Here is a 57,671-nt window from a genome sequence, read left to right as displayed (position 1 = left end):
ATCCAGGAGGGGAGTTTAAAACTCGCGAATGGAATTTGTCGGCTGCACAACCTCGAGGCGGGGCGTTGACGGTCAGGACAGTTCAGAGGAATGCTCACTCAAGCGAATCGCCACCACACTTCCAATCAGTCAGCCGCCCAAGCGAACGCCCAAGTGGCTCGCATGGTTGTGCCCGATCCTCCTGACACACAACGGCATTTGGTATGCTGGCGGGATCACGAGACCGGAGCGTTCGAGATCGTCGCGGATGACTTTCGCGAGCTTCCAAGCGGCGACAGAACATTGCGATGCAGCTTACGGGCGTGTTCGGCGCTTTGTTGATGAGTGCCGTCGTTGCACTAGAATCCACAAACTCAGACGTACCAAGACCAGAGCGATGAACGAAATTTTTATCACGGCTGTTGCCGTCGCAATTTTGCTAGCGTTGGGCTGGCTTTGGGAATTCAAATGCAGTTGTGAATTCAAGCAAAAGTGGCCTGCAATCTCCGACCGCGATTTCCTTGCCAAGTGTGCGCCCGCCACGAATCCGGAACGCGCGTTGAAGGTCCGCCGAATCATTTCTGAGCAACTTGGCGTGCCGTACGAACACATCCATCCAGAGCAAAGCTTTGTGGACGATTTGGACTGCTGTTGACCGACCGATCGTAGCGTTTGCTGTCACTCACGGAACACCGGTTTTGAACATGCGGAATCGCTGAGCACCGGGACTCTGGGGGCAGTCTGTTTTGCTAAAGATTCACCCAGAGGACCAACTCATGACTGTGCACACTGACAAGCTCGAAATGCCGCCGATTGCGTGAGAGACGGTGCCCTTGAAAGGAAGGATCCAACTTATGGAGATGGGGTGGGTCCAATCGCAGGAGGTCCAAGCCATTTTGGATCACGTCGTGCTCGCCGGTGTTTGTCTTTTTAACATACGGTATACGCGAGTCCGACGATGGTTGAGCCTCGTGTTTCGTAGCAACCAAATTGTTCTTCAGCGCCAGCTGAAGTTGGCGTATCCGTCCCTCAATCGACGCAACAACACGCATGGCTAAACTGCCCACTGGCTTCCGTTCCATCGGAATGATCGAATGCAAGGTCGACGGCAAGCCCTCAATCTCGGACTCCGATTGGATTGCCTTCATCGGTTCGCGTTCGGAACTGGTGGACGGACCGCCCCAATACGGTCGCAATCCTGCAAATGGCCAAGTGATCGAGCTGCGAAGAAGTGGCACCTGTCGAGGGATCTCAGATGGCGAACGGATAGTCGGGTTTCTCGACTTTCAATTCTGGGAATACTCGGACCAAAATGAAGGCACGGCTTTTGGTAGTGTGATGGTCGGCGCCGCACTGGGATTTGAGAGAACGGTGGCCGACCGCGCATCGGAGTACGCAGCATCGCTCAACGCCCAATTTTGTCCGCGAAACAGTTCGAGAGCGTAGTCATTTGTCCCTGTCGGATAGCGTTGTCACGATCCGATTCACTAACCAATCAATCACCCGTTTGATGATTCGCTCACGCTTCAAACTTCGTACTTTGTTGGTCGCCGTTGCGGTGATCGCGGTTGCACTTGCGGCATATCCGCGAATCCGTCGGTATCTTCAATGGCGGGAGGCCCGCGTATGCGTTGAGAACTGGGCAGCAAATCTAAAACGCGAAGGGACTGGAGTAGAGCAGTACACGCACTTGCGTCTGTCCTTCGATCGCACACAAGTCGGTCCTTTCAAAGGTATGTCCTACTCCGTCTTGACGGCTGAACCAGAACTCGAGAAGTTGCCCGACGGCACCATGACCTGGACGACCCACGCAGGAACGATTCCCGATCCAAAGCGATTTTTTGTGATTCCGCCTGGCAAGTGGGTGGACGATGTTGATGGCATCATCGAGGCATGGGATCGCTTTCAAAATGATGGATACAAACACTGACGATTGTCGTTCGGCTGAGCACGGAAAGGTGGGATTTCGACTCGTGTTTTGTTTGCCATCATCGAACTGTCAGTGCAGGGGCGGTGTGCGATCGTTCCCTCGCTTTCATGTCAAAGCCCTCATGCGTTGGCAGAATGCATCGACCAACTGCACATTCCAAGACCGAGAATCAACATGATGAAATGGCGATGGGTGTTCATCATGACGCTTGCCGTGATGCCGGTTTCTGGGTTATCGCAGGACAGCGGATGGTCAAGCAGATGCTGGCTGATCGACCGGACATGAAGAACGTCATCGACCGGGAACATCCCATTTGCGCGTGGGTGGTGGACGGTTTGGAAGAAAATTCGTCGGGCAGCGTGTGATGCTCGAATACGATGCGCAACTGCGAACGCACGAATTGTTCGCGAAGGATCCGCTCCCCGACAGTCCACACGGTCGCGACGGGTGGTACAACACTTGGGTGAAACCAGAGTTGCCGACCAAAGAGGCCTTTGAAGCTGAATATGCGGTCCCTGGAAGCACAATGTCCAACTTCGACTCCTTCTTCAACGCGTTTCAAACCCAGTTCGCTCCATTCATTTAGCCTTCCGATGGAGACGAGTCCTGAGTTCGGGCCGCTATTGAGAGATCTCATGCGTTTTCGTTTCATGTCCTTTCTGGTGGTCGTTTTCGGTGGCATTGGTTTGCATTCGGCGAACGGCCAGGAGATGCAACATGTTTTGGACCCGACGCCTGGGCAGACTCTGACAAGGGAAGAATCATTTTCAAAGATTGAGGTGGCCGATCCGTTTACGATTGAATTGGTCGCGGCTGAACCTCTGGTGATGGATCCGGTTGACTTCGATTGGGGAGCGGATGGCCGGTTGTGGGTCGTTGAGATGGCGGACTACCCGACTGGCGTTGATGGTCGCGGTGAACCGGGAGGACGCGTGCGCGTCTTGGAGGATCGTGACGGGGACGGGACTTATGATCACTCGACTCTGTTTGCCGACCAGCTCAGTACACCGAGCGGCGTGTTGGTTTGGCGAGAAGGAGTCTTGGTGACCGCGTGCCCCGATGTGCTGTATCTAAAAGACACGACGGGCGATGGGGTCGCCGATCACATTGAGAAACTGTATTCCGGTTTCACCGAGGGGAACCAGCAACATCGTGTCAACGGACTTCGTTGGGGACTGGACAATTGGGTCTACCTTGCCAACGGTGACAGTGGCGGCACGGTCGTGTCCCATCGGACCGGCAAGTCAGTCAACATCAGCGGGCGTGATTTGCGAATTCGTCCGGATACAGGCGAGATTGAAACGCAGTCGGGGCAAACGCAGTTCGGCCGGAACCGCGACGACTGGGGAAATTGGTTTGGCTGCAACAATCCCAATCCGATCTTTCACTACGTTCTGCAGGAAGGCTATCTGAGTCGCAATCCTCATGTCGTGCCTCCATCCGTTCGGCGTGACATCCGGGTCGGCGACAACGAGGTGTTTCCGATCGGTCCGATCATCAGTCACTGCGATCCGATTCACCGACCGATTGGTGCGACGCCCATCTTCACGGCGGCGTGCGGAACCATCGTTTATCGCGACACGCTGTTTGGTCCGGAATACGAGGGAGCGACGTTCACGAGCGAACCGGTCTACAACATCGTCCATGCGAGAAAATTGGTGCCCAACGGAGTCACCTTCGATAGCATCAAGATGCATGGCGAGGGTCATGAATTTCTGCGATCCGCGGACCCCTGGTCCCGGCCGGCTGGCTTGCATACGGGACCGGACGGCGCCCTGTATGTGGCTGATATGGTCCGCGAAGTGATCGAACATCCAGAATGGATTGCGGATGACTTGGAGGCCCAACTGGATCTGCGGGCGGGGGCGGAATTGGGGCGGATCTACCGAGTGTCACCTCGGCAGAGCCCACGACGTGCGTTCCAACGATTCGATCAACTGTCCGTGACGGAACTCGTTGGTTTGTTGGATTCGCCGAGCGGTTGGCAGCGGGACTTGGTTCAGCGAATGTTGCTTTGGCAGTGGCAGGAGATTCCAGCGGACGAGCAGGCGGCAGCGAAAAGTCAGCTTCGGAAACTGCTCTCGGGAAGTGAGAACACGCTGGCTCGATTGCATGCACTAGCGAGCTTGGCCGGGGTGCAGGAAGTGTCGCAAGCGGATTTGATAATCGCGTTGCGGGACTCGCACCCCGGTATACGAAGGCATGCGATTCGAATTCTTGGCGAGCAATTGGTGGCTCAAGAGATCGAGTCGGAAGCACGCGATTCGGTGATCAGTTGGGATGCGTCCGATTGGCAGGAGCCGATTGAGCGATTGGTGTCGGACGATGATCCGATGATTCAGTTGCAACTCGCCTACACCCTGGGATCTTTCGATGAGGACTGGGCGGCGGATTGTTTGGCGGCCGTTGCGTTGAAATCCGGGGCGGACGTGTACATCCGAGCCGCGATCCTGAGCAGCATTCATGCTGGCAACGTCGAGCGAGTGCTCGTGACATGGATGGAAAGCGGACAACGAGATCCCACGTGGTGGGGGACTCTGGCTGGGCTCGCGATCAAGTTGGATGTTCCGAGTGCCGCTTCGAGGATGCTTCTCGAGTTGGAATCGGGGAGCGAATCGGCTGATTTCGCTCTGGATTGGCGAGTCTTGGTGGCTTGGTACGAATCCCTGGGCAACACAGCGAGTGATCTGGACCGGTCCCTTGATCCGGTGTCACTCGAAAGGCTGGATCGTTTGCATCGATCGGTTCGTGAATCGGTGCAGGGTTCTGGGTCTTCGACAGCCGAACGCTTGATTGGGATGAAGTTGCTCGGCAAGCGTGAGGCTCAACGAGCGGATGAGATCCAGTTGTTGGCGAGCTTTCTGTCACCGCATTCGCCGATTCAAATTCAACAGGCCGCCGCAACGAGGTTGGCTGAAACGAACGCGGACGGTGTGCCTGAGATCTTGGCCGCGGGATGGCGTTCTCATGGACCGGCGCTGCGTCAGCAGATCCTTTCCAATTTGATCACTCGCCCGGCCTGGACGATGGATCTGCTCGACATGATCGAACGGGGGACGATCTCAGCGAATTCATTCAGTGGTGCGTTGCGTCGCCAACTGACAGAGCATCGATACACGAAGATTCGAGATCGAGCGGTTGAATTGTTGGGAGCGATCGATCCGGATCGTGCCCAAGTGATCGAAGCCTATCGACCCGCGATGGAATGGCTGACGCAAGGGAAGGCGGATGCGGATCGTGGACGCGTGGTGTTCACGGCGAATTGTGCGGCCTGCCACGTGTTGGAGGGGAAAGGGGCGGCAATCGGTCCTGATTTGACCACGCTCACCAATCGTTCGGCTGATGCGCTGCTGACCGCGATCATCGATCCGAGTTTGGCCGTCGAAGCGAAGTACCAACAGTACCAAGTCTTGCTGGACGATGGCCGTGCCTACGCTGGGTTGCTGGCTGAAGAAACCGCGACCAGCTTGAAACTGATCACCGCGGACGGCAAAACGCATTCGTTGTTGCGAAATGAAATTGAACGCTTGCAAGGCAGTTCGGTTTCGATGATGCCCGTTGGACTGGAGAAGGAGATCGGGACGCAACAGATGGCTGACTTGCTGTTGTATATTCAGGGCCAGTCTTCGTCCAACTGAACGCTCTCTCGATTCACAGCTCTGCAATGCAACCAAAAATCATCGCCAAGCACCGCGTCACCATTCCTTTTGCGACGCGCTCCTTTCCATGGTTTGCGACTTGGTTCTTCGTGATTGGTCTCAGCGTCCTTGGTTCGTCCAATACCAAACAGTTGATGGCGGACCAAAAGCTGCCCGAAGGATTGTTCATCGAAGGCTACACCGATCAGCTCAGCTATGTCGCGGGAGACGAGATCGCGTTTCATTTGTCCGGTACCGGCAGCGTGTCGATGCAAATTGACCGGTTGGGGGCGGAACGCCAGCGTGTTCATCAACAAGATGGGATTGCAGTGTCGGCACAGCGGATTCCTGATCGGGCTTCGTCGCATGGGTGCGAGTGGCCAGCGGTGCTTCGGTTGACGGTCCCCGATGAATGGAAGTCAGGTTACTACGAAGTGACGCTGACGACTCGCGATCAAGGTGGTGCGTTCGTCGGTCGCAACCAGCGGACTGCGGTTGGCAGGCTTTTCTTTGTCGTTCGATCCAAAACACCGGGTGCGACGTCGCCGATTCTGATTCAGTTGGCGACCAACACGTACAACGCGTACACGAACTGGGGCGGACACAGCCTGTATGGCTACCACGATCGGGATGGCGTCCAAGGCAACCGCGTTTCCTTTGATCGGCCGATCCAATCGCAATTCGCGAAATGGGAATTGCCGTTCATTCAGTGGGCGGAAAGGTCAGGGTACGAACTGGAATACGCGGTCAACAGTGACTTGGAATTTCATCCGGAGATGTTGGCCGAGTATCGGTTGGTGTTGAGCGTTGGCCATGACGAGTATTGGTCGGCTCCGATGCGAGACCACTTGGAAGCGTTTATCGCCGAAGGTGGAAACGTCGCGTTCTTCAGTGGCAACACCTGTTGTTGGCAAGTTCGCAGCGAAGACGATGGACGAGCGCTAACTTGCTACAAGCAGTTCTACAACATGGATCCGGAATTTCGCACAACGGACCATCAGCGACTGAGCACGGCTTGGGGGCATCATCTCGTCGATCGTCCTGAGAATCAATTGACGGGCGTTGGGTTCATGTGGGGTGGTTACCATCTCAGCCACGGCCAATTCATGGACGGATCAGGAGCCTACGACGTGCATCGACCGGAACACTGGGTGTTCGAAGGCATTGATGTCAAGCGAGGCGACCAGATCGGTGGCGCCGACACGGTCGTTGGTTATGAGTGCGACGGGTGTGAGATGGAATGGCGAGACGGTTTGCCGTTTCCTACCGGACGCGATGGGACTCCCGATTCCTTCACGATACTGGGGACCTGTCCAGCGCGTTGGCACCCCGGTGATTCCTACTGGTACGATCGTTTTCCGGCCGATCGAATCGGTGCGTCCGTGATGGGCGTCTATGAACAGGGGGGAACGGTCTTCACGGCAGGTTCGACAGATTGGGCACACGGATTGAGAGGGAATTCCCCTGTGATTGAACAGGCGACTCGAAACATCCTGGACCGTTTGTCAGCGAAGTCTGGTTAGGATTGGACGCATCGCTTTCGATTCCGAATTGCACAGACATTTGACTTCAGCAGTCCATTCCAATCCTTTTTCAGTCGCATTGCATCGTGTCAAAACCACTTGTTGCTCACTCGATATCCTGGTGGCGGATGGCGATCGTGTTGTCGTTTCTTGTTTTCTTGCAGGGACTGGGAGCCTACTTGGCTGGACTGCCCGGTTTCGCGGCAGGGTTGCTGGTCTATCTGATTCTGAGGTTCGCTCCACGAAGGAATCGTCGGATCCAACGTGCTGCGCTGAAGCTCATGGCTGAAGAGCGATATGCCGATGCGGCGAAGGTGTTTGAAGAGGGCTATCGGTTCTTTGCCGAACATCGTTGGTATGATCGGAATCGAGCGTTCACCATGCTCGACTATTCTGGGATGGACTACCGTGAAATGATGTTGGCCAATTGGGCAACGAATCTGGCCTTAGCGGGAGACAAACAAAAAGCGAGGGAACTGTATCGCCAGTGCCTTGAGCTTTACCCAGAGAGTCGACTGGCGAAACCGGCGTTGCGATTTCTGGAGCCGGAAAGCTCTGACGATGGATCCAGCAGGCAGGTTTGATCAATCCTTACCAAACACCGAATGAGGTTGCGTTTGACTCTGGCCGTCATGGATGGTGGATTGCCTGGGACGCAACATTGGTTGTTGCAGGAGCTGGCCTGTTGTTCATCGCCGTTGACCTTTACGCCGGTCACGACGCTGAATGGCGACAAACAGGCAATCTTCGCGAGTTTCTCGCTGGCATTGCAAACGATTGGTCGATTGTTGCCGTCCTTGGGTTGTTTCTGGTTGGTTTGTCATCCGCACCGCTGCATCGCCGGCCAGGCTGGACACGTTTGATCGCAGGTGCCGTTTGTGCGCTGTTTGCTTTCGATTTCCCTTCGCTGCAATTCGGGCCTTCCCACTTGACTTCCGGTTTTATCGCCGCTGTTTTTTTGGCACCGTTGCTGCTATTCGGGTGTGGGTTCCCGCATGCATGCCTGGGAATCTACCGGTGGTGGAAACGGGTTCCTTTCAAACAAATGTCGTGAACCGATTGTTGGACCGCGGTCCCGGTCGAGCGAAACTTGGCCATGCACGGTGGATCGGTGGCGGGTTTCGTAGTGGACGAGGCGACGAGTCCCGTGCATGAGGGTTCATGGCCTCATCCACTTCGCCAGCAATTGGTCGTGCGTTGCTTGGTTGTTTCTCAAGTGATTTGCGGGCGTGTGAAGTGGGTTAAGCAGGTCGGCAGGAATGATCAAGCACAATCATGTGAGCCGTTTGGGCGTTAGCCCCGGTTGTGCGTGAAAACCGTGGCTAACGCCAACGGCTCACATACCCCATGACACCTGCGTACCTGCTTAGGATTAGAGTTCATCCGAGGGAAGCTGAATCGTCGTTTCGAGAACGTCAAGAATAAGCATGGAAGATAACCCCTACCGTCCCAGCACTCTCGAGATCGATGACACGTCTTGCGTCCCCATCTTGAATCGCGTGGTGTGTTATGCACTGGCGGTGGCATCCGCCGGGGGATTTCTGCTCGCAGCGTTGTTGGTCTTGGCGACGATTCTCCGAGTGATGCGATTTGCATTCTTCGTTCCGGCGTCCCTTGCGCTTTTCGACGTCGTTGCAATTGTGTTGTACGTTGGCATCGCCTACGGATTCATCGTCGCGGTGAAAAAGAGTCTGAAGATGGAGGTCAGGCCTGCGCTCAAGTGGTTAGCCGGGGGCGCGTTGTCGTTTGGATTCGTCATGCGATTCGCGAGTCTGATCGAATGGGCCTTTCGAACATGGGGCGGATTGCTTGGAGTGGTGGTTCTTCTCGGCGGATGCATGTTGCTTGTGTATCGGAAGTCATTGTTTCGGACATTCCGGCCAACGGACGACGAAGCGACATTGGTCGGTGTTGGCGGGACCGGTGAGCTGAACCAACGTGTTTGGAAGGGGCCGACGCTGCATTGCGCTCTGTGTGCAAAAGAGGTCCAAGTGGACGAAGACGAGCGATGCACCGAATGTGGCTGGCCCATCTAGGCGAACGGCTTTCCCGCTTAGAAAATTCTACACAGAGGTCGATGATGCACAGCGTGGTTGAAAACGGTTGCCTGGTTGGGATGTCCCGCCGTTGGTTCGTTTCGTTGATTCCGATTCAAGGGACCGTTGCGACGTTTGCCTGCTTGGTTCTTCTAGGCGGGTGCGGACCAAGCGGACCGCCAAAGCCAATGACGAACGAGATGCTTGATCTGCGTTCTGGATCCGCAATGCATTTCGCAACTGTGCACTTGCCCGACGATTTGGATCCGGAGTCTATTGAGGTGAGTGGAGAAGTGATGTCGCGTCTCATCGCCGCACTTCGACCGATCCGGCGCAACAGCAACAAACCCGTTCTCGGGGACTCGTACGAACTTCATTACCAAGCGGGAATGAACCCCACGACGGTGTTCGTTCGAATCATCGATGACGACACGCTTGTTTTCACTTGGGACGATTTCACCTACGTCGGCGGGAATCCCAAGGAATTCCAAGCTGCGATTGATTCCGTGTTAGAATCGTCACGCCAGTGAACGACGATAAGGGACAACCGCCGGTCAGTGGATGCCACTTGGATTGAGCCCCATGCGTGAACCTTCGAACCCGTATCAAACCACCTTTGTTTGCGAAGAACAAACTCGTGCTGTCAGTGGCATTGGGAAAAGTCTGCTTGGTGACACTGCGTTGGTGCTTGGAGTCACCGCATCCGGAATTGGTTTGTTCGCGTTCTTGCCTTTGATAGCGGGTCTTCAACGGGGATCGTCCGCACTGTTCTCAGCCGTTGTTTTGCCAACATTGTGTTTCGCCTTTGGCATATCGTTCTTCGTGGCTGCCCGTTTTGCTTATCGAAGCGAACCGAGCGCCGCGAGAATCGTCTTCGGCATTCCGTTCATCGTGTTGGGATGCCTTTTGGTTCTGATTGCACTGTGATTGGCTATGATTTGCCAGAGACAGCCCAACGGTGAGGTGCGTCAGCGTTCTCTCGGAGTGACGAGGGAGCCCCTGTTGCAGCCGCTTTCGAAGAGTGATCCTCCGAGTTCCCGTATGTCGACCAATCCCTTCATTCATGTTCGATCGCCAAAGCTGAGGCTCATGCCCGGTGAGAAGGATGAGGTTGTGAACGACGGGACCCTTCAGGCCAAACGCGGCGGTGGATCAAATCGTTGCTTGCCAAATGTTTGGTGTTGAAGCTCTGATAGTGGATGCAGCTTTTCTTCCGGCTTGCTGTCTTTCTTGATCCCGGTAGGGATGTCAGATGGTAGCCGGGGGTTGCTGCGTAGCAGCGTACCCCCGGAAAACGAGCGTCCCTCAAAGCACTCACCGTCCCGCCGTGGCCAGGGGCCACGGCGGGATGGAGAGTGGCGACGTGGGCTTTACCTGTCCGTCGGTGGCGCGATCGCTTACCGACGGCTACCATCTGAAATCCCTACCGGGATGAAAACTTGCGCAACCACAGTGCGTCACAACGCCAAATATTCAGCAGTCCAGCGTTGGCCCCGGTTGTGCGTGAAAACCGTGGCTAACGCCAATCGGCTCACATACCCGATGACACCTGCCTACCTGCTTGGAAAGCGAGCGGAGTGATCACGGCAACGGAATTTCTTGTCAGAATCCGTCGTGAGGAACCGTGGCTATCGCCGAATGGCTCACATACCCGATGACACTTGCCTACCTGCTTGGAAAGCGAGCGGAGTGATCATGGCAACGGAATTTCTTGTCAGAATCCGTCGTGAGCTGATTGAATGGGCTGGGTTGCAACAAGGCTTCGCGATTGAGGGCTGCCCGACGGAACAGTTGGGGACAACTGTTCTACTCTGACTTCGCTCATCACCTCCCCTAAAACGAAGTTTCAGGCGGAGGTCGAGCGACGTCGTTCAAGCTTACGCGAGCAAGGGGGCCGAGCACAGGAACCGCCGCGCACGTCCCTCCCGCGAATATTTACTGGACGCTCGCATTCCGGCCCTCGACGATCGCGTTCTGGCGGACTCAACCAACAGGCTGCTAAGCGGTTCGGCTGGAGTCTCTTGGCGATTGAGATGGATTGGCAAGCGTTGTTGTTTCGACGTACAACCGGGGCTAGCACCTCAACGGCCAAATGGTTCGCCCGATCGTTCCTGGCACCTGCTTCGCAGGCTTTCGGCTTGTGTTCCTCGCAATCGCAAACTGGAAGCCTAAGCGACTTAACCTCCGCTCAGTCCTTTGACACTTTCATGCCCAACCCCTATCAAACGAACGACACCTCAGTGGCCGATGCGACGAAGTTGCGATCGGTTCTTGGTAGCATTGTTTGCTCGGTGTTGCTCGCCTTCTTCGCTTTCCCTCCGATCGCTCTAGGACTTGTCATGCTGGTCCATGAGCTCGGGATCTTTTCGACCACGACAGGGATTTACGATGTCGAGATCAATGGGGGCGCGGTTTCCAACGAGACATTCATCGCAGCAACACTGTCCGTTGGCCTGCTTCTGCTTTTGGGTGCTTTGATACTCGTGGTTCGTGCTTGGCAAAACTACATACACAACGCTGGCGTTGCATCATCAAGTTTTCGAGAAGAAACACGATGCGGTTGATGGCAGAGCGAGTTGGCAGCGATACAATGCAGCCTCCATCTCCTCCTTCCAATCAGTGTGACGTCCCATGTCATTGCGTCTTGTGTTCCCGGTGTTCGCCGCCGTCGTCGTTGCCGGGCTCGCTTCGGCTGATCCGCCGAAGATGAAAATGACCACGCCCATTCCACCTGGGATCGCCACTCCAGACAAGCTGGAGACTCGGATTGGCACGTTGACATCGTTTGATGGTGTGCCGGACAAAAAGACAACGGCATTGGTTTACGATCAACTTGCTTTTCAGCGTGCCACGCAGGCCTTCCTTTCGACCATTCAGGTCTCGTCGATGGGAGCGATGGAAAAGGGGATTCGTGAGTTTGGGCCCCCCAACACGACAGCGTTGTTGTTTGAACAACTGTTGGATTCGAAGGCACTTTGGTTGACCCCGAACACCGTTTCGATCTACCAGACGATGTGGTTGGAACTTGGTGATGAGCCAATGGTCCTGGAAACTCCTCCCAAGGTGCTCGGCATCATCGATGACGCTTGGTTCCGTTACGTGGCCGACTTTGGCAACGCCGGTCCCGATCGCGGCAAAGGCGGCAAGTTTCTGCTGGTTCCTCCGGGATACAAAGGCGATTTGCCCGAGGAGGGATACTACGTCTACCACACCAAGACCTATGGGAACTGGATGGTTTGGCGAGGGTTTCAAGTGGATGGTTCGACGGAGCCCGCGATTGCAGCAACCAAGAAGTTTCTCAAGGTGTACCCGTTGTCTCAGAAAGACAACCCGCCAGCGATCCAGTTCGTGAATCTGTCTGGCAAAGAGAACTGCACCATCCACCGGATGGACTACGGGTACTGGGAGGAGTTGAATACAACCATCCAGGACGAGCCGCTGGACGTGGGTGGTTTGTCACCGGAAATTCGCGGCATGCTGGCTGCGATCGGCATTGAGAAGGGCAAGGAGTTCGCGCCGGACGATCGGATGAAGAAGATTCTGACTGAGGCCGCGATGGTTGGGGCCGTGACCGCACGTGCATTGGCAGCACGCCCCGAGGAGGAACGCTTTTATGTCTATCCCGGGGAAAGAGTCTGGACGAATCCCTTCATTGACGGGCATTACGACTTTCTGATGAACGGGATGACGTTGTTGGATTCGCGTGCCTACATGCATTTCTATGCGACTGGGATCACGCCGGCGATGGCGATCAAGAATGTCGGCGTGGGGTCGCAGTATTTGATTGGGTACCTCGACAAAGAGGGCGAGGCGCTCGATGGGAACAAGACCTACAAAATTCACCTGCCGCCCAATGTGCCGGCGAAAGATTTCTGGTCGTTCACCGTTTACGACTGCCAGACGCGTTCAGAGCTCCAAACCGACCAGCAATTTGCAGGGATCGACAACAATTCGGAGGGGTTGAAGGCCAACGCGGACGGATCCTACGACGTCTATTTCTCGCCCCAGCCACCGGAAGGGAAAGAAGGCAATTGGATTCAGACGGTTCCAGGAAAGAGTTGGAACACGATCTTTCGATTGTACGGGCCGCTTGAGTCTTTCTACGACAAGACATGGAAGCCCAACGATCCGGAATTGGTGGAGTGACTCCGGACAGAGACGGTGTCGATTGGCGTGAAACGCTCGCTTATCAAATCGGTGAGGGGCGTCGTGTCCAGAAGGTGGAGATTTCTTGAAGCCTGCTATCAATCCGTATCGTTCACCGGCAACGGAACCAGCAGAACCGACAAAGTCGGCCGCTGCGGTTTGCCCGGTGTGTGGCCAAGCGGTCAGTCGATTGCGGCTGGGGTTTCCCGGGTGCAAGTGTGAAACATGTGGGAGACGACTGGGGTTAAAGAATTCGTGGCAAGCAAGTTCGATGTCCACCGCGACGGCGGTTGTCTGTTTCGCTTCAATGATGTTCTTCGAAGCCGTCCCGACCAACAAGCCGCTTGTGTTTGGGGGTCATGTGCTGGTGTTTCTGGTGTGTGGCACGCTTTGGTTCCATCTGTGGGGACGTCCGACCCTGAAAACGTGGATGGGATCGGCGTCGAAAACTGCATTGGCGCGAGAACGAGCGCGTTTTCAAGATGAAAAAGATCAGGCTTGATTCCCGCAATGCGTTTTTGCTAGCGATGCAGGTCGAGGATTCTCGCACGTGTTCCCGCGAAATTTGGTCGCATCATGTTGGCTCGACATCACCGTCTGTTCATCGCTTCGTTGTTCGTTTGCCTGGGATTGGGGTTGGCGGACGCGCCTTCGGCGCAAGCTCAGATCACCACCCGCAGTCAAATGGGGACGCAGGGGGATTCCACCGCCAAGTTGTACGAGCGTCTGGTCAACCGGCTGCACGCCACAACCCAGCCACAACAGGATTACTTGCTGGAGATCACCAAGCGGGTGAATGAGCGGAAGTTGGATCTGCGTTTGGTGGTGGCAATTGAACGCTACGCCATTCGGCGTGATTCGCATTATCCGTTCCCGTTCTTTGAGCGAGCGTTGATGTACGAAGCCAAGAAACGTGGGATCACCTTGCCTTCGATTAAATTGTTCCAGGACCAGCCAATTGTGACGGTTCCGACCTACTGAGATTGCGGAAAGTTTGATCTCGAAGTGCTGCTCAGAGGTCGTTGGTGCTGTGCGGCGGTCGTGTCGGCAGATATCCTGTGAGCGGTTTCTGATCTCTTTCTACTCTGCCGACGCATCCGCCACATGGATTTTTTGCTCTACCTGGCCCTCGTGCCCACGCTCGGGGTGACGGCTCAATGGTTGGCGTGGCGCACGAAGCTGCCCAGCATTCTGTTGTTGCTTCTGTTTGGAATTTGTTTGGGGCACTTTGTTGTCCAGCCTGACGCGTTGCTGGCCAATCTGACGGGCGGCGATGAGACAGCCGGGCCCAATCTTTTGTTCCCGCTGGTGTCGTTGTCGGTCGCCGTCATCATGTTCGAAGGCGGGCTGACGCTGAAGCTGAGTGAGCTTCGAGAGTCAGGTTCATCTTCGTTGAGGCTGTGCACGGTGGGGGCTGCCTTGGCCTTCATCGGCAACACGTTGGCGATCCACTGGATCCTAGGATTTGACTGGCACCTGAGCTTTTTGCTGGGGGCGATCCTGGTGGTGACAGGGCCGACGGTGATCGGTCCGTTGCTGAGGCAAGTCAAACCGAGCCGCAGGGTGGCATCGACTTTGAAGTGGGAAGGGATTGTCATCGATCCCATCGGCGCTGTGTTGGCTGTGCTGGTGTTCGAAGAGGTGGTGCTGGCGCAATCTGCGCCTCATTGGTCTGGGGCGTTGCAATCGCTGGTGCTGACCTCCGCGATCGGTGTGGGCCTGGGAGTTGCCGGCGGAGCGTTGCTGACTCAGGCGCTGCGTCGTTACTGGGTGCCGGATCATTTGCACGGTGTCGCCGCATTGTCGCTGGCGTTGTTGTTGTTCGCGCTGAGCAACATGATGGCACACGAATCCGGTTTGATCGCGGTGACGGTGTTGGGAATTTGGTTGACCAACCAAAAGCACTTTGATGTTGAACACATCATCGAGTTGAAAGAGAACCTGCGAACACTGCTGATTGGCTGTCTGTTCATCGTGCTGGGGTCGCGTGTCAACTTGACCGACTTGGCCACGATTGGGATGCCGGGGATTGGTTTGATTCTCGCGTTGATCTTCATCGTGCGTCCGCTGTCCGTTTACTTGTCTCTGTTGCGAAGCCCGCTGAACTATCGCGAGCAGACGTTCATCGCCGGGTTGGCACCTCGCGGGATTGTTGCGGCGGCGGTGAGCAGTGTGTTTGCGTTATCGATGGAAAGCCGCACGGATTTGAACATCCCGGGTTCGGAACAATTGGCGACGGTGACGTTCTTGGTGATCATTGGAACGGTTGCGGTTTACGGAATTGCGGCTTCCCCGCTGGCTCGGTTGTTGAAGTTGGCAGAGGAAACCAGTCGTGGTGTTTTGATTGCGGGGGCGGACGCTTGGGTACGAGACTTCGCGACCGAATTGAACGCTGCAGGGATTCCGGTGCTGCTCGTCGACACGAACTACAACAAAATCAGTCAGGCTCGAATCGCCGGGCTTCGCGGCGAGTGCGCCAACATTCTGAACGAGCACGCCCGCGAAGATTTGGATCTCTCGGGGATCGGTCGGTTGTTGGCGATGACGCCCAACGACGAAGTCAACTCATTGGCGCTGCGGGAATGTCGCGCGATGTTTGAGTCGTCGCGGTTGTATCAATTGACATTCAAGACGAAGAATGCGGCGGGACGTCGCGGGTTGACCAAGAACTTGATGGGACGGGAATTGTTTGGCGAAGGGCTGACCTTCACACGGTTGTCGGAAATGCACGCGGCGGGAGCGTCATTGAAGACCACAAAGCTGACGGAGTCGTACTCCTTTGCCGATTTTCAAGAGACGTATGGTGAAGTGACAACCGTGTTGTGTGCGATCACGGCGGAAGGCGGATTGAACATCAACACCGTCGATGCGCCGCTTGTTCCGGTGGCGGGGCAAACGATCTTGGCGTTGGTCAGCAGCACACCGGTACCTGAGAAGCACGCGGTCAAGGCGTCGAAGAAGCGGAGCGACGCGAGCAACGACGGCGCCGCGGATGCGGACACCAGTCGCGAGCGTGCCAAGGAAGCCGGCAACGAGGAGCCCACGTCGTGATCGACCCGTTTGTCCTGACCGTCGCCTTCTTGCCTTTGATCGGGTACCTGTTGCTCTTGTCGTTGATTCGCGTGAGCGGCCGGGTGTTGGTGACGACGGGCGGGCGAGACATGGCCGCTGTTCTGTTTGCTGTCGCAGGAATGATCGCCATTGGCCCGATGCAGTTGTTCTTCCCCGGGGCGTCCGCCATTTTTCTGGGCCCGTACGTGTGGTTGCCGTTGTTGTTGCTGTACGTGCTGGTGTGCGGGCTGATCGTCCTGACTCGGGAACCTCGATTGGTGGTTTATGGACGAACGGCGGAGGAACTGTATCCCGCATTGATGCGAGCGGCTCAAGCGATCGATTCGGCGGCGACAGGAGATGAACGGAAGGCGCAGGTTCATTTGCCACAATTTGGTGCCCACCTGAGAATTGAAGGTCACCAAGGGCTGGACTGCGTCAGCGTGTTGGCATTTGAGCCAATGTTGCCGCTGTCGTTTTGGAATCATTTGCTTGGACAGTTGCGAGTTCAGGTTCGCGGAATCGCACCGCCATCCCCGAGGCGTGGCTGGGGAGCGTTGTTGGTGGCGATCGCAATGCTGGTCCTGCTGGTTCGAAGCGTGATGGGACGCGGCGACCAATTTGTCGAAGGCTTCCGCGATTGGCTGATCCGTTGAGCTGACACGTGGTTTTCTCGCGACGAAACCGGACAGAAATCGGGTGGGACAGTTTGGCGTGAATCGCACAAATTGGCAGAATTGGATCAGATCCGGCAAGTAATTGGCCGATCAACCTTGCTGCATCGGCTACGACGCCTAAAATGCAAGCAGCAGATCTTTTGAGGTCTGTTAGGTGCAGTCACATAACACCGGCAGAGGGTTCATTTTTCGGGCACGCCTGGATCAACAAAGACTTGTGCAGTAGCACGTCGAGATCCACGCGTTTCTCCCAGCGGCTTCACTCTTGCCGCCGAGTGGCTGTTACTGAATTGGACCGGCAGGTCGGATCGATGGATCCAGCCTGTCGGTTTTTTTATGCGCCGATCGAATTTCCGAGCTTTGAGAGGTCGTTTGGGATCGATTCTCGGCTTGGCGGGGCGATTGACCATGGCGGAGGGGCGGCGAATGATGCCTGGAGGCGTTTTGATGTCGCAAAAACGCGTGTCCGACAAGCTTGCCCCTCTCGTTCGGCTGACATCGGATTAGACTGAGTCGGGCGGATTCTGGGGTTGGAATCCGTTTGTTCTGGACGGCGGCGCTGCTGAGTCCGGTCAAAGTCGCTCCATTCATTGTCATCGCTTCCGTCTCTTGCTGCATCTCGCAACATGAATGAACGTTCCTTTGCCGACGCCGATCATTTCCGCCCATTGCGTCTGAATGACCTCTGGCGGGCGGTTGCTCGCCACCGATTGTCAGCGGTGTTGTGGACGATCGTGTTGCTGCCCGTGTTGGCATTGGGTGTCTTTTTGATTCCGGCCCAGTTTGATTCCTATAGTCAATTGTTGATTCGATTGGGACGCGGCGCCGTCTCGATGGATCCCACGGCGACGCTTTCGCCAACCGTTTCGCTGCAAGACAGTCGGGCGTCGCAGGTCAACAGTGTTCGAGAGATGTTGCAGTCGCGAGCGATCGCTCAAAAAGTGGTACAAACGGTTGGCGTTGAAAGGATCTTGGAACCACGCAGCTTGCTGTCCAAGACGATGCAGAAGATCAGTTCGATGGTGCCCAGCGGGGCCGCAAAACCCATGGGCGATTTGTCGGCGGAAGAAGTGGAAGCTCAGCTCGCCGAAGAGATGGCGATCAATGCGTTTCAGGAATCGATGAATTTGTACGTGGCCAAGGATGCCTACACGATTGATTTGGAGGTCCGGTCGGAGGACCCCTTTTTGTCGCGTGATTTGCTCAGGGCGTTGGTTCAGATCTATCGCCAGCACCACGCGATGGCCCACAGTTCACTCGGGTCGTCGGAGTTCTTCGAAGAGCAATCCAAGTTGTCGTACAAGCGAGCGGTGGAGGCAAAAGAAAAGCTTCGAGTTGCCAAAACCGAACGCGGTATCATCGACATCGGCTCGGCTCAGTCGGCGTTGCGTTCCCTGATCAGCCAGGTCGAAAGCAATTTGGTGGACGTCGAGTATGAACTGGCATCCGCGGTGTCGGAGCGAGCTCGATTGATCGAACAGGTCGGCGAGCAGCCGGAAACGTTGCAAACGCAAACGATTCGTGGGATTCCCAAAGCGACCGGCGACTCGATGCGTCAGGCGTTGTATGAGTTGGAAGTTCGCTACAAGGAACAATCACTGAAGTTGAGTGACGACCATCCCAAGCTCAAGGTGTTGCGAGAACAACTGGAAGCGGCAACCGAGATCTCACAATCGGAGCAAGGCGAGCGGCCTCAGACGACCGAGTCGACCAATCCGGTTCGGCAGGCACTGGTGATGTCGCTGCAGCAGACCGAAACTCGGCTGTCTGGTTTGGAATCCAAGCATGAGAACCTGAAGTCGCAAGCGGAGTTTCTGAAGGAAGAACTGACGCAATTGAACCGGGACGAGGTGCAATTGGCCGAGCTGGGCTGGGAAACTGCGTTGGCGGAAGCCGAGTACATGCGGACGGCTGAGAATCGCGACAACGCTCGGTTGATCGATCAACTGTCGTCGGGTGCCGTCAGTGAAATCGCTGTCGTCCAAGAACCCTCGTTGGGCCTCAAGAAGGTCAAACCGAAACGTTCGATTCTGTTGGTGTTGGCGGCAATGCTGGCGGTGGGATTTGGGATTGTCCAAGCCCTGATTCGCGGGTTGCTGGCGACGCCTCATTCAGCCGAAATGGACACCAATCGGCAACCGCCCACTCGCCGCCGAAGCGATGCGGGACACGGGCGCTACCGCGGAACCGACAGCGTTCGCGGGTTCAACAAACCTCCTGAATCGGAACCTGCGGCCGAAACCGAAGAAAATGGCGGGTTGACGACGGTACCCCGCTAAACGAATGTTTCCACTGAATCGCGAAATCCTCACTCGTTTGCCTCCATTTCCTCGCTGACCCACGGCGCCCATCATCGCCATGCGAATCCTTGCCGTTCACAGCTATTACCGCCTTCGTGGCGGAGAGGATGTTGTATTCGATGCTGAAACGCAATTGTTGGAATCGTTTGGCCATGAGGTCACACGGTTCACGCGCCTGAACGATTCGATGTCTGGTGCGGGAGCGATCACAAATGCTCGGATGACGGTTTGGAATTCGGCCATCGCCCGCGAAATCCAGGCGATCGTGAAGCAGAAGCAGATCGACGTGGTGCACTTCCACAACACGTTCCCAGCGATCTCGCCGGCTGCGATCAAGGCGGCTCATCAGGCCGGGGCTGCGACCGTTCTGACACTGCATAATTCGCGGATTTTGTGTCCCAAGGCGGTGTGTTTTCGGGACGGGCGACCTTGCACCGAGTGTGTCGCCGCACGGTTTGCGGCTCCCGCAATTCGCCATGCCTGTTTTCACGAGAGCCGATTGGCGTCGGGCGTTGTCGCCGTGAAAAATTGGTTGCATCGGACACGAAAGACGTATCAGCGTTATCTCGATGTCGCGATCGCACCGACCCAGTTTGTCAAAACCCGTTACGAGGAATCGGGGCATCCAATGCCCCCGATCGCTGTCAAGCCTCACTTCGTTGAATCGGACCTTCCGCTCGGGGAAGGGGATGGTGGTTACGCCCTGTTCGTGGGCCGTTTGAGTGAAGAAAAAGGATTGAAAGTTCTGCTGGATGCTTGGGACCGGCTGACCCAGCCCATCCCGCTGAAGGTGATCGGGGACGGTCCGCTCAAGCACTTGGTGGATCGACCGCGGGAAAACGTGGAGTACTTGGGCCGTTTGGACCAGGCGGCGGTCTATCGGACGATGGCTGACGCGGCGATGTTGATTTTGCCGTCTCACTGTGCGGAATCGTTCGGCCGGGTGGTGGTCGAAGCGTATGCCTGCGGAACACCGGTTGTGTGCGCGAACCAAGGCGGTCAAGCTGAGCTAGTACACCCATCCGTGGGGGCTTTGTTTCGCAGCGGTGACGCGGAGGAACTGGCCTCGGTGGTGGATCGTTTTGTTGAGAACGCGGAGCAAACCATCGCGATGCGTGAAATGGCTCGCCGGGAGTATGAGTCCAAGTACACCGCGGCGATCAACCACGATCAACTGATGGCGATCTATCACGACGCTTTGACCGCACGCGGACGAAACCAAGTGAGCCGCAACGGCGCCCCGGATTTGCGAATTGATTCGCAGCACCCAACCAATGCAGCGAACGTGCCTCGTGTTTCGGAGGCGTCGCCCTCGCAAAACGAAACCGATTCCTCCGAAAACATCTCGCACCCTGAACAGGCTCATGACGAACCGATGCGTGGTCACGACAAGCTGGGACGACGGACATCCTCAGGATCAACGCTTGGCTGAGTTGCTGGATCGTTACGGCTTGGCGGCCACGTTCTACATCCCTCGCAATTCACAGCTGGAGACTTTGCCCGAAGAGAAGATCCGTGAGTTGAGCCAGCGATTTGAGATCGGCGCTCACACGATGGAGCACTTGGCATTGACGACGTTGCCGGACGTGGAGGCCGAACGGCAGATTCATGACAGCGGGGCTTGGGTTGCGGATGTGACCGGGCAATCGTGTGCGATGTTTTGCCCGCCGCTGGGAAAGTACCAACGGGAACACGTCAACGCGATCGCTCGCCATGGTTTCATCGGCTATCGAACGGTGGAGTTGCTGCGAGTCGATCCGCCCAAACGCCGTGTTCGCGGCGACTACGTTCGCGGCGACAAGGGCTGGGAGTTGTCATCAATGCCGACTTCCGTGCAGGCTCACCCGCACCCGCGTTCGGTCTACGTTCGAAACGCGATCAAACGAGCCTCCTGGACGCCCCTTCACTGCGCTTGGACGATCGCGGGGAAGACGGATTGGATGGGATTGGCCGAGGTGATGCTGGCGCGGGCAGCTCAAACAGGGGGCGTGTTCCATCTGTGGGGGCACAGTTGGGAAATCGAGGAAAACGAACAGTGGAAGAACCTTGAAAAGGTGTTCGCCATGCTTTCACAAGCGGTTGAGTCCGGCTGGGCCGTCACGGCGAGCAATGGAGAGGTGTGCTCCGCCGAAAGCCCCGCTTCCCTTTTTTGACAACTCGCATAGAGTTAAATAGGAGACGGGTGAAATCAGACTCGCTGCACGGAGGTTGCACCGTAGCCAATCCCTGACGCGACTCCACCGACCGAACACACACGCCATACCATTCGAACATGCCGAACGAGCAGGACATTTACGAAGAGCACGTGCTAGATCACTACGAAGATCCTTACCACCACGGGACGCTGGATTCCGCCAGCCACATGGACGAGGGAAAGAACCCGTTGTGCGGTGATCGAATTGTGATCACATTGCGGCTGGATGATTCCGGGAAGGTGTCAGAGGCTTGGTTTGAAGGCGAGGGCTGTGTGATCAGCCAGGCCTCCGCGTCGATGCTGATTGAGCTGATGGAAGGCAAAACGGTTGACGAAGTGAAGGCTTTCACGGCGGAAGAAATGCTGGAGTTGTTCGGTCCCAAGCTGACCCCCAATCGCCAAAAATGCTGCTTGTTGTCGTGGAAGATTCTGCAATCGGCGTTGCATTCCCCAGTCAACGAAGACGGTGATTCCTCCGCACCGGGCGGCCCATCGCTTGGGGAAGAGCAGTGAGTGTGACCACATCCACCTCGCCGTTGGACGTCGCGAAAATCCGTGACGACTTCCCCATTTTGAACACTCAATCGGCCAGTGGTCGACCGCTGGTGTATTTCGACAACGCGGCCACCACGCAGCGTCCCAATGCCGTCATCGATGCGATGAGTCGATGCTATCGGGAATACTACAGCAACGTTCATCGTGGGATTCACACGTTGAGCGAAGCGTCGACAGGAGCCTACGAAAACGCACGCGCGACTGTGGCTTCGTTCATGAACGCGTCGACGACCAGCGAGGTCGTCTTTACCGCGGGAACCACCGCCGCCATCAACACGGTGGCGAGATCCTGGGGCGACCAGAATCTTTCGTCAGGCGACGTGATTCTGTTGCTGATCAGCGAACACCACGCGAACATCGTTCCTTGGCATCAGTTGGCCGAACGTGTCGGTTGCCGGGTGGAGTTCATCGCGATCAACGACGACTTTTTGATCGATGATGAGGCGGTTGCTTCCGCGATTCAGACGCACCAACCCAAGTTGTTCGCGTTTGGTGCCGCCAGCAACACGCTCGGCACCGAGTACCCGGTCAAACACTGGACCCAGCTGGCTCATGATGTGGGTGCGACCGTGTTGATTGACGCAGCGCAAGCCGCCCCGCACTGGCAGCTGGATGTGCAGGACTGGGGGGCGGACTTTGTCGTCTTCAGCGGCCACAAGGTTTGTGGACCGACCGGAATCGGCGTGCTCTGGGGACGCGAAAGTTTGTTGGATTCCATGCCTCCGTTTTTGGGTGGTGGCGGGATGATCGACACGGTCACGACGGATGGGTTCACGTCCCATTCCTTGCCCGAAAAATTCGAAGCTGGCACGCCGCCGATTGTCGAAGCGATTGGTCTGGAAGCGGCAGTGAAGTACCTGATCCAGATCGGCATGGACAACATTCATGCCCATGAACGTCAGCTTGGTTCGCGTGCCGACGCGGGGCTTCGTGAGATCGCTGGCGTCCGTGTGATTGGGCCGACGTCCAAGCACAAAGGCGGGATCAATAGCTTTGTGGTCGAAGGGGTTCACGCACACGACGTGTCCCAGTTTCTCGATGGTCAGGGCGTGGCGGTTCGCGCAGGGCACCATTGCACGATGCCTCTGCACAATGCGATTGGGGTCTCCGCGACCTCGCGAGCGAGTTGCTATTTCTACAACACGATCGATGAAGTCGACGTGTTCTTGCAAGCCGTTTCGGATGTGCGTGACCGTTTCGCGAAAACCGGGCGACGTCGTCGTTCACGCGAGAGTCGATCTGAGACATGAGCGACCCCACCCAGTTCTCGCTGTTTGATTCCAGCGATGACAAACCGAACAAGGCGACGCCCCCGAAACGCAAAGTCGCCAAGAAGAGGCGGCAAAGCTCGACCAGCGAAGATGCGATCTCGATCAGCGAGCTGACTCGTCAAATCAAATCGACAGTTGAGTCGGGGTTTCCCTCGGTTTGGGTCGCGGGTGAAATCACCGACATCGCTCGGCCACGAAGCGGGCACCTGTACTTCACGCTCAAAGACGATCGCTCGCAAATTCGCGGCGTGATGTGGCGAAGCGTTGCCGAGCGTTTGCCGTTTGAGCTGGACGACGGGCAAAGCGTTCTTTGCATGGGTGACGTGGAGGTCTACGCCGCTCGGGGTTCCTATCAGTTGGTGGTTCGCAAGTGCCAACCGCAAGGCATGGGGGCACTGCAGCTCGCCTTTGCGCAACTGCAAGCCAAGCTGCAGGCAGAAGGGTTGTTCGAACCGGAACGAAAGCGACTGTTGCCGCGTGTTCCTCGGCGGGTCGCGATTGTGACCAGCCCCACGGGGGCTGCGATCCAAGATTTTTTGCAGGCCGCAGCGCAGCGTCACGCCGGGATCGAGATCGTCTTGATTCCGGCCAGCGTCCAAGGTCCGGGCAGTGTCGAATCGCTGATCGATGGGATGCGAGCGGCCCACCGGATGCGGCCTCAACCCGATGTGTTGATCGTTTCGCGAGGCGGTGGCTCGTTGGAAGATCTTTGGTCCTTCAACGACGAGAAACTGGTACGAGCGATTGCAGCGTCGAGGATTCCGACTGTGTCCGCGGTGGGACACGAGATCGATGTGACACTGGCGGATTTGGTGGCGGACGTGCGTGCGTTGACGCCGACCGACGCGGCGTCTCGAGTGCTTCCTGATCGTGAGTCCATGATTGCGGCGTTGGATGCACTGGGCGAAATGATGACCCGCAATCTGTTCCGCCGAGTCCAGTCAGAACGGCAACGCTTAGAGAACTGGGAATCTCGCCCGGTGTTTCAAAACCCGTTCGAGCTGGTCCACGACCGCAGTCGCGACTTGGATGACTGGGACGAGCGTGGACGGTCGGCGATCTGGCGTCGCTTGGAACAGGCTCGTTCCAAACTCGCGACGGTTGCGGCGGCCCAGACGGCTCTGTCACCCCTGGCCGTGCTTTCGCGTGGTTACAGCGTCACGCAAACGGAATCGGGACAAGTCGTCCGGTCTCCGAGCGACGTTCAGCCAGGCCAAACATTGCGAACTCGACTGACGGGCGGCGACGTGTTCTCCGTCGTCGCACCCCAAGAATCGAACGACGATCCAACAGGGGCGTCCTAGGTCGCGATTCCCTTGACTCACCTCCTGCCTATCGGTCCCCCAACGATGCGTTTCCACCTTTGTGCTTTGCTTCTTGGAACCTCGTTGTCACTGGTTCAAGCCGAATCGCCTGATCCCGGGCTGGAGGTCTGGAAAACGATCGCGACGGAAGGTCACCCGACGGCGCGCCATGAAGCGGCTTTGGTAGGTTTTCAAAACAAGCTGTATTTGCTTGGTGGCCGCCGCATCAATCCGGTCGACGTCTACGACCCCAAGACCAATGTTTGGACAGAGAACTCCGAAACGCCAATGGAGTTGCATCACTTTCAAGGTGTCGTGGTGGAGGATGCGATTTACTTGATGGGAGCGATGACTGGACCGTACCCGCGGGAAACGCCCCTTGAAAAGGTCGTGGTCTATCATCCCGCGGAAGATCGTTTTGACTTCGTTCATTCGATCCCCGAGTCACGTCGTCGCGGCGGGGCCGGTGCCGTTTACCACGATGGTTGGATCTACTTGATTGGCGGCATCACGAACGGGCATGTCGATGGTTGTCGACCATGGTTTGATCGCTACGATCCCAAGACAGGCGTGTGGGAGATCATGCCCGATGCGCCCCACATGCGAGATCACTTTCAAGCGGCCGTGATTGGCAATCGGCTGTACGCGGCAGGCGGACGAGTGACGTCCAAACGCGACAACGCCGTGTTCTCACAAACGATCAGCAAATTGGATGTGTACGACTTTGAGATTGGCGAATGGTTGCCGGCAGAGCAGTGCCCTGATTTGCCAACCGAGCGGGCAGGCAACAGCGTCGTCGCAATCGAAGGCAAATTGGTCGTTGGCGGCGGTGAGAGTGCAGATCAGAAGCCGGCTCACGACCAGATCGAAGTCTTTGACCCTGCAACCAAGGAGTGGGCGGCGTGGCCATCGCTGGTCCAAGGCCGACATGGAACAGGCCTGGTTCGGATCGGCGATTCGCTATTCACCGCGTCAGGAAGCGGCAATCGAGGCGGCGGTCCTGAATTGACGACCACCGAGCGCTTGGTGCTTACGCAGTAGTCGTGAGCACCGACGATGATCGAACATCGAATCGCCCCGCCACGCGATCCATGCGCCCATGGAAACCCGACGCGTCAATGAGGCACTCCCCAGTTCCCGCCGCGCAAGCAAGCCCGCAATGGTCGGATCTCATCGCTTGCCACCTGTCGCCGCTCCGCGGCTTGTCGAGCAACAGGGGCACGACCAAGACCTCGGGTTGAAAACCCGAGGCTGACAACTGTCACCGCTCCGCGGTTGTTCGATCCCGCAACACACTCAATCAGTCGCGGAGCGACGGCAGCCGAAAGCCTCGGGTTCTCAACCCAAGGTCATACTGCCTGGATCACAACACTGATCAGCCAAATGGAAATGATGGGCAGACATGTCAGGACGGTCCACCAATCGAGTTCTCGCCGCGCGAGATCGCGAATGAATGCAATCGCAAGCAACACAACGGGAATCCCCAGTGCGATTGGGAAGTACCAATTCAACAGGCCTAGTGGAAGGGTCGCAAACACGTCCACATGCAGGACTGAAAGGATCGCCAGATCGAAGATCAGGAATCCGACCCAGGCCAATCGCCAGGTGAAATGCTGCGGTTTTGTCCGCACGATCGCTAGAATGAGAACAGGCAACCCGAGGAAGTATCCCAGCCGAGCTGAGAAGTGTTCGTACCAGATGCCGAGGACATAGCCTGCAGTGGAAGAGATACCGGCTTGCGGGTCGACCCAAAAACGCAGGGCAACGGTGGTGGAGGCGAAGAAGTCGAGTGTCCAATCCAAAACACACATGTTGGCGAACAGCAAGGCAAGCGTTTTGCCTGGGCTGGTCCAGAAGTGCTGGGATCGAACTGCCAAGAAAAACACGGCGAGACTCAGACCGTAGACACTGGCAACCAGCAGATCCATGGCTTGGATTGTTTCCGCGGTTTCGGAACGCCACGGCCAATCCGGAACACGACGAAGCGTCCCGAGTCCACGACCGATCGCAAAGGCAATTGCGATCCCGGCGGTGATCACCATCAATTGGAAAATCCCTAATCGTCCATCATCGACTTGTCGGGGTTCGGTGGCGGGGAGGGATGCGTTCATTGGTGCAGTCACATCGGATTCGCAAAGAAGTACTTTGTTGCGAAACAAGCATGCAGGAGTTCCCAAGCACAACCGTGGCCAACGCCCCGGTTGTACGTGGGAGCAACAACGTTTCCCGAAGCAGTCCAAATGCCGAAAGACTCCTGCCGACCTGCTTAGCGAGTATTCGAGCTGAAAAGATTCTACCAGCAGCGTCGCTGGGGTTGTGGCGATTCTCCGTTCCGCTGCGAAAGCTGCCTCCGGGAACGCTCGGCTTGACGCCCATTGCATTTCGCCTAATCTGTTTGCCCGATCAGAACAGCGATCCACCATGAGCGGACATGGCCAGACGCTGCATCTGATTGCTACGCGATCCAACGTGAATTCGACATGCTCGGAAGCAAATGGTTGGGCGTCGAACTGGTGCAGGTCAGCAGGCAAGAAAAGCTGATTTCGGCACTTGGTTCTGGCTGCGCCATCTACTGTGTGTTTTACCTGACCAATCTGTTCCTCCCATCGATGGCGGCGGTCGGCGTGATCGCTTCGATGGGAGCCAGCGCGGTGTTGCTGTACGCCGTTCCACACGGCCCGTTGTCGCAACCCTGGCCCTTGATCGCCGGGCATTCCATCTCAGCTTGCATCGGTGTGACGTGCTGCCAGTGGATCAACAATCCGGCGGTTGCAACTGCGCTCGCCGTTGGGATTTCCATCGGGGTGATGTATCAGTTCGGCTGCATTCATCCGCCGGGCGGAGCGACGGCATTCACCGCTGTCATGGGCGGGGAGGCAATCCATGAACTGGGATACCTGTATGTTCTGTGTCCGATTCTGATCAATGTTGGCTTGATGCTAACACTCGCCGTCCTCCTCAATGCGCCTTTCCCATGGCGACGCTATCCCGCCGGTTTGTTTTCTGTTCCGACCGAGGCGGAGCAGACCGAGAGTCTCTCGAGTCGGCCGTCCCACGACGACGTCTTGAATGCCATCCGTTCACTGGATTCCTTTGTGGATGTCAGTGAGGACGACTTGATTCATTTGGTCCGTGAGCTTGGGGTTGCAAACCAAGGGGGACGGACCCCGGAGGAAATCATGCAGCACAAGGTTTCCCTGCGAGAGAAGGAGGACCGCTCGCTGGAACTGACCGAGCAGACCGAGGTCAGTCGGCATCGAGTCCCAGATTGATCGCCCAAGGAAGACTGACCCGCAGAGGTCGTCTTGTTGCGGTTCATCGCCGGTAATCGTTGGCGTCGATGTGGTGGCGTTTCAGCAATTTGTTCATGCCCTGGCGAGACAATCCTGCTTGGCGAGCGGCACTCGCGATGACGCCATGGTGTTTGTCCAGGATTTTGATCAGGTAGGTTCGATCGGCGGTGTCCAGAGCCTCGTCGCGGGAGACTTCCGTGAGATCCTGAATTCCCGGCAGCGGATCGTTGATTGCTTCGCGGACCGGGAGTGGAAGGTCGCTGGGTTCGATCACTGGGCCGGTTGCCAGAGCGACCGATCGTTCCAAGACGTTCCTGAGTTCTCGAATGTTGCCAGGCCATTGATAACGACGGAAACAATCCAGTGTCTCTTTGGCGAATGAATGTTCGAACTGACCGGTGGGCCAATGCTTTTTCAAAAAGGCTTCTGCGAGCAAGATCACGTCTTCACCTCGCTCGCGAAGAGGCGGAAGCTCGATGTGAACCACTGCCAAACGATAGTACAGATCATGACGGAAGCGTTCGGCTTTGACCTCCTCTTGTAGATCGCGGTTGGTCGCGCAAACAAATCGCGTGTCGACCTGGATCGATTGGCTGTCACCAACCGGCGTGAAGGTCTGCTCCTGGATCACTCGCAGCAGTTTCGCTTGGGAGGACAGCGGCAATTCACCCAGTTCATCAATGAAGGCGGTCCCACCGTCACAGGCTCGCAGCAGGCCGGCTTGGTCTTGCACTGCCCCAGTGAACGATCCCTTGATGTGGCCGAAAAGAGCGGACTCGAACAACGACTCAGGAATCGAGGTGCAATCGATGACCTGCATCGCCTTCTCACGGCGGTGGCTTTGATTGTGAATCGCGTTGGCGATCACCTCTTTGCCAGTCCCACTTTCACCGGTGATCAAAACGTTCGTGTCGCTGGGAGCCACACGCTCGACAATCTCCAGCACCTCTCGCATTTGGGGACTGCCACCGATAATGCCATGGGCTGGCGTCGTGGTGGATGCAGGTTTGGGATTGGCCGCCCGTTTCACGGTTGGAGCCGAAACAGAGGGCGCAATCGCTTTGCTCTGTCCAGCACGCGACAGGGAACGCTGGACTGCGGTGAGCAGTTCTTCCAGCTTGACGGGTTTGAGCAAGTAGTCGGTGACGCCAAGTCGCACGCTTTCGATGGCGGATGGCAACGACGGTGCGCCAGTGACCACAATCATCGGAACATGTTTGTGTTTGGTACGGCCTTCCTTCAAGAGTTCCAGCTTGAGATTCCCGGGCATATTCAAGTCCGAGAGGATGAGATCGAAGTCGTGTTCGTTCAAGACGGAGATCGCATCGCTTGCGTCTTCCACACAGACGCATTCGTACCCTTCTTCTCGCAAGAATTCGGCGGTTGTTTCTCGGTAAAGCGGTTCATCGTCCGCGATCAAAATGCGTTGAGTGGGTTCGACGTTCAATTTTCTTCACTTTCCGTGTGCAGGCATCGTGGCAACATGACGCAAAACTGGGTGCCCTCTCCCGGATGACTGGTCACTTCGATTGTGCCTTGCATCGCTTCGACCAGTCCACGGGTCACGGACAGCCCCAGCCCCATGCCTTGTCCCACCGTGGTTGTCTTGGTGCTGAAGAACGGATCAAAGATCGAGTCGATGATATCAACGTCCATGCCGCAGCCCTTGTCAATGACTTTGACAACGAGATGTTCCTCCTGCTGAAACACCTCCACGCGGACTGTCTGCCCAGGAGCAGACGCTTGGATCGCGTTGTGGATCAGGTTCAGCAAGATCTGCTTCAGCTCACCTTCACGGAGCTGGACGAGATCGGTGTCGAGAGTGTCGGTCGCCTCCAAACGTTTGCAGTCAAGCACCACCGCGACGTTCCACTTCCGAGACATCGGCAGCGAAAGCGACATCAAGTCGTCGAGGCATCGATGGATGTTGAAGACGACGGCTTTTTGCTGGGTGGGACAATACAACTGAAACATCTGATGCGTGATGCCTCGGATCCGCTCGATCTCTTTGTCAATCAAATCGAGTTTGTCGTAGTGCTTGACTCGACGAGGAAGGTGACGTTTCAGCAGCGCAAACGCGTTGCGAATCCCGGCCAAAGGGTTGTTGATTTCGTGAGCGACGCCAGCGGCCAACTCGCCCAATGCCGCCAGCTTTTCCATGTTCAGACGATGTTGTTCGAGCTGAGCGATTTTGGCAGTGCGGGCTTCAACGATTTGTTCCAATCGCTCGTTCTGCAAACGAAGTTGCTCTCTCATTCGGCGGCGTTCAGTGACGTCACGAACGCTGGCGCGAAACCCGAGCGATGCACCGTCTCGGTTGATCATGGGCTGCCAGGAAACCGCCATCCAGAGCGTCGCCCCATCCTTGTGCAAAACCTGAAATTCAATGTTGTTCCCGGTCGTGCCTTTCGCAGCCTCCTTCCATTGGTGAGACATCCGTTCCCGGTCTTCCGGCACGATCAACGGCAGGGGGTAATCGCTCATCTTCAAGCATTCTTCCGGCGTGTAGCCGGTGTATCGTTGCACCGCTCGATTGACCCATCGAATCTGGCCGGTGGATGACAGCCAACTCTCCCAATCGACGGTGCTCTCGGCGATCGCACGAAAGAACTCCGGTGGGATTGGTTGGCCCAGACTTGGAAGGGCATCGGCTGGCTGATTTCGTTGAAACGTCATCCTGCCATCTTACTGGAAAGAGTTGTCTTGGCGGCTCCCAACCCGAACACGCCTGCTTCAAAGTATGCGAACAGCGTGACCGTCAACTGGCGTTGTCGCCCCTGCAACCGGCGCTGACGCTTGGCTGAATTTGAAAACATGCGTCCTCTTCATCTTTGCAATCTTTGCCCAAACGGAAGAGGTGAAAATGGTGACTGTCGCAAGCAAACCAATCACAACAGGGACGCGACTCGCGACGAAAGGGTTCGACACTCTGAGGAACAGAATCGTGATCGGCACCGCACCTGCACTGCGTTTGCGTTCATGGTTCGAGTTCCCACTTTGGAGGACGAAACGATGTTGATTGCACTCATCACCCCTTCCAGTTCGAAACAGATGGACCACTCATCCTGTCGGGAGGCAACCACGCGTGAATCCGAGCGAGAGGAGTTGAGTTCGGAGTCTCTGTCCCGTAGGGTGAATCCTCGGAAAGTGACGGAAGCAGATGAGAGGAGATACGTGATTGGATTGGTGTGCGTCATGCTGCTCGTGCTACTCGTTCCAGCCCTCGTCGCGATGGTTTACATGATCGTTTCCCCCGGTGCATTCACGACCTCCCCGATGGTGCAATCGCTGCTTCCCTGATCTTTTTCATGACTCCAACGAGAGACAACGACCACAGCCTTTATGAACCATCTTGAACCCCGCCTCCCGCTGCCGATTCAACCCATCGACAGATGGCTTCGCCCGTTTGCTCGTTTCCTCCACATTGAAGCGACCAGCGGCGTTGTGCTGGTTCTCTGCACCGCGGTCGCGCTGGCGGCCGCCAATTCGCGGTGGGCGGACGCCTACCTTGCGATCTGGCAAACGGAGCTGACGCTTGCCGTGGGAGGCGTGGTGTTCAGTCACTCGCTTCATCATGTGATCAATGATGGATTGATGGCGATCTTCTTCTTCGTGATTGGCTTGGAGGTCAAGCGTGAATTGGCACACGGCACGCTTTCAGATTTCAGGCAAGCCACGTTGCCGATTGCCGCCGCCATCGGTGGCATGATTGTGCCCGCCGGTTTGTATCTGTCGATGCAATACGGACAACCTGGAATGCAGGGTTGGGGAATTCCGATGGCGACCGACATCGCGTTCGTGGTTGGTTGCCTCGCGATTCTTGGTTCACGTGTTCCGCACAGTCTTCGTGTCTTGCTGCTTTCATTGGCGATCGTCGATGACATTGGCGCGATCTTGGTGATTGCGATTGGATACACCGAATCGCTTGACGGGCGTTATTTGATGTTGGCCGCCTGCGCCATTGCTCTCGTTCACTTCCTCGCGAGAGTGGGCGTGCGTCGTTTTCCACCTTATGTCGCAGTGGGAATCCTCGCCTGGATCGCACTGCATGAATCCGGGGTGCATGCGACTTTGATTGGCGTGATTCTGGGATTGATGACTCCGGCTACGCCAACACTCGTTCCCGAACGTTTTCGCGAATATTTGCACGAAAAGGAAAACGAGTTTCAACCACAGCATTGGGCCCAACGCTCCCATCGAGTGGAGGTGGTGCGAGAGGTTCAGCAATTGACCCGAGAAACGGTTTCGCCGCTGGAATACCTGGAAATGACGCTGCACCCTTGGTCGGCCTATCTCATCATGCCGGTGTTCGCGCTCGCAAATGCGGGTGTGCTGATTGAGCCTGCCAATGTCACCGATTCCGTTGCGATCGCTGTCGTGATCGGCTTGGTCGTTGGCAAACCGGTCGGCATTGTCTTGTTCAGTTGGTTGGTGATCCGCGCTGGAATGGCTCGGTTGCCCCATGGGCTGAACTGGCCCGTGCTTATCTCCGGCAGTTTTCTCGCAGGGATCGGATTCACCATGGCGCTGTTCATCGACGGCTTGGCGTTCGGAGCGGATGGGCTGGACACCGCGAAAACCGGCGTCCTGCTGGGCTCCGCGGTCAGTGCGCTCGTCGGGATCGGTTTGCTGCGTTGGACGTTGCCAAAGTCCAACCCGACGCCCTGACGCTTCTCGGTCTTGAGAAGGCGTTCCAGTTCGCAGAAGTCAACCTCCTCCGAAGCCTGGATCCAGTTGGACCTCGATCCCGAAAGCGTCCGGTGATTCGAGGCATCTGACGAGCAGATGCCTCAAACGAGAAGCAGTCGATGGGCAGTTACGAACTCAGGGAACGCAGTAGGATTGCGACAAGGAACAGCAGAAGCAGAACGGCTTGGCCGAAGAATGCCGTGCTCGTGAATCGAAGATCCTCTTGCGATTCCTGCTCTTGTGCCAAGACCGTTTCGAGGTGGGGGTTTTTCATCAACATGGTCCAAGTTCCCATTAGAAGAGAAGTCATTGCATCATCCTTGGTTTGAGAGACAAGAATGCAAGCAAAGTGCCAGCGGCCATGACGCAGCCTTGAAAAGCGATCAATACTGCCGTTTTGCTGGGGAAGTCAGCTGCTGAGGTGTTTCAGGAAGATCCCCTGCACGTCAACGCAGGGTTCCTGGTGTCGCCCAGGGAGGACGCTTCTGGGGGTGTTGCCGTCCATCGCCTCCTTCAGATTCTCCCTTTGGAACGACGAAGGCTGGCAACGAATCTGCTTGACACAACCATCCAAATGAATTGCAATTGCGCTAAACATGTACCACTGGTGCATGTTTCTGTGTTCGAGAAGACTCCCGCCTCGGCAAGTGTGCCTGGATGGGTTTCCTGCCAAACGAATTGGATGAAACGAATGCCATTGCGACTGTCCGGGGTCACCTTCCTTTTGGTCGCCTGCCTTTCCACGCACGCACTTGCTCAGTCCGTCACTTCGGCAACCCTGGCAGCGCCGGACATCACTGTCGCTGAGGTGACACAAGGGCAGGGGCGAACCGGTCGCAGCATCGACGCAGTCCCTGCCCTGACCGTTGACGAGGCGCAGGCGCGAGCCATGATTCTTCATGAAACGTTGCATGGCTCGTTGCAGGTCATGCACCGTGACTTCTTTCGCGAAGATGAGGGTTTGAGCATCCCATCGAGGTCGCTGGAAGATGTGTTCGCGGAATTGGAGCGAACCTACGGGATTGAGCTCCGCTGGATGGCCGTGGACTTAAAAGCGATGAACATTGACAACGAACCAGAATCAAAGTTTGAGCAGGAAGCCGTTGGTGTGCTGCGTTCGGGGAAGAATACGCACGAAGCTGCCGCTGACGGCGTGTACCGGTTTGCTGGCAAGATTCGGCTGTCGGCGACCTGTCTGAGTTGCCATGCATCGAGAAGGTCCAACAACGACGATCGAGCTGCTGGCTTGGTGATTTCGATTCCTCTGAATCGTTCCGATCGCACTCATGATGCCGCAGCGGCGCCCGCGGTTGGCGTTTCGAACGGGCGGTAGTCGTTCAACCTCCCTCCTCGCCCATCATTCTGGGAACGATCTGAATTCCGAATTGGGGAGGCCTGCTCATTTGGGCGGTTGCTCTGACCAGAGTGCCAGCAGTTGCGTGTTGGCTGTTCCGGAAATGAACGGCATTACAATATGCCGCACAATCTCAGGGGGAGTGCCGACCACCAGCGTTGGTGCTCCATTCGGCTTGGGGAATATCAAACTGGGGAACGCATCGAACCCCGTTTCCAGTCTTCGCTCTGGATGACCTCGTGGGTGCGTGAAAATTACGTTAAACAGCTGTATTGGGGAATTGACGCCCTCTTACACTTGTACGTAAAATCACTAGGTACGTGCGAGGAATGAAGCGCTCGCGTCTTTTTAGCTTCGCTATCCTCGGCCATCTCAACTTCTCTTGAACCGTCAATTCCCCGAAATTCACATGGCAAAAAACCTTAACACTGCATTTCTTTTGGCATTCGCTTTCGCAATCGTCTCGTCGGTCGGTTGTTCCAACCCGGACAGCGTCGTGATCGAAGAAACGCTCACGGAAGCCGAGCAGGAACAAGCCTACGCGGACTACGACAATCAAATTTCCAGCGAATCCAAAGATTATGAATCGCAGAATTGATCATTGATCGTTTGCAAAAGAACGTCGAACGCTGGCAGACAGCTCGACACTTCTACTCTCTTTTCTCCTCTCTCTCTTTTTCAGGTCGACTTTTTATGAAGACGTCTTTTGAACGCCGCGGGCACTTGAAGGTGCGAAGCGGTTTCACCTTGGTTGAGTTGCTGGTTGTGATTGCAATCATTGGCGTTCTGGTTGGATTGCTTTTGCCGGCGGTTCAAGCCGCTCGCGAAGCCGCCCGCCGAATGAGTTGTGGGAACAATGTGAAGCAACTTGGCTTGGCATTTCACAACTACCACTCGGCCTACAACAAACTGCCGATGCAGAGTGGTGGCACCTACTTTGGAAAGCTCAACGGCCCCAACGGCAGCGGCACCAACAGCGGTGGGACCAGCCGAACCGACGGCAACAACCGATACCGGGCTTCGTTCTTGATTGGGCTTCTCCCATTCATTGAACAGCAAGCGATGTGGGAGCAGATTTCGAACCCGCTTGCCGATGGCGCAACACCTTCCTGGCCAGCCATGGGGCCCGCGCCTTGGACGACCGCCTACACACCATGGATGACTGAATTGAAGTCACTCCGTTGCCCAAGTGACCCTGGTTTCGGTGCTCCCGCGATGGGACGAACGAACTATGCCGTCTGCATTGGCGATGGCACTCACCGAGTTGACACGGGATACGCCAACTTTGATGGTGGAAACAACCGTTGGTACTCGCAAGGAAGTGTTGCGATGGCGAACCGCGGGATGTTTGCAAACCGCGGCCAGTTTGGATTTCGCGACGTCTTGGATGGGCTTTCCAACACCATGATGGGCGGCGAAATCACGACGGACTTGGGCGATCGCGACGCCAGAACTGCTCCCATGGGTTCAGGCGGTGGGTATGGTTGGGCAACCATTCACAACGCCAGTCCAGTCCATGGTTGCGATGAACATCTGAATCCGGACCGTCCTCAATTCTGGGGCGATACCGCACCGGGCGTGATGAGTGGCAATCAAACTCGTGGTGCACGCTGGGCAGATGGTGCGATGATCTACACCAGTTTCTCGTCCATTCGTCCACCAAACACGCCAACCTGCTTGGGCAGCGGCGACTCGAGCAGCGGACAATCTTCGGTGTCGAGTCGTCACCAAGGTGGTGGTCACATTCTGATGGGCGATGGAGCCGTGAAATTCATCACCGATTCCATCGATGCAGGAAATCAAAACTCACCCACCCCGTACAACGCGGACAATGACACCACCGCGCCGATGGCCGGAGCACAGAGTCCATTTGGAATTTGGGGAGCTCTTGGAACACGAGCGGCGAAGGAAATCATCGACACCGAATTCTAGTTCGGATGAAGATGACTTCTGGTGACTCTTATCGAAACGTCAGTGCAACCTGCACTGACGTTTTTTTGTTGCATCCAATCGCTTTGCATTCAAAGCCAATCAGGGTTCATCTCCAGTCGTCAATCTGAACCGAACCACTGGTATCAAAAGACTTCTTGCCGAACCATTCGGTTCATCCACTCGCCGGGGCGGATGCACGGGGTTCCACGCTGCGGACGTCGTAGCGAAGCGATTCGCCGTTGAAGTTCAACTGATGTGAGACTGGCACCGTGTCGCTGCTGCCTTCGATGGAAGTCAGGATCGCTTGAAAGGTGGCTGCCGGGCACACTTCTTGGGTCGGGGAATCAGCATCGAGCATGACCAGTTGGAGGCGTCCTCCGCTTTCTTCCACTTGATTCTGCAAGTATCCCTTCACCAACGGATAGGGAGTGACAGGGTCAGAACACACTTTTTGAAATGCGTCGTAGTGCTCCTTGCTGGAAAACCCAAAGACGACCTGCGTCTCTGTTTCCCGATTGGATGGGACGGTGTCTGGCCCAATTGGAAGACCATCCGCCTTCAATACAAACCGAGGGGTCTTGGAGAAACTGTCCATCGTTTTCGCCTCCTTGGGCGAGCATCAGGCCCGATGCGTTTTGCCGCGACGGAAGATGACCGGCGAGGTCAATACGCGGGTTGAGATAAGCACTGTCAAAAACAACGCCGATGGCGAGTTTTCAGGAAAGCGGAATCACGCGGACCAATGGCGCAAGCTACCACGGACTGCGTTGAACGCAAACACGAACGGTTGGCACGTGGACGAAAGCCTGCGTTCAAGCAGAACTCACACCGGTCTGCACATTGTCGGGACTGAGCCGCTGGTCCATGGGATTTGTGTCGTTTGCCCAGACTCCCACCTCTTTGCACCCCACCTCGCCTCGAATCGTCGCGAAGGCGACGTCGGCCGCATCACGTCCGGTTCCGATTCGCACCAAGCCACCAACCGGCGCCAAACGAGTGGCATCAAACAGGAACCATCGCCCGTCGAGGTAGGCTTCCATGAACCCGTGAAAGTCTGGCGGGTACAGATTGACGGCGTATCCTGACACATAGCGGGCCGGGATTCCCAACGCTCGGCAGAGACTGATCGCGACATGGGCGTAGTCACGGCACACGCCTGCTCGCTGGAGCAGGACATCGCAAGCCGTGGTGGACGAATTTGTGCTGCCGGGCACATAGGCCAGATGCTCGAAGGTCCAGTTGCAGACCGCGGTGACACGTGAATACCCCGGGACCAAATGCCCGAACTCGCCATTGGCAAATCGATAAAGTTTGTCGGACTCACAATAGCGACTCGGATTGAGATACGAGAGGATGTCGCCAGGCAGGTGCTCGTAGCTCGATTCAAGCACATCGTTCGAGTCAACCGTCTCAGAATTGAGATCCACGCTGGCCGAATACCGAATTTGCAACTCCCCGGGTGGTGCGTTCAGGCGAACGACGCGGTTGCCCAGCGGCCCCACTTCACATTCTTCCACCGGCTGAAAAGGCAGGATTTCCAACGATTCGGCTCGGACCCGTTGATGCGAGTTTTGTGAAACGGCGCAGTTCAGCAGGAAAATCGAAGGCGAATGCACGACGTAATTCAGTTGGCATCCGACGTGGATGGTGGTCATGGAAATTCTTGGCGAAGTGGATGGCGTGCGTGTCTCGCCCCGCATCGTACGGTTGAAACGACTCAAACGAAGGAAAATTCTAGTTCGGATCCGTTGCAATCTCCGAACAATCCCATTCGGCGGTTTTGAAAAGTTCCCCACCAAGTCCGACGTTGGATTGTTCGACCGCCAGGTGGATCACCGAAAGGCCTGCTGCCGCTCCAAAGCTGCACGACATCCTTCCGGATGGCGGTTTGGCATGAAGAATGGCCATTCATTGAAGACGCCAACAGCAAGGCGGGCACTCTCCAGGACGGAGCATTCATCGCGGATCCCGAACTCGAAGGCCTGCGTGTGTTCACTGGGGAGGTGAACCTCCAACCAGGACGTGGGCGTGCCGCTTTTTGAGTTTTTTTGCGGTTTCCGCACGGTGCACCTCCCTCCAAACGACGTTTTTGGAGAGGACGCGTGACGCCGTCTCCCATTCAAGGACAGACAGATGAAATTCGAAGTCAGCGACAAGGTCGTGTTGATCACCGGCGCCAATCGTGGGATTGGAAAAGCCATTTTAGAGGAAGCTCTGCAGCGTGGCGCCTCCAAGGTCTACGCAGCGGTTCGGAACCTCGACTCAGCCGCACCGCTGGTCAAGCAACATGGTGACCGCGTGGTCCCCGTTCACTTGGACCTGGAAGATCCAGCCTCCATCAACTCAGCCGCTGAAACCGCCCAGGACGTGCAGGTCGTCGTTAACAATGCGGGCGTGCTGAAGGTCGAGAACGCACTCTCTGAAAACAGCATCGAGGCATTGCAGTTCGAGATGAACGTGAACGTCTATGGTCTGATGCGAGTGGCTCAAGCATTCGCACCGGTTTTGAAAGCCAACGGGGGCGGCGCACTGGTTCAGCTCAACAGCGTCGCGTCGGTGAAGACGTTTGCCGATCTCGCAACGTACTGCGCGTCGAAATCCGCAAGCTACACAATCACCCAGGCCCTGCGTGATTCCCTTCGCGACCAGGGAACACAGGTGGTCAGTGTCCATCCAGGGCCAATCGAAACGGAGATGAGCCACGGAGCTGGCTTCGAGAACGCCGCTTCGCCAACGCTGGTCGCGACCGCCATCTTTGATGCCCTTTCCGAAGGACGCTTCCACGCTTGGCCCGATCCAATGGCACAGCAAATCGGTGAAGCCTACCAAAGCTTTGCCGAAAACGTGGTGGAAGCGGACATGCAAGAAGCTGCCTCCTGAACAATCCTGGACGCAAGCCCTGGTTCACCGTATCGAAGCGGTCTAAGCATGAGTCTCAATTCCCTCTCGCTGGAACGGCCGACGGAGGGCTTCGTGCAATGGTTCTCTGAGACGCATTCCCCGTCCATTGATCCAACAAACGCGGAATGACCTTGTCGGCGTCCACGCGTTGTTTTCAGTCTGAATTAGCCAATTCGCTCAGTTGGTCCCCAAGGCGTTCAAAATGCTTGGCAATGGGGTGATCAGAATCGGGCAACTCTCGTCATGGTTCGAGTGACAGGCAAAGAATCCCTTGGGGAATTTGGGGCCAAATGAATCGGTGACCACCTCGATCCCATCGGTTTCTTCAGCATTCTCAATCGAGAAACGATACGTGCTGCTGCCGCCAACCATCGGAAGAACGTGGAAGGTGTTGGAGCCTTGATCCGAGACGGTCAGGTACCGGATTTGATTGTCGTCGTAGCTCAATGCCACGCCTTCCAAATCACCTTGAATTCCGTTGTCGCCGATCTGCAAAATCAACGTGCCCTCAGGCTGTCCCGTGGGTTCCGCCTCAAATCGCCAGACGCCTTCGGTTTCGGTTGCGACGTAAACCAAGCCGAGTTGGTCATCGGCGACGGCGCCTTCCGACATTCCGACATCCAGGTGACGGACCTTTTTGCCAGTGTAAAACCCATTCACGGTTTCGCTGAGTTCGATCTGTTCACAACCGTCTTCTTTGGACGTTGTAAAAAAGTACAGACGATCATCGAACGCTGAACGGTAGAGGCAACCACCGTAGTTGGGCCCCGTTGCGATCCCGCCTTGGTCGATTGCCACCAACTCTCGCGTTTCATGGTCGACGCGGAAGAGACGAAGTTTGAAACCGTCTTCGCGTTGATTGACGGCCACCAAGTCAATTTGCTCGCCTTGGAAAGGGACGTCGTAGCGCAAATCGACGTTTCCTGGTTTCGAAACTTCGATCGACTGAGTCAGCTTGCCTTCCAGGTCGTAGACAAACAAACGGTTGGCCGATTTGTCCGAGGCGATGATCACGCTGCGTTCCGGAGATTGCTTGTCTCTCCAAACACACAAGTCGTCCTGATCCTTCGCTTCTGGGTTGGTCAACCGAAGACTCGAGGTAACGACCGGGACTTGATCCGCGTTGCGCTTGACTGGTTCCGCTTCCGCAACATCGGCTTCTGGACGCACTCGTTCGGGTGTGTCAGGAACGTTTTCGACCAACTGGTTTGGCTTGCCTTCGCGTTTCGTCAACGTGAAGCCATCGTAAGGACGACCAACGGCGGTGCGAGCAACGTAGCGAAGCTCATCGCCATCCACGGTGATGATTTGATAGAGCTGCGTGTCTTCCGCGACTCGCTGCATGTAAGGTTCGCGTCCGAGTTCGTACATTTTCGGACCGCTGACGGAAACCACATACACGGTACCTGCGATCTCGCTTTGAGCACGAATACCGGACGGCACGTTCTTCTCGCTGCCGTGGGCCATCAAACCCGTTCGAGCGTAGGTGTGGTCGTGGCCATTGAGAACCAAGTCAACCTTGTACTTGTCAAAGAGTGGCTGCCATAGGTCCCGAAGTTCACTGTTGTCGCGGCCTCGTTTAGAGGAATAGATTGGGTGATGGAACGTGATCACGGTCCAGTTCTGAGGGTTGTCTTGCAACACTTTCTCCAACCAGACCGCTTGGCTTTCGACATCATTGTTGGAATCCAGGCCGATGAACCGCACCCCTTGGTAGTCCATCCAGTACACGGATTCGCGAGAGCTTTCCGGACCGTTGCTTGGGAATTCGAACACTCGCTCCCAGTGGTTGGTCAGACGACGAGTCACCTCGCCTGTTTCTTCATTGGCGATCTTGGACTGCTCGTGGTTGCCAGGAACAGCCACACACGGTGTGCTGCGGGGGATGAACCCCTGAGCGTAGAACCATTCGCCCCATTCAGCGTCACTGTCAGCTCGGTTGACCAAGTCACCTGCATGCAAAAGAAAAGCAGCACGCGGTGCATCCGAGTAGGCCTGACGAACCAGTCGTGACCAGTGCGCTTTCAGATCGTTTTGTGCGTCGCCGACATAGACGAAGCTGAACGGATCGGCTTGGTCACTGGCGGTGATGAAGTGAGCCCATTCGCTCCAGTTGACACCATCGCCAACGCGGTACACGTACTTCGTGTTGGGGACCAAACCACTCAGCGTGACACTGTGATATTTCGCGAGGCCCAAGTCCGTTTCCAGAGTTTCGGACTTCGCAGCCTTTTCTTGTGTGTGATTCACAAACAGCGGACCGTCCTCGGCTGTTGCGAATTCCACGATCGCCGTTTCAACCGACGTGTCGGTTCGCCAAGTAACCGACTGCGTCGTCGTGGGATCTGCCGCCCATGTCAGAACAATCCGGTCAGGAACGGCCGTGGGAGCGTACGTGATCCCAGCAGGGACTTTGACCGGAGTCTCATGAGTGTGATCCTCGTCATCGTGTGCCCAGGTGGCCGGACCAACCAGGGTGCAAGCAGCGTTCAAGGTGAAAGCAAGGAACGCGATGCCGCATTTCTTCCAATAGGTCATTCTTTTTCCTTCGAAAACGTCACGGGGAATGGGAGGTGGGGCGATCATTCGTTTGCTCGAGAGCAAAAGGGGGGGCGTTCAAAGAACGAATTTCAATTTCCAGCGACGGAATCAACACGCTGAGAGACTGCAATCGCAGCCGAACGATCAGGGGAACTTGCCCCTGCCTTCGGAACAGGTCGTTGTGGGATTCTCAATGCCATCATCTGGGGTGGCAGATCCAAACTCAGTTGGCTTTCCCACTGCTCCAGCGGGACCTTCCAGGCCAAATGGCGATAGGGTTCGTGAAGGTCAACGATCCAATCTGGATAGCGCAAGTCACGAGGCTGCTTTGTCAAATCAACAGCCGGATCGATGATCGGCTGTGGCTTTCGTCCATTGAGAGAAACCAAGGCCAGGGCGCGAAGTTCGACGTTCGGATGCCCTTTGGTCGCCAAGTCATCCGCGATGAACAAGCACAGCTGGTGAATCATTCGTGGGTCGCGTCCAACCACCGCGAGTTGTCGTTGGGTCAAATAGGGACGCAAGTCAATGACTCCCGACCGACCAGATTCTGGATCCGTCGCGTACACGCGAACGCCACTCACTTTCGCGCGAAGCAGCATGTGCCACGAAAAGTGGTGCGAATACTCGGACCAGCTTGGGTTACCGGGAAGCACGAACACTCGCAGCGGAACGATCGTTTGCACGCCGATCCAAAGCAGCACACATGAGACAACCAAACGCTGCGAAAGAGAGAAACGTGCAGCGGTAGGTGTCTCAGCAACCTCCGGACGATTGCCCCATCCGAAACGATGGAGGAGTTGCCGGGGCCAACCCGGATCGAAGTAAACCGTCGTCGCCGCGATCATCAACCAAGGGAAAATGCCAATGTTCCATAAGTTGTGATTGCTGATGTGAAACGCACAGGTCAGAAAAAATCCCAACAACCGTGTCTTGCGGTACAGCAAGAGCGGAACTATCGCGAGGTCAAACAGAAGGCCGCCCCAACAGACAAGCTGCACCAGAACCTCTTGCTCAAACGGGAACCTGGAAATCCACGGGTGATCGGTCATGTAAGAAAGCGTGGTTCGCATTGGTTGACCTCGCAACCAATCCGCATTGAGCTTCGCGATCCCGCCGAAAAAGTAGGGGACTCCGATTTGAAAACGCAACAACCACAGGCACCACGCCGGTGCGGTGTCACGGCGTTGACTTGGATTTCGCCACGCATCGACGGAGAACGCTCTTCCCGCCGGAAAGAACGGCATCATCCAACTAAGAAGAGTGCAGAGGTAGTAGTGGTTCAGGTAGTACGCTTTGTCGATCAAGAACCAGTACAACATCCCCACAGCGAAAAGGGTTGAGACCAAGCGATACCACAGTCCCATGGCAATGCAGATTGCGAGTCCCGCAAACGCGATGTACAGAAGCGACATCCCGTCGACAGCCACCCCGCCGATCGCAACGCTGAGGTCGATCGGTTTCACCCAATCAAAACCGTAGTAGGTGAAGTGGTAGGCAGGCAGCGTGTAGTTGTTGTAAGGGATGCCGTTGCGAACGCCGCTGATTGCCCACCAGCACATCACAACGCCAAAAGCGATGCGAAAAACGACCAGGAAGTCGATGGGGACAGTTTGCAACAGACGGTTGCTGATTCGGTTGAATGCCGAACCTGTTTCTTGTGTCATGAAGGATCAGTTGATATTTCTGAGAAAGACTTCGATGGGCACGCCCGCTGCTTTCACAACGGAACGCAGCCCATGCGGAATACCGGTTGATGCCAGCCGAAAGTCACTGCCATTCACCTCAAGCGATGAATGCGGGGGTTCCAAAGGGGACATCATTTCAATGACTATTCGTCATCATCGTCGTCGTCTTCATCCGCTTCGAGTTGTTCCGCTCGAGCGTCTTGTCGGGTCTTCTTTGGCAGTTCAATCTCAATTGTGTTTTCGGGACCACTGGTGACTTCCACCTCCATGACCATCCGGTCAGCGTTCATGGCACAGTCACAACCTGGACCGCTGCCCTTGCCAACTTTGACGATGTGGGTTCCAACGACTGCACCGTCACCCGTGCCATACGTTGAGACCGTGAATTGACCTTGCGAGTCAATCACCCCGAGCCCAATCTTGCCGACAACAGCTGAGTCTCCGACTTGCTTGGGTTGGAAGTAGACAACACCTCCACCCACAATCTCGCCATTGCATTTCACGACTCCATTCACGGGAGCAACAGCGAATTCATCGTCACTGCAACCGGTCACGAGTGCAGTCGCAAAGCAGAGAACGACAAACAACGTTCTTGGTGAATTCATTTTTGAATAGTCGGAAAGGTTCATTGGAATATCTGGACGGTTGGATAAAAAGTTCGGTCGAAAAATTCGTGTGGATTGGTCGTTCGACGACCAATGATGGAACTCCCTCCCCGCACGCGTGTCGGGGAGAGAGCTACCGAGATTTCATGAAGCGGAAAGGAGCCGCATCAGAGCTCTAAGCAGGTCGGCTGGAATGATCGGGCACAACCATGTGAGCCGTTTGGGCGTTAGCCCCGGTTGCGAGTGAAAACCGTGGCTAACGCCAACGGCTCACATACCCGATGACACCTGCGTATCTGCTTAGAACTCTCCGACGATTGCACCGTCGTTCATTCCGGCCAGAGCTTGGTAGGTTTCCATCGAGATGCTCTCCGTGATGAAACGCACCGAACCATCCGCGAAGTTGAACTGGGCACCGCCCTGGTGAAAGCTGAAGGCACAATCGTCGTCGATCGCGTTGTACATCTTCCCGACTGAGGCGAATGCATTGATTGGAGAAGAGGTGCGAGCGGTGAAGCGTGTTGATTCATCCGTTCGCGGCATCCCGATCCAAACCGGCCAGTCCTCCAGCGAACTGGGGCTTTCGCCGACCACGGCTGGCTTGCTGATACCGGACGCTCGCACATAGGTCGACTCGCCCACTGCGATGGTATTCGACAGTCCATCGATCACGTCCCGGAACAGACGCGGTTCGCCTTCGGCACGTTTGACAAACATGCCGTTGTCTCCCAAGTGATTGCCCGCACATCCTTTGTAGCTGGTCGTCGCCAATCCGGTCGTCTGATTGGCATTGAACATGGAATTCACGTCGAGTGCACCGACGCCAAAGTCTCCTGATCCGTAGATGCTCCACTTCAGAGGTGCGTTCTTTGGCATCGCGGAGGAAGGGCAAAGGTAGGTGCCGACCGGTGTCGTGGCTGCTGCCCAACGACGTTGAATTCGTTCTGTTGGCGATCCGCCGTCGATTTCTCGAATCAGGCTTTCCAGTGGACGTCCAGTGATTCCGTCGTCCATTTCCCAGTATCCCGAGGGATCGACTTGCTCGTACAACGCACTCTGCTCGATGTATGGAAGCAGGAAGCAAAGGAATCCGTAGCCGTCGTCGTCCTTCGTGCCGCCGTAGCCTGAATCATCCACATAGGTGAGGCCGGCTGGGGGCAGCATTTTGAAGGTGGATTCGTAGTTGTGCAAAGCCAACCCAATTTGTTTCAGGTTGTTTTGACACTGCATGCGTCGGGCGGCTTCGCGTGCTGATTGCACGGCAGGCAGCAGCAATCCGACCAGAACGCCGATGATGGCGATCACCACCAGCAACTCAACCAGGGTAAACGCCATTCTTGTTGGCTGTTTCATCGTCTCATTTCCATCTTGGGAGGGTATTTTGGCAGGCATCCGCCGAGCCATTTTTCAGAACTGCGAAAGAAAGAGTCATTCCAAACCAAGCGGTCCGATTTGGATTCGCTAGAAACAAGGCATGATCAATTTCATTCGCACGTTCCCGTTCGGGACACACCGTGAACAAAAAACAACTTCCTTGTCTCTTGCGGCGGGAGTGTGGCAAAGCAATGTGAAATTGAGGGAGCGTCTCAGGCGAACATTCGATGAAGAAGAGTCGCTTTTCGCTCGCTTGCACCAACCATCCAGCACGTCCCACATGCGAAATCGCTAACGCACAGAAGCTGGGGGATTTGCGAGGCGTGATGACGTGTTGAGTTGGGGATCGACGCGAAGTTGTGGACTTGCGTGATCATGGAGACCCGACGCGTGAGTTTTGAGGTTGCGCTTTTGCAGTCGGGGGCTGGCGTTTCACCCGATGACTTCTGCTCGCTTGCAGCGACTGGTGGCAACTTTGAAACAGGTTTCCGTGGATGGCAGTTTGCGAAGCGATCCTTGTGTAGAATGCCTGCCGCCGCGACTTTTGCGGTCCCGCCACGTCGAATCACCTTCCGACAAACAAGAGAAACTCAAGAATGACAACCATGAGAAAGCACGTTGCCGTCGCCATCCTGGCTGGACTTTGGACATCGATGGCCCTGACAGCCTCAGCGGCAGACGTTGAGGAGGGTTTTGTTTCCCTGTTCAACGGCAAAGACCTGAGTGGCTGGGTGAAACGCGGCGGTTCCGCGAAATACCACGTCGAAGACGGAGCGATCGTTGGCGAGTGCGTGCCCAACACCCCAGGCAACACGTTCATGTGTTCGGAGCAGGAATTTGGTGACTTTGTTTTAAAGCTGCAGTACAAGTTCCTGGAAGCGGGCAACTCGGGCGTTCAGTTTCGTTCGGCTGCTCGGCAGGAAGGCGATCGTGAACGAGTCTTTGGCTATCAATCCGAGATGCGACCGGGCGGCGACATGACCGGCCGGATCTACGACGAAGGCCGTCGCGGGCACAAACACGGCATCATTTGGTTGGATGCCTACACCCCGCAGGAACGACTTGACGCGGCCCAGGCCAGTTGCCGTGAAGGGGAATGGAATGACTTGGAAATCCAATGCGTCGGCCCGTCCATCAAGACTTGGTTGAACGGCAATTTGGTCGTTGATCTATTTGACAGCTTTTCCATGAAGGGTTTTTTGGGCCTGCAGATTCACGCTGGCAAATCCGGTTCCGTGGCTTGGAAGAACATTCGCATCCAGGATTTGGGCGAAAGCAAGTGGAAATCCTTCTTCGTTAAAGGCGACGACGGCTATCAACTCGAAGACGCCAAGTTTGTGCTCCCGGAAGAATGGTCGTTCACGGAAGAGGGCGTTCTGCACGGTGTGCACTCCAAAAACCAGGGAAAAGACGGTCTGGTCATTTCCAATGACAATTACGACAACTTCATCGCTCGCGTCACGTATCGGATGCAAGGCGGCAACAGTGCGTTGTACTTCCGTGCTGAGGAAACCAGCGCCCCGTGGGTGTTGCGTGGATTCCAAAACGAAATCGCGAACAACGGCAAGGACTCGGCACTCTGGCATACCGCTGGCATCATCGATGGAAAGAACATCCCCGGGCGTGGATGGATCGTCAACAACGATGAATTCATCGAGAAGGTTCGCAACAAGGACGGCCAGTGGAACACCACCTGCACGGCAGCCTACGGAGACCGACTGGTCCAAACGCTCAACGGATTTTGCACGTCGGACATCATCGATGAAGAGTGTGAAAAAACTGGCAAGCTCGGATTGCAAATGCACGGCGGCACGGACTGTGAAATGTTCTTTAAAGACTTTGAAGTCATGCCAATCACAGCCAAGATGCAGAAGCTGATCGAGCGAGAGTGAATCCCGGCACGGAATCGATGCAGAGGGCGCGAGCAGACCGGCTCGCCGCCTGCTTGCGCCCATCTCGAGTTTCATTCCCACACGCCACTGACTGAAAGGGAACCCCGTCATCTCAACTGTCCCTAGCGGATTGCAATCCAAAATGCCAAGCCGATTTGCGATGCCAGGCTGCTTCGCCGTTCTCGCGTTGCTACTCGCCAATGTTGCCTGTGCGCAAGACGAACAAGTGTCCTCCAGCGAAACGGTCACGATCGCCTTGATTGGCGACTCGACCGTCGAAGATTACTCGGGGTGGGGTGTGCCCTTTCGCAAACGGTTCACGGACAACGTCCAGGTTCTGAACTTCGCGAAAGGCGGGGCCAGTTCGAAGAGCTGGCGCAATGGCAAGCGAATGCCGGCTGTTTTGGAGGCCAAGCCCGACTACGTGCTGATTCAGTTCGGGCACAACGATCAGCCCGGCAAAGGTCCGGAGCGAGAAACCGATCCCGAGACGACCTACCGCGAGAATCTGAAGCGTTACGCTGCGGAAGTGAAATCGGCGGGGGCTCAACCCATCCTGGTCAGTTCAGTGACGAGACGCCGGTTCGACCAGGACGGCAAGATTCGTACGACCCTGACCCCGTGGGCGGACGCGACCCAACAAGTTGCCGCGGAACTGAAGGTGCCGTTCATTGATCTGCATCGGCGGAGCATTGAACTGCATGACCGAATCGGTCCTGTTGCCAGCATGGAGTTCAACTTCAAAGAAGGCGACCTGACCCATTTCAACGAACAGGGTGGCGCCGTCATGGCTGATCTTGTCATCACCGAACTGCAAACTGCGGCGCCCAACCTGACACGCTTCCTGAAATAGCCGCCTCACTCTGCTGAAACTCCATGATTCACCTGATCGAAGCAGCGGAACGATTCCGCCAACTGAAGTTCCGACTGGTCCCTGCGTGTTTGGGGGTGGCCGTTTTCTTCAGCGGAACGCTGCAGGCACAAAGCCCGCCGGCCGAACCGCGTGAGACTCGCCCGTTGATGGCTTACGTGGGCACCTTCAGTTCTCCGTTGGGCGATGTTCCGCCGACCCAAGTTGATTTGCCAGAGGGCAATGGACGTGGGATCCATCTCTTTGAGGTCGATCGAGCAAGCGGTGCGTTGGAAGCGGCCGGCACGTTCGATCTTGGATCGAGCCCCGATTGCTTGGTGATCAATGATGCTCGAGACCGTCTGTACTCAAGCAACGAGACGGATCGATTTGGCGAGTCGCAACAAGGCTCGGTCAGTGCCTTCGCAATCGATCCGGTCGACGGGCAACTGAGGTTGCTGAACACCGTCTCGTCCGAAGGGGACGGCCCCACGTATGTCAGCATTCATCCTTCGGGGAAGTTTCTGTTGGTTGCCAACTACTTCAGCGGTTCAATTGCCGTGCTTCCGATTCTGCCGGACGGACGTCTGGGCAACGCCACGGATATTCAACAGGACACTGGTGAAATTGGCCCGACGAAGGCGACTCACGCGCCGCCGGGCAGCTTTGCAATCAGTGGCCACGACGGTTCTCACGCGCACATGATCCAGTCCGATCCTTCGGGGCGTTTTGTGTTGCATGTGAACTTGGGGCAGGACAAGATTTTCAGTTGGAAGTTCGACACTTCCTCTGGAAAACTGACGCCCTGTGAACCGGCCAGCGTCTCACTGCCTCCGGGAGATGGGCCGCGACACTTTGATTTCCATCCCAATGGACGTTGGCTGTATTCGATCCAAGAGGAAGGCTCGACCGTCGTGTTGTTTGAGTACGATTCGGAGACGGGGCAGTTGAATTCGGGTCAAACCGTTTCGTCTCTTCCGGATGGCTTTGCCGGCAGCAACTTCTGTTCGGAGATCTTGGTTTCCCAGGACGGCAGGTTCGTTTACGCCGGCAATCGATTGCACGACAGCGTGGGCATCTTTGCGATTGAAGCTGACGGCACTCTGCGTCAGGTGGGCAACGAATGGACTCGCGGGAATTATCCACGCAGCTTCAACTTCGATCCGAGTGGACGCTTTCTGTACGTTTGCAATCAACGGGCAGACAATGTCACCGCGTTTCAAGTCGACCGTGAATCTGGTTTGCTTGAGTTCACCGGGCACTACGCGCCGGTCGGCAATCCATCCAGCATCACGTTTGTCGACCTCGCTGCGTCGGACGACGCGGTTCAAACCCTGCGGCGTGTTGGGGCACCGGAGGCACACCAAGCCGTTGCGGTGGATGCGTCCTCTTTTTTCGCGATCTCGAATCGAACGATCGCCCAATATGACAAGCAAACCGCCGAGCGACTCGCGGTTTGGAAAGCACCTCCGAACTCGGGCATACAACATCTCAACAGTGGAGTCGTCATTGAGGGGCGTTTGCATTGTGCGAACTCCAATTGGCCCGCGAAGCCGCTCAAGAACACCATTGAAATTTTTCAGGCCAGCAACTTAGAGCACTTGGAATCGAAACCATTCTCCGAAGCAGAGGGAGCCATCAACTGGATTGATCGCCATCAAGGAGCGTGGTGGATCGGGTTTGCGTTCTATGGTGAAGCGGAGGTTCGGAACACAAAACTCGTTCGTTACGATGACGATTGGAATGAGACCGGCGAGTGGACGTTCCCTGAATCGGTGATTCAGCGGTTTTTACCCAACAGCAATTCTGGTGGTGCGTTTGGTCCAAACGGTCAGTTGTATGTGACAGGACATGACCACGCGGAACTGTATGTCCTCGAAGTGCCTGCCGACAGCGATGAGCTTCAGCATGTCTCCACCGTTTCGGCGCCGATCGCTGGGCAGGGAATTGCCTGGGATCACGATCAACGCGGCACTCTGCTGGGAATCGTGCGAGCCAGCCATGAAGTCGTCTTCCTGCGATTCAGTCCACCGAAATGAACGGCAGGACGCTCGCAGCCCCGTTTGAATCTCCGGCATTGGCTGGATGGCACCAGAATCAGGCCGTCAGGTTCGATGCCATGTGTTCTTTCGCCAGAAGTCAACGTTTTTTCTTGCACGTCTGTCGATGCGTCCGCTTCGTGACTGCGAGCAGCCAGATTAGGCCCCAGACGTTGGTCTCGCTGCAAAACGAGCAGTTCATTCATCCTCGCTAGAGTGCCTTCTCGGCAACGCTTTGTGAGAAATTCCAATGAATTGACGAAACCATGCCCAGTTTATGCACGACAGCAAGGCAACTTCTGATACATTGCGGGCGGCAGTGGACAAGCTAAGACAACTTCGTCTCCGGCATCGGCTGCCAAGAACTCTTTTGAATTGAATGAACAATGGCTGAAGGTACGATTAAACGGCTCACCGACAAAGGCTTCGGATTTATTGACGTTGGAAGCTCGAAGGACCTGTTTTTTCACTCGTCGAGTGTTGAAGGCGGAAACTTTGATGATCTCCGCGAAGGACAACAAGTTACGTTCAACGAAGCACGCGGCGAAAAAGGCCCCTGTGCAGAGAACGTTCAAGTCCTCGACAACTGAGCTTTCGGCTCAGAACCCTGTTCTTTCGCGGACGTGAACAACGTCCGGTGTTGAAGACAGGATGAAATGCAAATTGCAATGAACGGCATCCGGTTTCAAAAGCCGGCTTGCCGATCCGCGTTGTCGGAATGGTCGCCCGGTTATTGACTAGAAACGTCAGATCGGGCACGAGCCATCTCTCTTCGACAACCTGCCCAGAAACCTCCTCTTGGATGTTTCCTTCACCTTCGTGAAGTCCTGGCGACCCAACCCCTTTCAGTTGGCCCCCATTGATGCTGTCCTTGAAGGACATCGGTCATACTCGCGTGACCGTTCTTTGGATCGCTTGTGGGAAACCCTCGGCGTCGATTCGGGAACTCCTCCCACCGCGCTGTCCTGCCTTGCCGCTTCATTCCCATCCATCTGCCTTCGAGCTGACGTATGCCCGACAATCTTTCTGAGAAGTTCGCCGACTCGCCATCGAAATCAACGGCCGAGATCACTGTTCGCGTCGTTGTGTTGGGCTTGATCCTGTCCGTTGTGATGGGCGCCGCCAATGTTTACGTGGGTCTGAAAGCGGGGATGACAGTTTCGGCATCGATCCCCGCCGCAGTCATGGCGATGCTCTTGTTTCGATTGTTCTTCAAGAACTCGACGACCCTGGAAGCGAACCAGGTCCAAACCTGTGCTTCGGCTGGCGAGTCATTGGCGGCTGGGATCATTTTTACGATGCCGGCCATGATTCTGATTGGGTACTGGACCGAATTTGACTACTGGACCGTGACGCTGGTGGCCTTCACCGGTGGTCTGTTGGGAATCCTGTTTATGATTCCGATGCGGAAAGTATTCGTGGTCGACAACGAGGAATTGAAGTATCCCGAGGGGGTGGCGTGTGCCGCGGTGCTCCGGGCTGGAGAAACTGGCGAAGAAGACGAGGCTGGAAAAAGGCTGCTCATCGGTGGCGTGCTGGGTGGATTGGTAAAGGTCTTCGGAGGTTTTCTGGGACTCATTCACGGAAGTCTGGAAACGGCAGGCATCGCGGGGTCCAGAATCTTCTATTTCGGCGGCGACCTTTCCCCCATGCTGATTGCCGTTGGATTCATCGTCCGATTGAACGTGGCCATTTTGATTTTCATCGGTGGCGCGATGGCTTGGCTGATCGGCATTCCACTGTTGGGCGGTGGGGTGATTGGCGACGGCGTCGATGGCGCAGTCGATCAAGCGTACGGCATCTGGAGTGGTCAGGTGCGTTATGTGGGCGTGGGGGCTATGGTCGTCGGTGGTTTCAGCGCGCTGATCGCAGTGCGGCACGGATTGGTGGCGGCCGTTGCACACCTGTGGAACGGCATGACTGCTGAACGAGATCTGACGCAAGCGGACACGGAACGCGACATTCCATCCTGGGCGATTTTGACGCTGGGGATGCTATGTGTCGGGTTGCTGGCAATGATGAATTACTGGTTCACCAACAACGTGGCGATCACGGTGCTGTCCACGATTGTGATGCTGGTCATGGGGTTCTTCTTCACGGCGGTTGCCAGTTTCATCGTTGGTTTGGTTGGCAATTCCAACAGCCCTGTTTCGGGAATGACCATCACGGCGGTGCTCGTCGCGGGTGGACTGTTGTACTTAGCCAATTACACGGGCATGGATGGCATGGTCGCGACACTTGGCATTGCGGCGATCGTATGTTGTGTCGCCTGCACCAGCGGCGATGTGTGCAATGACCTCAAAACAGGTTCACTGGTGGGTGCCTCTCCTTTTCGACAACAGATGATGCAGATCGCCGGGGTGACCGTGGCGGCATTCGTCATGGCACCCGTGTTGACCTTGCTTCACGAACACGGGGGCGGAATAGGAAGCAAGGAACTCTCGGCACCTCAAGCTGGCTTGTTCGCAAGTCTCGCCAAAGGCTTTGCTGGCGAAGGAGAACTGCCGTGGAAGCTGATCGGAATCGGTGCGGGATTGGGAGTCGCAATCCTTTTGATTGATGAAGCCTTGAAACGCAGTGGAGCAAAATTCCGAGCTCACTTGATGCCCATCGCGGTCGGCATGTATTTGCCCTTCGGATTGGCGACGCCGATTTTGATCGGCGGCTTGATCGCCCACTTCTACTCCAAAGACAAGCCGGTCCAAGAGCACGACACAGTGCTGCATCGCGGAGTCTTGTTTTCGTCGGGAGTCATCGCGGGCGAGGCGCTCACGGCGGTCGGAATCGCGGGGTTGGCCGCGTTCGGAATCCAATCGTTGCAGCTCGGACTATCACCTAAATTGGTGACGGGGCTCTCTTGCCTGGCCGCGGCATTGATAGTGATTGTCTTTATTGTCATGGCGAAACCGCTTCCGCAAAACAAGCGATAGCGATTGTGGGAAACTCCCCGTTCGACGGACTTCCACCTGTCGCACCTCTCCCGAAACGAAGTTAGGGGAGAGCGATATACTAGGTCGAGCGACGCCGTTCAGGCGTACACGAGGGTGAGGGCCGAGCATGGGGAGCGGCGCGTATGGCGCTCCCCCGGAAATCTCGCTGAATGTTCGCTTTCCGACCCCTCCCGCTGCTCGGGCGTGCAGTTTTTTGGTGCTGGGTTTTGACGGGTTTCTGCAGCAACCACCCATCACAACCCGAAGCGTGAGCGAGGGACGCCCCCAACTCCCACGACGGCCCCATCCGGGGCGACCGTTTGTTTTCCGGCATCGGTCTCTCGGGGCTTCCGCCCCGAGCTAAGCATGACGGCCCCATCCGGGGCGATACCCAGACGCCCGCCACCATTTATTTTTCGAACGTCCCAAGGGAGGGTGATAATAAACGCTTGGCAACACGGTACTTCAAAACGGCACGACCTCCTCAACGGGCGGGGTTCGCCAGAGGCTACCAGCAGGGCATTCAGAAGCCGCACAATCCAGACGATCAGGTGGAACGGGGGAGTTTGCGCGGACCATTTGTTGTGGTCCACCAGCCACCGATCGTCAAGCAACGCGTCAGTGAACTACAGCGTGTAGTACTCTTCCCAGCCTTTTCGGGGAGCGTGCCCCTTGAGAAGCTGGTTGGCTTGTTCGTTGTTCGTGATCTCTCGCGTTTCCGCGTCAAACTTGAGAGTTCCACCAAGTCGCTGAGCGATGCAGCCAATCATGAAGACCTGCGTCAACGGACCCGAGACTGCAAACTTCGAATTGCATTCTTCTTTGCCCATCGCGGCGAGCAAGAAGTTCTTCATGTGGTTTTGGTTGGTTTCGCCTGCAGGAATCTTGGGCGTCTCGATCGCATCCTCTGAATCCGAAAGAATGCTGAGTTTCCCACTGTGCGTGCCACCGATGAATGTCAAATCATCGCTGTAGATCACCTTTCCGCAAGCGGGAACCGATTTGCCTTCGCCCAGTGCCTTCGGACGCGGAGGCGTGTTCTTGACTCCGTCGTACCAGTTGATTGACATGGCCGGCATGCCTGGTCCACGTTCTGCGAATTCAAATGCGATCGTGGTTGCCATGGGGAAGATGAAGTCATTCTGCCCTTCCAATTTGTCGGCGCGGACTTCGTAGGGCAGTCCCAATTCGAGGAAGCGGTGAATGCTGTCCAAGGTGTGCGGTCCCCAATCGCCGAACGCACCATCGCCATAGTCGTACCAACCTCGCCAATTGCCTCCATCGAGCCGCTTGCTGTAGTCACGCATCGGTGCGGTCGCGGACCACACGTCCCAGTTCATTCCAGCCGGCATCGGCTCCGCGGCTGGGTACCCGGTCACGTCTCCCCATGGATGCCAACGACGTCCTTTGTTCATACAAGCGTCGACGCGGCGGACATTTTGAATGATTCCGTCCTCGACCCAGGTTTTGAACTGCATGCGTTGAGAAGACGAGTGCCCCTGATTCCCCATTTGGCAGATGCCGTTGTGTTTCTTTTCTGCCGCGATCAGCAGCTCACACTCCTCGAACGTGTGCGCAAGTGGTTTCTCGACGTAGGTGGCGACACCCTCTGAAATCGCACGCATGGCAATGGGAAAGTGCGTGTGGTCGGGCGTTCCCACCGTGCAAGCGTCGATCTTGCCGCCCATGTCGTCAAACATCTTGCGAAAGTCATCGTAAACCTTCGCATCACGGTGTTGCTGTTTGAAGCGAGCGGTGCGGGACGGATCGACGTCACAAAGGGCAACGACATTGACCATGCCGGATTTGATCGCGTCGTTGCCAATGGCGGCTCCGCGATTGGTGCAACCAATGATCGCCAGGTTCAGCTTGTCGCTCGACTCGGCCGCTGTCGCGGATGGAATGCCGACGGTTCCGATGCCAATGGTCGCAGTCGTGGCCGTTTTCAGAAAAGAGCGACGGTTGGCGGTAGTCATCTTGTTGGTCACGGCGAGGAATTCCAGTTTGGCGGGCACAGGGTGTCAATGGGTTCGGGTTTCGGCCCCTCATCATACGCGATCCAAGCGAACCATTTGACTTTGAAACGACCTTTCACGGCTGGGGTCGGACGCGCCCGCGAGAAGCTTTTTGACAACGGCAGACGTCCCGAACGTCGACGCTGATTTTGGCGGAGGACAGCCCAAGATCAGTAGGAACGTGAAAACAGCTTGCGAATCCTCCCAGTTGCGATTCAACCGTTGTTTGTCTTGCACCTTGATTCTCCGTCGAAGAGAATTTGTTTGAGCCCAAATCAAATCGGGTGCTTGCCGAGCGAAGCAGTTGAAACGGACGTTCCGCTGGCATTGTGAATATTCAAGGAGAGTACCGACCATGTCATTCATCCGAAGTCTCCGAAACTCGCTGGCAATCTTGTGCTTGATGGCGGGAACTTGTGCGGCCCAACAACCTGGCTCGCGGTTCTTCACCGACCAAACCGGCAAGTTTCGAATTCGAGCCGTGGTGATGGATCTTGATGAAACCGAGGTGAAGCTCCAGAAGGCAGATGGCGTCGAAGTGGTGGTGCCATTGGCCCGACTTTCAGATCGGGACCAAACGTTCCTTCGCGACATGTTGCAGAGATACAAGGCGATGGTGGGGGACTTTCCCATCGGAACCAAGGTCGAGATCAAATCGACAGGGGGTTGGTACCCAGGCGAAGTGCTGCAGGTTCAGCCTGGCAAATACTTCATTGCGTTTGACGACTATTCGGATAGCTGGAACAAGTGGGTGACGGCGGAGGAGTTGCGATTGAATGCCGAGGCGGATCCTCCGGCTGCCGTTGCAAATGAAAATCCAGCTAGCAACTCCACCAAGCCCGAAATGGAACCGGTCGTAACTCTCCCCGAGGAGCAGAACACCAACCTGGACAGTGCAACGATCTCGCCTCGACTGACGCTCGAACTTCCACCGACCACTCCACCGGTCTACAGTCACGAGTCGATCCAACGCCGCCGTTTTGTCGGTCACCTATCGGACAATGGATGGTCAGCTCCGATTTCAACGGAAGCGGGACCAACGCTTGAAAACTGGACCTTTCAGCTTGACCCATCTCACAAAGACAAATCGTGGAATGCGTTCATTCCATCGGTCTACCGCGAGCGTGCCTTGTTGGTCCGGGATGATCAACTGGTCGCACTCAATTTGACTAACGGGAAGATTGAGTGGCAAACCGACGAACTGCCTCGCACGACGATGAATCCCTTGGCGTTGTCAGACGACGGGCGACGTCTGATCGTTTCCCTCAGCGATGAGGAATCACGACCAACCGGACTTTGCGTTTATTTGATCGAAGACAATTCGGCCTCAATTGAATGGGTGTGGCGTCCTGTTCCAGAGTCGCACCAAGTGAGCCAAGTTCAATCTGCGTTCTGGCTCAAGAACGATCGTGTGGCTGTGCTCGATGAAAAACGCTTTGCGGTTTGGATGCCGGAGACGAAGTCACAACATGCCATCATCACGGCCAACAGCAAGACACCCATTGAGTTCTCGCCTGCCAGCGAGATGGCCGCCTTCTTTGTGTTTGGTCATATCACCATCTACAAAACGGATGGCATTCTAGTCTTGGCGAACACAGAACCGCTGAGATCTAGCGTGAAGAAGGTCAGTTTTGCTCCCAGTGGAACGAAGCTCCTCGTCAGCGGCGCTGGTTCTCCCACCATCGTTTCAATGAACAACGGAAAGCCCCGAACTTTGGAGGCGGAAGGACTATCGGATTCCATTGTTGAATGGATCGACGATCGCTACGCGCTCGTCGATGGAGCATCCATCTTCGATTCCAAGTCCAATCGAATCGTTTGGAAGTTCAATCTCACCTCCTATCGACAATCGGTCGGTTCCGTCAGCACACTGGCCGGGAAGTTGCTGATTCAAAACGAACGCGACTCGAAGATTCTTGTTCGGGACCTGTTCGATGTCGTCTCTCCCGATCAGCTCGAGCCACCGGCTCCCAAAGTCACTTCCGTCCGCCCTGGAGCAAAGGTTGCGATTCGTGTTTTTGGATCCATGGCGGAGCAGTATCGGCAACCGATCCGAACTCAGTTGGAAGCCATGGCGAGGAAGAATGGCTGGATTGTTGACCAGGACGGCCCGTTCGTCCTCCGAGCCGACGTGAACCAAGTGACTGAATCCGTCAGCTTTGAAACGTCCAACATCATCGGATTTGGCAAGAAGAACGAGACGATTCCGGTGACTTATGGAACCTATCGTGTCGCGATGTACGCTGGCGATGATGCGTTAATGGTTCGGGGCTTCAATTCGTTGGTAACCACGATGGGGGTGATTCCGCGAAGCAAGACCCTTCAGCAGTGGGTCAATGAGCGCAGCGAGTTTGACATCGCCAAGATCAAAACGGTCACGTTTCCAGAAACCATCGAACCCAAACCAGAGAAGGAAACGATCGGATCGACGGATCTCTGGGAGATTCCTTGACTCCAGATTCAGTGGTTTGCTGCGCCGCTTGCTCTCGAAACCAGGCTGTCGTTCACCACATCAGGTGCGGGGATTTGTCACGTGAATCGATGGGGTTTCCCAATGGAGTGACCTTGCCCCTATCATGTGTTGCCGGCCAGCGAACGGCCGGGAACATTGAAAAGGTTGGCTTTTAGGGAAGATTGAGTTGTTGGAATTGACGCATCGTGCGATGGCATGTGACTTTGTGGTGCTGGTGCCAGATGAGAATCAACGGGTCGGCAATCGCTCGGTCGCCGATGTTGTGTTGCGGCACCTGGAGGCAATTGAAGAGATCGAGCGAGCTCTCACGGTTTACCGGGACGACAGCGAAATCGCTCGCATCAACGCGTTGGCGTTTGAGCAAGCCGTTCACGTGAAGCCACCCACCTTTGACCTGCTGGTCAAAGCGAATGCGTTGGCGGAGAAGACGCAGGGGGCATTCGACATCACTGCCGGGCCATTGGTCGAGACGTGGGGATTCACCAAACGGG

The 57,671-nt window shown here is 56.1% G+C and carries 48 protein-coding genes (1 of these 48 cut by a window edge); 36 read left to right on the top strand and 12 right to left on the bottom strand.

Annotation, left to right across the window (positions count from 1 at the left end; all coding sequences use genetic code 11):
• Window positions 1-247 precede the first annotated feature (247 nt).
• The 23 genes from UH5x_RS03960 to UH5x_RS03850 all read left to right on the top strand — a co-directional run bounded on the left by UH5x_RS03960 (window position 248) and on the right by UH5x_RS03850 (window position 25,645).
• Window positions 248-634, top strand: a complete 387-nt coding sequence (locus tag UH5x_RS03960; protein ID WP_482634781.1) for an acyl carrier protein — start codon at window positions 248-250, stop codon at window positions 632-634.
• Between the two features lie 855 nt (window positions 635-1,489).
• Entirely contained in the window at window positions 1,490-1,909 is a 420-nt protein-coding gene (locus UH5x_RS03955) for a hypothetical protein (protein ID WP_482634780.1), read from the top strand.
• 134 nt (window positions 1,910-2,043) lie between these two features.
• Window positions 2,044-2,274, top strand: a complete 231-nt coding sequence (locus UH5x_RS03950) for a hypothetical protein (protein WP_482634779.1) — start codon at window positions 2,044-2,046, stop codon at window positions 2,272-2,274.
• The gene (locus UH5x_RS03945; protein ID WP_482634778.1) at window positions 2,274-2,495 is read left to right on the top strand and encodes a hypothetical protein; all 222 of its coding nucleotides are present in this window, start codon (window positions 2,274-2,276) and stop codon (window positions 2,493-2,495) included. Before UH5x_RS03950 ends, UH5x_RS03945 begins: the two co-directional genes overlap by 1 nt.
• Window positions 2,496-2,544: 49 nt before the next feature.
• Window positions 2,545-5,547 (top strand): PVC-type heme-binding CxxCH protein, encoded by a 3,003-nt coding sequence (locus UH5x_RS03940; protein ID WP_482634777.1) that lies wholly within the window; start codon window positions 2,545-2,547, stop codon window positions 5,545-5,547.
• 26 nt (window positions 5,548-5,573) lie between these two features.
• Window positions 5,574-7,070 (top strand): N,N-dimethylformamidase beta subunit family domain-containing protein, encoded by a 1,497-nt coding sequence (locus UH5x_RS03935; RefSeq protein ID WP_482634776.1) that lies wholly within the window; start codon window positions 5,574-5,576, stop codon window positions 7,068-7,070.
• A gap of 86 nt (window positions 7,071-7,156) precedes the next feature.
• Window positions 7,157-7,654 (top strand): hypothetical protein, encoded by a 498-nt coding sequence (locus UH5x_RS03930; protein ID WP_482634775.1) that lies wholly within the window; start codon window positions 7,157-7,159, stop codon window positions 7,652-7,654.
• The gene (locus tag UH5x_RS03925; protein ID WP_482634774.1) at window positions 7,651-8,124 is read left to right on the top strand and encodes a hypothetical protein; all 474 of its coding nucleotides are present in this window, start codon (window positions 7,651-7,653) and stop codon (window positions 8,122-8,124) included. Before UH5x_RS03930 ends, UH5x_RS03925 begins: the two co-directional genes overlap by 4 nt.
• Before the next feature lie 373 nt (window positions 8,125-8,497).
• A complete protein-coding gene (locus UH5x_RS03920; RefSeq protein WP_482634773.1) occupies window positions 8,498-9,106 on the top strand; it encodes a hypothetical protein in 609 nt (202 codons plus the stop codon).
• A gap of 296 nt (window positions 9,107-9,402) precedes the next feature.
• On the top strand, window positions 9,403-9,636 hold the full coding sequence (locus tag UH5x_RS03915) for a hypothetical protein (RefSeq protein WP_482634772.1): 234 nt from the start codon (window positions 9,403-9,405) through the stop codon (window positions 9,634-9,636).
• Window positions 9,637-9,688: 52 nt separating this feature from the next.
• A complete protein-coding gene (locus UH5x_RS03910; RefSeq protein ID WP_482634771.1) occupies window positions 9,689-10,033 on the top strand; it encodes a hypothetical protein in 345 nt (114 codons plus the stop codon).
• A 1,313-nt stretch (window positions 10,034-11,346) separates the two neighbouring features.
• Window positions 11,347-11,670 (top strand): hypothetical protein, encoded by a 324-nt coding sequence (locus UH5x_RS03905; RefSeq protein WP_482634770.1) that lies wholly within the window; start codon window positions 11,347-11,349, stop codon window positions 11,668-11,670.
• A gap of 67 nt (window positions 11,671-11,737) precedes the next feature.
• Entirely contained in the window at window positions 11,738-13,252 is a 1,515-nt protein-coding gene (locus UH5x_RS03900; protein WP_047814439.1) for a DUF1254 domain-containing protein, read from the top strand.
• Between the two features lie 576 nt (window positions 13,253-13,828).
• A complete protein-coding gene (locus UH5x_RS03895; RefSeq protein WP_047814437.1) occupies window positions 13,829-14,233 on the top strand; it encodes a hypothetical protein in 405 nt (134 codons plus the stop codon).
• Between the two features lie 123 nt (window positions 14,234-14,356).
• On the top strand, window positions 14,357-16,303 hold the full coding sequence (locus UH5x_RS03890; RefSeq protein WP_047814436.1) for a cation:proton antiporter: 1,947 nt from the start codon (window positions 14,357-14,359) through the stop codon (window positions 16,301-16,303).
• The gene (locus UH5x_RS03885; RefSeq protein WP_047814435.1) at window positions 16,300-16,959 is read left to right on the top strand and encodes a hypothetical protein; all 660 of its coding nucleotides are present in this window, start codon (window positions 16,300-16,302) and stop codon (window positions 16,957-16,959) included. The genes UH5x_RS03890 and UH5x_RS03885 overlap by 4 nt, the downstream gene beginning before the upstream one ends.
• 647 nt (window positions 16,960-17,606) lie before the next feature.
• A complete protein-coding gene (locus UH5x_RS03880) occupies window positions 17,607-19,259 on the top strand; it encodes a GumC family protein (protein ID WP_482634769.1) in 1,653 nt (550 codons plus the stop codon).
• A gap of 154 nt (window positions 19,260-19,413) precedes the next feature.
• Window positions 19,414-20,712 (top strand): glycosyltransferase, encoded by a 1,299-nt coding sequence (locus UH5x_RS03875; RefSeq protein WP_482636121.1) that lies wholly within the window; start codon window positions 19,414-19,416, stop codon window positions 20,710-20,712.
• Window positions 20,705-21,433 carry a polysaccharide deacetylase family protein gene (locus tag UH5x_RS03870; protein WP_482636120.1) on the top strand — a complete coding sequence of 243 codons (729 nt, stop codon included), beginning with the start codon at window positions 20,705-20,707 and terminating at the stop codon, window positions 21,431-21,433. The genes UH5x_RS03875 and UH5x_RS03870 overlap by 8 nt, the downstream gene beginning before the upstream one ends.
• Before the next feature lie 119 nt (window positions 21,434-21,552).
• Entirely contained in the window at window positions 21,553-21,987 is a 435-nt protein-coding gene (gene sufU, locus UH5x_RS03865) for a Fe-S cluster assembly sulfur transfer protein SufU (protein ID WP_047814433.1), read from the top strand.
• Complete coding sequence (locus UH5x_RS03860; protein WP_482634768.1) at window positions 21,984-23,279, top strand: aminotransferase class V-fold PLP-dependent enzyme; 1,296 nt, start codon at window positions 21,984-21,986, stop codon at window positions 23,277-23,279. The genes sufU and UH5x_RS03860 overlap by 4 nt, the downstream gene beginning before the upstream one ends.
• Window positions 23,276-24,604, top strand: a complete 1,329-nt coding sequence (xseA, locus tag UH5x_RS03855; RefSeq protein WP_482634767.1) for an exodeoxyribonuclease VII large subunit — start codon at window positions 23,276-23,278, stop codon at window positions 24,602-24,604. The genes UH5x_RS03860 and xseA overlap by 4 nt, the downstream gene beginning before the upstream one ends.
• 84 nt (window positions 24,605-24,688) lie before the next feature.
• A complete protein-coding gene (locus tag UH5x_RS03850) occupies window positions 24,689-25,645 on the top strand; it encodes a Kelch repeat-containing protein (protein ID WP_482634766.1) in 957 nt (318 codons plus the stop codon).
• A 308-nt stretch (window positions 25,646-25,953) separates the two neighbouring features.
• On the opposite strand, the gene UH5x_RS03845 is transcribed toward UH5x_RS03850, so the two are convergent.
• Window positions 25,954-26,715 carry a hypothetical protein gene (locus UH5x_RS03845; RefSeq protein WP_482634765.1) on the bottom strand — a complete coding sequence of 254 codons (762 nt, stop codon included), beginning with the start codon at window positions 26,713-26,715 and terminating at the stop codon, window positions 25,954-25,956.
• 369 nt (window positions 26,716-27,084) lie between these two features.
• Here UH5x_RS03845 and UH5x_RS03840 point away from each other — a divergent pair, with 369 nt between their 5' ends.
• On the top strand, window positions 27,085-27,876 hold the full coding sequence (locus UH5x_RS03840; protein WP_482634764.1) for an HPP family protein: 792 nt from the start codon (window positions 27,085-27,087) through the stop codon (window positions 27,874-27,876).
• Window positions 27,877-27,919: 43 nt separating this feature from the next.
• Here UH5x_RS03840 and UH5x_RS03835 read toward each other — a convergent pair whose 3' ends face one another.
• Genes UH5x_RS03835 through UH5x_RS03825 form a run of 3 tightly spaced genes read right to left on the bottom strand, consistent with a single transcriptional unit; the run spans window position 27,920 to window position 30,713 of the window.
• Window positions 27,920-29,344, bottom strand: a complete 1,425-nt coding sequence (locus tag UH5x_RS03835) for a sigma-54-dependent transcriptional regulator (RefSeq protein WP_482634763.1) — start codon at window positions 29,342-29,344, stop codon at window positions 27,920-27,922.
• Window positions 29,341-30,573, bottom strand: coding sequence for a two-component system sensor histidine kinase NtrB (locus UH5x_RS03830; protein WP_482634762.1), 1,233 nt, complete (start codon window positions 30,571-30,573; stop codon window positions 29,341-29,343). Before UH5x_RS03830 ends, UH5x_RS03835 begins: the two co-directional genes overlap by 4 nt.
• Window positions 30,570-30,713 carry a hypothetical protein gene (locus UH5x_RS03825; protein ID WP_482634761.1) on the bottom strand — a complete coding sequence of 48 codons (144 nt, stop codon included), beginning with the start codon at window positions 30,711-30,713 and terminating at the stop codon, window positions 30,570-30,572. Before UH5x_RS03825 ends, UH5x_RS03830 begins: the two co-directional genes overlap by 4 nt.
• Window positions 30,714-31,239: 526 nt before the next feature.
• Between UH5x_RS03825 and nhaA the strand changes: the two genes are divergently transcribed.
• A complete protein-coding gene (nhaA, locus tag UH5x_RS03820) occupies window positions 31,240-32,565 on the top strand; it encodes a Na+/H+ antiporter NhaA (RefSeq protein WP_482634760.1) in 1,326 nt (441 codons plus the stop codon).
• Between the two features lie 148 nt (window positions 32,566-32,713).
• On the opposite strand, the gene UH5x_RS03815 is transcribed toward nhaA, so the two are convergent.
• Window positions 32,714-32,896, bottom strand: coding sequence for a hypothetical protein (locus UH5x_RS03815; RefSeq protein WP_482634759.1), 183 nt, complete (start codon window positions 32,894-32,896; stop codon window positions 32,714-32,716).
• 381 nt (window positions 32,897-33,277) lie between these two features.
• On the opposite strand from UH5x_RS03815, the gene UH5x_RS03810 reads away from it, so the two are divergent.
• From UH5x_RS03810 to UH5x_RS03800, 3 genes are all read left to right on the top strand, one after another.
• A complete protein-coding gene (locus UH5x_RS03810) occupies window positions 33,278-33,919 on the top strand; it encodes a c-type heme family protein (protein WP_482634758.1) in 642 nt (213 codons plus the stop codon).
• A 430-nt stretch (window positions 33,920-34,349) separates the two neighbouring features.
• On the top strand, window positions 34,350-34,538 hold the full coding sequence (locus UH5x_RS03805) for a hypothetical protein (protein ID WP_482634757.1): 189 nt from the start codon (window positions 34,350-34,352) through the stop codon (window positions 34,536-34,538).
• 95 nt (window positions 34,539-34,633) lie between these two features.
• Entirely contained in the window at window positions 34,634-35,872 is a 1,239-nt protein-coding gene (locus tag UH5x_RS03800) for a DUF1559 family PulG-like putative transporter (RefSeq protein ID WP_482634756.1), read from the top strand.
• Window positions 35,873-36,044: 172 nt separating this feature from the next.
• Here UH5x_RS03800 and UH5x_RS03795 read toward each other — a convergent pair whose 3' ends face one another.
• Window positions 36,045-36,467, bottom strand: coding sequence for a hypothetical protein (locus UH5x_RS03795; protein ID WP_482634755.1), 423 nt, complete (start codon window positions 36,465-36,467; stop codon window positions 36,045-36,047).
• A 217-nt stretch (window positions 36,468-36,684) separates the two neighbouring features.
• Window positions 36,685-37,527 carry a transglutaminase-like domain-containing protein gene (locus UH5x_RS03790; protein ID WP_047814421.1) on the bottom strand — a complete coding sequence of 281 codons (843 nt, stop codon included), beginning with the start codon at window positions 37,525-37,527 and terminating at the stop codon, window positions 36,685-36,687.
• 478 nt (window positions 37,528-38,005) lie between these two features.
• On the opposite strand from UH5x_RS03790, the gene UH5x_RS03785 reads away from it, so the two are divergent.
• A complete protein-coding gene (locus tag UH5x_RS03785) occupies window positions 38,006-38,752 on the top strand; it encodes an SDR family oxidoreductase (protein ID WP_047814420.1) in 747 nt (248 codons plus the stop codon).
• A gap of 198 nt (window positions 38,753-38,950) precedes the next feature.
• Here UH5x_RS03785 and UH5x_RS03780 read toward each other — a convergent pair whose 3' ends face one another.
• The 4 genes from UH5x_RS03780 to UH5x_RS03765 all read right to left on the bottom strand — a co-directional run bounded on the left by UH5x_RS03780 (window position 38,951) and on the right by UH5x_RS03765 (window position 44,960).
• Entirely contained in the window at window positions 38,951-41,311 is a 2,361-nt protein-coding gene (locus tag UH5x_RS03780) for a phytase (RefSeq protein ID WP_482634754.1), read from the bottom strand.
• A gap of 92 nt (window positions 41,312-41,403) precedes the next feature.
• Complete coding sequence (locus UH5x_RS03775; protein ID WP_482634753.1) at window positions 41,404-42,981, bottom strand: HTTM domain-containing protein; 1,578 nt, start codon at window positions 42,979-42,981, stop codon at window positions 41,404-41,406.
• Window positions 42,982-43,145: 164 nt separating this feature from the next.
• Complete coding sequence (locus UH5x_RS03770; protein WP_150122558.1) at window positions 43,146-43,607, bottom strand: hypothetical protein; 462 nt, start codon at window positions 43,605-43,607, stop codon at window positions 43,146-43,148.
• 300 nt (window positions 43,608-43,907) lie between these two features.
• Window positions 43,908-44,960, bottom strand: a complete 1,053-nt coding sequence (locus UH5x_RS03765; RefSeq protein WP_047814517.1) for a DUF1559 domain-containing protein — start codon at window positions 44,958-44,960, stop codon at window positions 43,908-43,910.
• A 626-nt stretch (window positions 44,961-45,586) separates the two neighbouring features.
• Between UH5x_RS03765 and UH5x_RS03760 the strand changes: the two genes are divergently transcribed.
• The 5 genes from UH5x_RS03760 (at window position 45,587) to UH5x_RS03740 (ending at window position 52,692) form a co-directional block, all read left to right on the top strand.
• Window positions 45,587-46,873, top strand: coding sequence for a 3-keto-disaccharide hydrolase (locus tag UH5x_RS03760; RefSeq protein ID WP_482634752.1), 1,287 nt, complete (start codon window positions 45,587-45,589; stop codon window positions 46,871-46,873).
• A 142-nt stretch (window positions 46,874-47,015) separates the two neighbouring features.
• Entirely contained in the window at window positions 47,016-47,726 is a 711-nt protein-coding gene (locus tag UH5x_RS03755) for a rhamnogalacturonan acetylesterase (RefSeq protein WP_482634751.1), read from the top strand.
• 23 nt (window positions 47,727-47,749) lie between these two features.
• Complete coding sequence (locus tag UH5x_RS03750) at window positions 47,750-49,762, top strand: lactonase family protein (RefSeq protein ID WP_482634750.1); 2,013 nt, start codon at window positions 47,750-47,752, stop codon at window positions 49,760-49,762.
• Window positions 49,763-50,148: 386 nt separating this feature from the next.
• A complete protein-coding gene (locus UH5x_RS03745) occupies window positions 50,149-50,352 on the top strand; it encodes a cold-shock protein (RefSeq protein WP_047814414.1) in 204 nt (67 codons plus the stop codon).
• 420 nt (window positions 50,353-50,772) lie between these two features.
• On the top strand, window positions 50,773-52,692 hold the full coding sequence (locus tag UH5x_RS03740; RefSeq protein ID WP_482634749.1) for an OPT family oligopeptide transporter: 1,920 nt from the start codon (window positions 50,773-50,775) through the stop codon (window positions 52,690-52,692).
• A 626-nt stretch (window positions 52,693-53,318) separates the two neighbouring features.
• On the opposite strand, the gene UH5x_RS03735 is transcribed toward UH5x_RS03740, so the two are convergent.
• On the bottom strand, window positions 53,319-54,668 hold the full coding sequence (locus UH5x_RS03735) for a Gfo/Idh/MocA family oxidoreductase (RefSeq protein ID WP_482636119.1): 1,350 nt from the start codon (window positions 54,666-54,668) through the stop codon (window positions 53,319-53,321).
• A gap of 394 nt (window positions 54,669-55,062) precedes the next feature.
• On the opposite strand from UH5x_RS03735, the gene UH5x_RS03730 reads away from it, so the two are divergent.
• Window positions 55,063-57,159 carry an SHD1 domain-containing protein gene (locus UH5x_RS03730; protein WP_482634748.1) on the top strand — a complete coding sequence of 699 codons (2,097 nt, stop codon included), beginning with the start codon at window positions 55,063-55,065 and terminating at the stop codon, window positions 57,157-57,159.
• Window positions 57,160-57,370: 211 nt separating this feature from the next.
• A protein-coding gene (locus UH5x_RS03725; RefSeq protein WP_482636118.1) for an FAD:protein FMN transferase crosses the window boundary here: on the top strand, window positions 57,371-57,671 show its start. The gene runs 719 nt beyond the window's last position; the window shows 301 of its 1,020 coding nt (coding positions 1-301); the start codon lies at window positions 57,371-57,373; the stop codon falls past the right edge of the window.

This window comes from Rhodopirellula sp. UH5 (assembly GCF_056839225.1).
The sequence above is the reverse complement of the archived record's forward strand: the minus strand, read 5'-3'. Positions and strand labels throughout refer to the sequence as shown.

Bases quoted from the DNA above. Each gene is read 5' to 3' on its own strand.
- UH5x_RS03960 (WP_482634781.1), top strand. From the start codon at position 248: ATGACTTTCGCGAGCTTCCAAGCGGCGACAGAACATTGCGATGCAGCT.
- UH5x_RS03955 (WP_482634780.1), top strand. From the start codon at position 1,490: ATGATTCGCTCACGCTTCAAACTTCGTACTTTGTTGGTCGCCGTTGCG.
- UH5x_RS03950 (WP_482634779.1), top strand. From the start codon at position 2,044: ATGCATCGACCAACTGCACATTCCAAGACCGAGAATCAACATGATGAA.
- UH5x_RS03945 (WP_482634778.1), top strand. From the start codon at position 2,274: ATGCTCGAATACGATGCGCAACTGCGAACGCACGAATTGTTCGCGAAG.
- UH5x_RS03940 (WP_482634777.1), top strand. From the start codon at position 2,545: ATGCGTTTTCGTTTCATGTCCTTTCTGGTGGTCGTTTTCGGTGGCATT.
- UH5x_RS03935 (WP_482634776.1), top strand. From the start codon at position 5,574: ATGCAACCAAAAATCATCGCCAAGCACCGCGTCACCATTCCTTTTGCG.
- UH5x_RS03920 (WP_482634773.1), top strand. From the start codon at position 8,498: ATGGAAGATAACCCCTACCGTCCCAGCACTCTCGAGATCGATGACACG.
- UH5x_RS03915 (WP_482634772.1), top strand. From the start codon at position 9,403: ATGTCGCGTCTCATCGCCGCACTTCGACCGATCCGGCGCAACAGCAAC.
- UH5x_RS03910 (WP_482634771.1), top strand. From the start codon at position 9,689: ATGCGTGAACCTTCGAACCCGTATCAAACCACCTTTGTTTGCGAAGAA.
- UH5x_RS03900 (WP_047814439.1), top strand. From the start codon at position 11,738: ATGTCATTGCGTCTTGTGTTCCCGGTGTTCGCCGCCGTCGTCGTTGCC.
- UH5x_RS03895 (WP_047814437.1), top strand. From the start codon at position 13,829: ATGTTGGCTCGACATCACCGTCTGTTCATCGCTTCGTTGTTCGTTTGC.
- UH5x_RS03890 (WP_047814436.1), top strand. From the start codon at position 14,357: ATGGATTTTTTGCTCTACCTGGCCCTCGTGCCCACGCTCGGGGTGACG.
- UH5x_RS03880 (WP_482634769.1), top strand. From the start codon at position 17,607: ATGAATGAACGTTCCTTTGCCGACGCCGATCATTTCCGCCCATTGCGT.
- sufU (WP_047814433.1), top strand. From the start codon at position 21,553: ATGCCGAACGAGCAGGACATTTACGAAGAGCACGTGCTAGATCACTAC.
- xseA (WP_482634767.1), top strand. From the start codon at position 23,276: ATGAGCGACCCCACCCAGTTCTCGCTGTTTGATTCCAGCGATGACAAA.
- UH5x_RS03845 (WP_482634765.1), bottom strand. From the start codon at position 26,715: ATGAACGCATCCCTCCCCGCCACCGAACCCCGACAAGTCGATGATGGA.
- UH5x_RS03840 (WP_482634764.1), top strand. From the start codon at position 27,085: ATGCTCGGAAGCAAATGGTTGGGCGTCGAACTGGTGCAGGTCAGCAGG.
- UH5x_RS03830 (WP_482634762.1), bottom strand. From the start codon at position 30,573: ATGACGTTTCAACGAAATCAGCCAGCCGATGCCCTTCCAAGTCTGGGC.
- UH5x_RS03825 (WP_482634761.1), bottom strand. From the start codon at position 30,713: ATGTTTTCAAATTCAGCCAAGCGTCAGCGCCGGTTGCAGGGGCGACAA.
- nhaA (WP_482634760.1), top strand. From the start codon at position 31,240: ATGAACCATCTTGAACCCCGCCTCCCGCTGCCGATTCAACCCATCGAC.
- UH5x_RS03815 (WP_482634759.1), bottom strand. From the start codon at position 32,896: ATGACTTCTCTTCTAATGGGAACTTGGACCATGTTGATGAAAAACCCC.
- UH5x_RS03810 (WP_482634758.1), top strand. From the start codon at position 33,278: ATGCCATTGCGACTGTCCGGGGTCACCTTCCTTTTGGTCGCCTGCCTT.
- UH5x_RS03805 (WP_482634757.1), top strand. From the start codon at position 34,350: ATGGCAAAAAACCTTAACACTGCATTTCTTTTGGCATTCGCTTTCGCA.
- UH5x_RS03800 (WP_482634756.1), top strand. From the start codon at position 34,634: ATGAAGACGTCTTTTGAACGCCGCGGGCACTTGAAGGTGCGAAGCGGT.
- UH5x_RS03795 (WP_482634755.1), bottom strand. From the start codon at position 36,467: ATGGACAGTTTCTCCAAGACCCCTCGGTTTGTATTGAAGGCGGATGGT.
- UH5x_RS03790 (WP_047814421.1), bottom strand. From the start codon at position 37,527: ATGACCACCATCCACGTCGGATGCCAACTGAATTACGTCGTGCATTCG.
- UH5x_RS03785 (WP_047814420.1), top strand. From the start codon at position 38,006: ATGAAATTCGAAGTCAGCGACAAGGTCGTGTTGATCACCGGCGCCAAT.
- UH5x_RS03780 (WP_482634754.1), bottom strand. From the start codon at position 41,311: ATGACCTATTGGAAGAAATGCGGCATCGCGTTCCTTGCTTTCACCTTG.
- UH5x_RS03775 (WP_482634753.1), bottom strand. From the start codon at position 42,981: ATGACACAAGAAACAGGTTCGGCATTCAACCGAATCAGCAACCGTCTG.
- UH5x_RS03770 (WP_150122558.1), bottom strand. From the start codon at position 43,607: ATGAATTCACCAAGAACGTTGTTTGTCGTTCTCTGCTTTGCGACTGCA.
- UH5x_RS03765 (WP_047814517.1), bottom strand. From the start codon at position 44,960: ATGAAACAGCCAACAAGAATGGCGTTTACCCTGGTTGAGTTGCTGGTG.
- UH5x_RS03760 (WP_482634752.1), top strand. From the start codon at position 45,587: ATGAGAAAGCACGTTGCCGTCGCCATCCTGGCTGGACTTTGGACATCG.
- UH5x_RS03755 (WP_482634751.1), top strand. From the start codon at position 47,016: ATGCCAAGCCGATTTGCGATGCCAGGCTGCTTCGCCGTTCTCGCGTTG.
- UH5x_RS03750 (WP_482634750.1), top strand. From the start codon at position 47,750: ATGATTCACCTGATCGAAGCAGCGGAACGATTCCGCCAACTGAAGTTC.
- UH5x_RS03745 (WP_047814414.1), top strand. From the start codon at position 50,149: ATGGCTGAAGGTACGATTAAACGGCTCACCGACAAAGGCTTCGGATTT.
- UH5x_RS03740 (WP_482634749.1), top strand. From the start codon at position 50,773: ATGCCCGACAATCTTTCTGAGAAGTTCGCCGACTCGCCATCGAAATCA.
- UH5x_RS03735 (WP_482636119.1), bottom strand. From the start codon at position 54,668: ATGACTACCGCCAACCGTCGCTCTTTTCTGAAAACGGCCACGACTGCG.
- UH5x_RS03730 (WP_482634748.1), top strand. From the start codon at position 55,063: ATGTCATTCATCCGAAGTCTCCGAAACTCGCTGGCAATCTTGTGCTTG.